Origin of the sequence: Butyrivibrio sp. NC2002 (assembly GCF_000702265.1) — a bacterium.
Lineage (GTDB): Bacteria > Bacillota > Clostridia > Lachnospirales > Lachnospiraceae > Butyrivibrio.
In genome coordinates this window covers 1-57,671 of the sequence record NZ_JNKZ01000007.1, presented here as the reverse complement: position 1 = coordinate 57,671, position 57,671 = coordinate 1, and the positions used below count along the sequence as shown (strand labels likewise).

General features: G+C 39.4%; 46 protein-coding genes, 1 rRNA gene and 1 other RNA gene (1 of these 48 running past the window's edge). 6 read left to right on the top strand and 42 right to left on the bottom strand.

What is annotated here, in order from left to right; all coding sequences use genetic code 11:
- The 5 genes in view from T543_RS03580 to T543_RS03560 are tightly spaced (at most 60 nt apart) and all read right to left on the bottom strand, a layout consistent with a single transcriptional unit that may run on beyond the window.
- Window positions 1-493, bottom strand: partial view of a class B sortase gene (locus T543_RS03580; protein WP_051638510.1) — the 5' portion only. Its footprint begins 299 nt before the window's first position; the window shows 493 of its 792 coding nt (coding positions 1-493); it begins with the start codon at window positions 491-493; its stop codon lies off the left edge, out of view.
- A gap of 60 nt (window positions 494-553) precedes the next feature.
- Window positions 554-1,756 carry a pectin acetylesterase-family hydrolase gene (locus tag T543_RS03575; RefSeq protein ID WP_035765938.1) on the bottom strand — a complete coding sequence of 401 codons (1,203 nt, stop codon included), beginning with the start codon at window positions 1,754-1,756 and terminating at the stop codon, window positions 554-556.
- 29 nt (window positions 1,757-1,785) lie between these two features.
- A complete protein-coding gene (locus tag T543_RS03570) occupies window positions 1,786-2,505 on the bottom strand; it encodes a DUF6320 domain-containing protein (RefSeq protein ID WP_035765937.1) in 720 nt (239 codons plus the stop codon).
- Between the two features lies 1 nt (window position 2,506).
- On the bottom strand, window positions 2,507-3,805 hold the full coding sequence (locus T543_RS03565; RefSeq protein WP_035765936.1) for a hypothetical protein: 1,299 nt from the start codon (window positions 3,803-3,805) through the stop codon (window positions 2,507-2,509).
- Window positions 3,806-3,825: 20 nt separating this feature from the next.
- Window positions 3,826-6,504 (bottom strand): right-handed parallel beta-helix repeat-containing protein, encoded by a 2,679-nt coding sequence (locus tag T543_RS03560; RefSeq protein ID WP_081829925.1) that lies wholly within the window; start codon window positions 6,502-6,504, stop codon window positions 3,826-3,828.
- A gap of 229 nt (window positions 6,505-6,733) precedes the next feature.
- On the opposite strand from T543_RS03560, the gene T543_RS15010 reads away from it, so the two are divergent.
- Window positions 6,734-7,882, top strand: coding sequence for a GGDEF domain-containing protein (locus T543_RS15010; protein WP_051638509.1), 1,149 nt, complete (start codon window positions 6,734-6,736; stop codon window positions 7,880-7,882).
- A 112-nt stretch (window positions 7,883-7,994) separates the two neighbouring features.
- Here the strand turns inward: T543_RS15010 and T543_RS03550 are convergent, their stop codons facing one another.
- The 5 genes from T543_RS03550 to T543_RS03530 all read right to left on the bottom strand — a co-directional run bounded on the left by T543_RS03550 (window position 7,995) and on the right by T543_RS03530 (window position 12,732).
- The gene (locus T543_RS03550; RefSeq protein WP_035765935.1) at window positions 7,995-8,267 is read right to left on the bottom strand and encodes a hypothetical protein; all 273 of its coding nucleotides are present in this window, start codon (window positions 8,265-8,267) and stop codon (window positions 7,995-7,997) included.
- 120 nt (window positions 8,268-8,387) lie between these two features.
- Window positions 8,388-9,071, bottom strand: a complete 684-nt coding sequence (locus T543_RS03545) for a YggS family pyridoxal phosphate-dependent enzyme (protein ID WP_035765934.1) — start codon at window positions 9,069-9,071, stop codon at window positions 8,388-8,390.
- 131 nt (window positions 9,072-9,202) lie between these two features.
- Window positions 9,203-9,811, bottom strand: a complete 609-nt coding sequence (locus T543_RS03540; RefSeq protein ID WP_035765933.1) for an NUDIX hydrolase — start codon at window positions 9,809-9,811, stop codon at window positions 9,203-9,205.
- Between the two features lie 39 nt (window positions 9,812-9,850).
- Window positions 9,851-10,465 carry a manganese efflux pump MntP gene (locus T543_RS03535; protein WP_035765932.1) on the bottom strand — a complete coding sequence of 205 codons (615 nt, stop codon included), beginning with the start codon at window positions 10,463-10,465 and terminating at the stop codon, window positions 9,851-9,853.
- Between the two features lie 98 nt (window positions 10,466-10,563).
- A complete protein-coding gene (locus T543_RS03530) occupies window positions 10,564-12,732 on the bottom strand; it encodes a DEAD/DEAH box helicase (RefSeq protein ID WP_051638508.1) in 2,169 nt (722 codons plus the stop codon).
- A gap of 130 nt (window positions 12,733-12,862) precedes the next feature.
- Between T543_RS03530 and T543_RS03525 the strand changes: the two genes are divergently transcribed.
- A complete protein-coding gene (locus tag T543_RS03525; protein ID WP_035765931.1) occupies window positions 12,863-13,966 on the top strand; it encodes a cation diffusion facilitator family transporter in 1,104 nt (367 codons plus the stop codon).
- Window positions 13,967-14,018: 52 nt separating this feature from the next.
- On the opposite strand, the gene T543_RS03520 is transcribed toward T543_RS03525, so the two are convergent.
- The 8 genes from T543_RS03520 to thrC all read right to left on the bottom strand — a co-directional run bounded on the left by T543_RS03520 (window position 14,019) and on the right by thrC (window position 25,271).
- Window positions 14,019-15,125 carry a cation diffusion facilitator family transporter gene (locus tag T543_RS03520; protein ID WP_035765930.1) on the bottom strand — a complete coding sequence of 369 codons (1,107 nt, stop codon included), beginning with the start codon at window positions 15,123-15,125 and terminating at the stop codon, window positions 14,019-14,021.
- Window positions 15,126-15,418: 293 nt separating this feature from the next.
- A complete protein-coding gene (locus T543_RS03515; RefSeq protein WP_035765929.1) occupies window positions 15,419-17,338 on the bottom strand; it encodes a YgiQ family radical SAM protein in 1,920 nt (639 codons plus the stop codon).
- A gap of 20 nt (window positions 17,339-17,358) precedes the next feature.
- A complete protein-coding gene (locus T543_RS03510) occupies window positions 17,359-18,714 on the bottom strand; it encodes an aspartate aminotransferase type Ic (protein WP_051638506.1) in 1,356 nt (451 codons plus the stop codon).
- 145 nt (window positions 18,715-18,859) lie between these two features.
- On the bottom strand, window positions 18,860-20,089 hold the full coding sequence (locus T543_RS03505; protein WP_035765928.1) for an EAL and HDOD domain-containing protein: 1,230 nt from the start codon (window positions 20,087-20,089) through the stop codon (window positions 18,860-18,862).
- A gap of 100 nt (window positions 20,090-20,189) precedes the next feature.
- Window positions 20,190-20,396, bottom strand: a non-coding RNA gene (gene ssrS / locus T543_RS15565) — 6S RNA.
- Between the two features lie 116 nt (window positions 20,397-20,512).
- Window positions 20,513-22,330 (bottom strand): aminopeptidase P family protein, encoded by a 1,818-nt coding sequence (locus T543_RS03500; RefSeq protein ID WP_242839463.1) that lies wholly within the window; start codon window positions 22,328-22,330, stop codon window positions 20,513-20,515.
- Window positions 22,331-22,334: 4 nt separating this feature from the next.
- Window positions 22,335-23,708, bottom strand: coding sequence for a citrate/2-methylcitrate synthase (locus T543_RS03495; protein WP_081829923.1), 1,374 nt, complete (start codon window positions 23,706-23,708; stop codon window positions 22,335-22,337).
- A gap of 72 nt (window positions 23,709-23,780) precedes the next feature.
- Window positions 23,781-25,271 carry a threonine synthase gene (gene thrC / locus T543_RS03490; RefSeq protein ID WP_242839462.1) on the bottom strand — a complete coding sequence of 497 codons (1,491 nt, stop codon included), beginning with the start codon at window positions 25,269-25,271 and terminating at the stop codon, window positions 23,781-23,783.
- Between the two features lie 189 nt (window positions 25,272-25,460).
- Here thrC and T543_RS03485 point away from each other — a divergent pair, with 189 nt between their 5' ends.
- Together T543_RS03485 and T543_RS03480 are read left to right on the top strand one after the other, a co-directional pair.
- Complete coding sequence (locus T543_RS03485) at window positions 25,461-26,261, top strand: AP2 domain-containing protein (protein ID WP_035765926.1); 801 nt, start codon at window positions 25,461-25,463, stop codon at window positions 26,259-26,261.
- A gap of 4 nt (window positions 26,262-26,265) precedes the next feature.
- Window positions 26,266-27,366 (top strand): FAD:protein FMN transferase, encoded by a 1,101-nt coding sequence (locus T543_RS03480; protein ID WP_035765925.1) that lies wholly within the window; start codon window positions 26,266-26,268, stop codon window positions 27,364-27,366.
- Between the two features lie 2 nt (window positions 27,367-27,368).
- Here the strand turns inward: T543_RS03480 and T543_RS03475 are convergent, their stop codons facing one another.
- The 6 genes from T543_RS03475 to T543_RS03455 form a co-directional block, all read right to left on the bottom strand.
- Window positions 27,369-28,031, bottom strand: a complete 663-nt coding sequence (locus tag T543_RS03475) for a flagellin (protein ID WP_035765924.1) — start codon at window positions 28,029-28,031, stop codon at window positions 27,369-27,371.
- A complete protein-coding gene (locus T543_RS16375; RefSeq protein ID WP_255347209.1) occupies window positions 28,028-28,162 on the bottom strand; it encodes a hypothetical protein in 135 nt (44 codons plus the stop codon). Before T543_RS16375 ends, T543_RS03475 begins: the two co-directional genes overlap by 4 nt.
- An 82-nt stretch (window positions 28,163-28,244) precedes the next feature.
- The gene (locus T543_RS03470) at window positions 28,245-30,077 is read right to left on the bottom strand and encodes an ABC transporter ATP-binding protein (protein ID WP_035765923.1); all 1,833 of its coding nucleotides are present in this window, start codon (window positions 30,075-30,077) and stop codon (window positions 28,245-28,247) included.
- Window positions 30,074-31,840, bottom strand: a complete 1,767-nt coding sequence (locus T543_RS03465) for an ABC transporter ATP-binding protein (RefSeq protein ID WP_242839461.1) — start codon at window positions 31,838-31,840, stop codon at window positions 30,074-30,076. The genes T543_RS03470 and T543_RS03465 overlap by 4 nt, the downstream gene beginning before the upstream one ends.
- Window positions 31,841-31,936: 96 nt before the next feature.
- On the bottom strand, window positions 31,937-33,799 hold the full coding sequence (locus T543_RS03460) for a heparinase II/III domain-containing protein (protein WP_051638505.1): 1,863 nt from the start codon (window positions 33,797-33,799) through the stop codon (window positions 31,937-31,939).
- Window positions 33,793-34,521 carry a hypothetical protein gene (locus tag T543_RS03455; RefSeq protein WP_035765922.1) on the bottom strand — a complete coding sequence of 243 codons (729 nt, stop codon included), beginning with the start codon at window positions 34,519-34,521 and terminating at the stop codon, window positions 33,793-33,795. Before T543_RS03455 ends, T543_RS03460 begins: the two co-directional genes overlap by 7 nt.
- An 82-nt stretch (window positions 34,522-34,603) precedes the next feature.
- Between T543_RS03455 and T543_RS03450 the strand changes: the two genes are divergently transcribed.
- Entirely contained in the window at window positions 34,604-35,272 is a 669-nt protein-coding gene (locus T543_RS03450) for a PilZ domain-containing protein (protein WP_035765921.1), read from the top strand.
- Between the two features lie 66 nt (window positions 35,273-35,338).
- On the opposite strand, the gene T543_RS03445 is transcribed toward T543_RS03450, so the two are convergent.
- The 5 genes from T543_RS03445 to T543_RS03425 form a co-directional block, all read right to left on the bottom strand.
- A complete protein-coding gene (locus T543_RS03445; RefSeq protein ID WP_035765920.1) occupies window positions 35,339-35,635 on the bottom strand; it encodes a hypothetical protein in 297 nt (98 codons plus the stop codon).
- Between the two features lie 97 nt (window positions 35,636-35,732).
- Entirely contained in the window at window positions 35,733-37,031 is a 1,299-nt protein-coding gene (locus T543_RS03440) for a serpin family protein (protein ID WP_197023923.1), read from the bottom strand.
- A 330-nt stretch (window positions 37,032-37,361) separates the two neighbouring features.
- Entirely contained in the window at window positions 37,362-38,990 is a 1,629-nt protein-coding gene (locus T543_RS03435) for a C1 family peptidase (protein ID WP_035765918.1), read from the bottom strand.
- Window positions 38,991-39,027: 37 nt separating this feature from the next.
- Window positions 39,028-41,094 carry a methyl-accepting chemotaxis protein gene (locus T543_RS03430; protein WP_035765917.1) on the bottom strand — a complete coding sequence of 689 codons (2,067 nt, stop codon included), beginning with the start codon at window positions 41,092-41,094 and terminating at the stop codon, window positions 39,028-39,030.
- A gap of 31 nt (window positions 41,095-41,125) precedes the next feature.
- A complete protein-coding gene (locus tag T543_RS03425) occupies window positions 41,126-41,770 on the bottom strand; it encodes a L,D-transpeptidase (protein ID WP_051638504.1) in 645 nt (214 codons plus the stop codon).
- Window positions 41,771-42,000: 230 nt separating this feature from the next.
- Here T543_RS03425 and T543_RS03420 point away from each other — a divergent pair, with 230 nt between their 5' ends.
- Window positions 42,001-43,029: a 3-deoxy-7-phosphoheptulonate synthase gene (locus T543_RS03420; RefSeq protein WP_035765916.1), complete on the top strand. Its 1,029-nt coding sequence runs from the start codon at window positions 42,001-42,003 to the stop codon at window positions 43,027-43,029.
- 152 nt (window positions 43,030-43,181) lie between these two features.
- Here T543_RS03420 and T543_RS03415 read toward each other — a convergent pair whose 3' ends face one another.
- The 13 genes from T543_RS03415 to T543_RS03355 all read right to left on the bottom strand — a co-directional run.
- The gene (locus T543_RS03415) at window positions 43,182-44,057 is read right to left on the bottom strand and encodes a tyrosine-type recombinase/integrase (protein ID WP_035765915.1); all 876 of its coding nucleotides are present in this window, start codon (window positions 44,055-44,057) and stop codon (window positions 43,182-43,184) included.
- A 3-nt stretch (window positions 44,058-44,060) separates the two neighbouring features.
- On the bottom strand, window positions 44,061-45,353 hold the full coding sequence (locus T543_RS03410; protein WP_035766462.1) for a diaminopimelate decarboxylase: 1,293 nt from the start codon (window positions 45,351-45,353) through the stop codon (window positions 44,061-44,063).
- 120 nt (window positions 45,354-45,473) lie between these two features.
- A complete protein-coding gene (locus tag T543_RS03405) occupies window positions 45,474-46,148 on the bottom strand; it encodes a uracil-DNA glycosylase (protein WP_035765914.1) in 675 nt (224 codons plus the stop codon).
- A gap of 184 nt (window positions 46,149-46,332) precedes the next feature.
- Window positions 46,333-47,031 carry a DUF975 family protein gene (locus T543_RS03400; protein ID WP_035765913.1) on the bottom strand — a complete coding sequence of 233 codons (699 nt, stop codon included), beginning with the start codon at window positions 47,029-47,031 and terminating at the stop codon, window positions 46,333-46,335.
- A gap of 126 nt (window positions 47,032-47,157) precedes the next feature.
- Window positions 47,158-47,916: an imidazole glycerol phosphate synthase subunit HisF gene (hisF, locus tag T543_RS03395; protein WP_035765912.1), complete on the bottom strand. Its 759-nt coding sequence runs from the start codon at window positions 47,914-47,916 to the stop codon at window positions 47,158-47,160.
- A 14-nt stretch (window positions 47,917-47,930) separates the two neighbouring features.
- Window positions 47,931-48,539, bottom strand: a complete 609-nt coding sequence (gene hisH / locus T543_RS03390) for an imidazole glycerol phosphate synthase subunit HisH (RefSeq protein ID WP_035765911.1) — start codon at window positions 48,537-48,539, stop codon at window positions 47,931-47,933.
- 32 nt (window positions 48,540-48,571) lie between these two features.
- Window positions 48,572-51,571: a hypothetical protein gene (locus T543_RS03385; protein WP_035765910.1), complete on the bottom strand. Its 3,000-nt coding sequence runs from the start codon at window positions 51,569-51,571 to the stop codon at window positions 48,572-48,574.
- Window positions 51,572-51,681: 110 nt separating this feature from the next.
- Complete coding sequence (locus tag T543_RS03380; RefSeq protein ID WP_035765909.1) at window positions 51,682-52,590, bottom strand: chemotaxis protein; 909 nt, start codon at window positions 52,588-52,590, stop codon at window positions 51,682-51,684.
- A 242-nt stretch (window positions 52,591-52,832) separates the two neighbouring features.
- Window positions 52,833-54,305 (bottom strand): GNAT family N-acetyltransferase, encoded by a 1,473-nt coding sequence (locus T543_RS16440; RefSeq protein WP_081829922.1) that lies wholly within the window; start codon window positions 54,303-54,305, stop codon window positions 52,833-52,835.
- A 25-nt stretch (window positions 54,306-54,330) separates the two neighbouring features.
- A complete protein-coding gene (locus T543_RS03370; protein ID WP_051638503.1) occupies window positions 54,331-55,137 on the bottom strand; it encodes an ABC transporter ATP-binding protein in 807 nt (268 codons plus the stop codon).
- 1 nt (window position 55,138) lies between these two features.
- Window positions 55,139-56,167 carry a FecCD family ABC transporter permease gene (locus T543_RS03365; protein ID WP_035765908.1) on the bottom strand — a complete coding sequence of 343 codons (1,029 nt, stop codon included), beginning with the start codon at window positions 56,165-56,167 and terminating at the stop codon, window positions 55,139-55,141.
- Between the two features lie 14 nt (window positions 56,168-56,181).
- Window positions 56,182-57,168 (bottom strand): ABC transporter substrate-binding protein, encoded by a 987-nt coding sequence (locus T543_RS03360; RefSeq protein ID WP_035765907.1) that lies wholly within the window; start codon window positions 57,166-57,168, stop codon window positions 56,182-56,184.
- Window positions 57,169-57,369: 201 nt separating this feature from the next.
- Window positions 57,370-57,671: ribosomal RNA gene (locus tag T543_RS03355) — 23S ribosomal RNA — on the bottom strand; the annotation flags it as partial.

The following is a 57,671-nucleotide window of genomic DNA, read 5'->3' as shown; positions in this document are numbered from 1 at the left end:
GATCCTTGTAATATTTCAGAGTTCCGAAAATAGCTCCGGATTTCATGTTGTGTCCATGTATTACCAGGTGATTGTCGGACATATCCTTGTCGCATCTCTTATCAAGAACAAGAAGACCGTTCCTGTCTTCATTTCCGAAGAAATCATGCTGAAGATAATAATCATTATCTCCTTCTTTGAACATTATGGGATAATTGATATCCGTTCCCTGGATCCTAAGCCATCCTGAGAGATCTGTATTCTTTTTGGTAAGATATTCAATCTTTAAAGCCACAAGGTTCTGTGCTTCTTCGACCTCTTCTTCTGCAGACACGGCACTTACCGATTTGTTTATCGTAATGTCGGCCATCTCCTGGACCTTCTTCATATTTGCCCCGGATTTTTGCTCCATATATATTTCTGCAGCAAAAATGCCTGTCACCACCATGAAGGTAATGCAGGACAACGAGAGGACAGTGTTTCTTATTGTCTTTATAATGAATCCCCTGCGCATAGATAACTCCCCGCTTTACTTATTTATCATATGGTATTTCGGCACGAATATTATTTTTGTTTAGTCCCTTTTCTCCTCTTCATTAGACAAAAGACTCATTCCTACATCATATACATTTCCGTTTACAGCATCATAGAGCCATCTGGCCATAGTCACATCATCCTGCGTAAATTTGGTAAAGTATGGCTCCCTGACCGCAGTATGAACTGTCCCGCCCTTTGTTATAAGCGGTATCTCCCATTCATTTATGTACATACCAAAATCGGGAGTCAGTTTTTTAAGCTCCAAAACCATTTCCTTTAACTGTTCATAAAAAGCGCTCTGCACGTCGCTGTCAGTCTTGTATACCTTGTTTGTTACATCGTTGTAGTAGGCGCTAAGAAGATAGTCCCTTGTTGAGCTGGCATAAAGATATCTTAGGCTGTTGCCGTACTTTTTATACAGCTTTCTGTACCATGAAAGAGTGATGTTATCTGACGAGATATCATCACAGATTTTCTTTGGAGCATGCCAGACATCCGTTGCCGTCTTTTTCCATTTGCTGTAAAGAAGCTGCGCACTGTCAGATAAAAGCGTAATGTCCGACACATTGTGATACACATTTGTAAGGATTTCATCCGTAAGTGCCGGCACAGCAAAAGCGCCCGCGCTGTTTCCTGCAATCAGAAGGTGCTCGGGATCTTTAAAAAGCTTCTTTGCTATTTTCATGGATTCCTTGAAATTCTTGTATCCATGAAAATGAAGGATGTGATCTTCTCCATCCTCACCCACATAAGGGAAATCATTATCTCCCACATGAAAATCGCCTGTAGCATAGGTTATATCTATTATGCTAAAGTCCCTGAAGGGATTATCGGCATCACGCATATTCATAATGCCGATATCAATGTTCATTATCTGAGTAAGCGGTCTTAAGTTGTTCCAGTAATAATTGGGAAGTTCGGCAAGAGTTTTTCCGCCTGAAACAGGCCTTGCAGCCGTATATTCGTTCCAGGCAACTCCTCCGCCGGAAAAAAAGATACAGAGTTTTGCGGGATCTGCAATCTTAACATATATATGATATTCAGAGCCGTCACCTGCCATCCCATTTTCAATAGGCACTCTGTACCAAGTATGGGATTTGGGATCATCCGGAAGGATTGGCGCAAGAAGATCTTTATCTTTGATCCTTTTACTTATTGATTTATCGACAAAATCACCGATCTGAAGTCCAATCTTCTGCTTCCTTATCTGTCTTTTGTTTTTAAATTCCTCTCTGTCCATTTTCCCCTCATCAAAACATTTACATTTTTTCAGACATTGAACATTTTCTCAGTTGCAAATTTCAGTTCTCTGTATCTGAAGATAATTGCTGCAATGATCGCAATCGTGTACGCAGCGATTACAAAAACAGCTGCATAGGGAAGTGTATTTTCACCATTCCATATAAAGAATATCTGGCCAAACGCAAGTACCGCATCCATAACAATATAGATGATGTACTCAACAAATCTAAGCTTCATGAATTTGGATATGGCAAAAGTTACAGCAGAATGTCCAACCAGGCAGAATGGAATCATCCAGATTACGCTCCATCCCCTAAAGCCCGTTACCTTGTCGATGTAATAGTCAATTATTATCGCAAACAGAACTTCTACAGCCAAAACCTTAAGCACGTTATATCTGTATCTCATGATTGCCATAATATCTGCCCATGCAACCACAGTCCCCAGCATAAAGGCATCCATCCATGAAACCGCATCCTTAAAAAGATATTTGAGTGTAATCCACATTACAAACACGATAGCCAAAAGAAATGTGCAGATTTTCTTAAATGTGCTTCCTGACATTTTTCCTGTATTTAAAATAGGAAATGCTTCATTATAATCTTCCGTAAAATCATCGGAATTATATATAGATTCATCTATGCCTGTTCTCTTAAGCTCTACACCGGTCAATATTTTTCCTTCACAGAGAGGACAACAGGTCTTTTTTCCTCTGATCGTTATCTTACATTTAGGGCAATAATACATTTTAGACAGTCTCCTCTTTCTTTTCTTCAGTCAGATCATCATAGTCGTTGGTTGCAACCTCGACTCTTATTCCTTCTGACGATAATCTTCTGCAGAGATTGAGCATGGTAGGGTGGTCTACAAAAGCTGAGCACTCGCCAAATACAAGCCTGTCTCTGAAGCTGCAGATTGTGATCTGCTCCTTGGCAGCTGTCATAAATGCGCTGAATCTGTCAATAAAAGGTGTTACCTCTGCCGGCATTTTTATGACGCCCATATTGGAGATAGATGTGGTGACACCCTTTTTAGCCGCGGCATCAAACTGCCCGATCGCATAATCCTTTATAAAAAGAGGAACAACCTTTATCGCTATATTATGCTCAAGCGCCGCATAGGAGTTCATTGTTTCATTTATTCTCTTTGGATCAAGCTGTTCCTTAAAGGAGGCATTTACAACACCTATAATGCTTGAAAGCGTGTTGTCAAAATCCATAGGATCATATTTTATGCTGATAACACCAAAGAAATTCCTTGCAGTAAAGGATTTAAAATACTGCCTTAAATTGACAGGAACACTTACTACGATAGGTTTTTTCTTCTGAGCTGATGACATGGTATCTATGATTGCTGCTATATAGATTGCAGTAGATAAGACTCCTACTGTCGAATTGTATTTTTCAGCAAGTGCCTTAAATTCCTTAGAGGAAACCATTATCTCTACAAGGTGGCAATTGTTATTGCTGTCGGTCTCACCATTTAACTGAAAAGCATTGTTTGATGATAAGCTCTTTAGCTGCTTAAGTCCCTTTTGATTCTGATAATAATGGGTGAATGAGTCGTTATTTCTCTCCTGAAGAGATGCAATCTCATTGGCAAAAAAGTCACTGTCTACGCGGAAATCATGCGCTATTTCCAGATACCTTGTGACCATTCTCCTAAAGAACATGAATGCGCCTGTTCCGTCTGCAAGGACATGGAACATCTCCATGTTTATCCTTCTCTTGTAATAAAAGACTCTGTATAGAAGGCTCTTTTTTCCGGGAAGATATAAAGGACTGCAGGCAGGAAGATTCTCCTCTTCAACTGTGCATTTTAGCTGAGAATCCTCCAGATAATACCAAAACAGACCTCTTCTTAATATGCAATTAAAAAATGGGTATTCAATGATAGATTCGTCAAGTGCCTGCTGAAGAATCTTTGGATCAACATCTTCTATAAGTTCGCAGGAAATACGAAAAACTCTCGTATTTGCCCCGCGAACCGTAGAAGGAATAATTTTTGCTGCGTTATCGAGTTTGTACCAGTTAGAACTTTTATCCATTATTACTATTATTCGAATGGTCACAGATTTTCAACTGTTTCAGTGACCGGCTCAATCGGAGATGTCTTTACTCTGTAAATTACATCCTCCAGCGAGATGAATTTTTTCTCCTGTATAAATTTAAGATATTTAGGTGTAAGCCTCATCGTTATTCTGGGCTCAAGCGCTCTGTTTACACGTTCGCTTATGGTCTTGCATGCATCGACAGGATCATGAGTCATGCTCTTACTAAGAACGCACAGAAGCGTTCCCACTGTCTGAACAAGGCCTCCGACGTTATTATCTGAAGACGCATCAATAGTCTGAAGCGAGCTTACACTCCATTTTGTTTTTTCGGAATAAATTCCATATTCGCAATCAACTTCAATAAGCCTCTGCGTTTTCAGATCACGAAGCCATGCGGTATTTCCCTTTACAAAAATATCCTGCACCTGGAAAAGCGTGCCATTGTACGGAAATGATACATCTTCGCATCCTGTCATAGTCACATTGGCCTGAACCTTGTAAACCGTCTCACTCTCCGGAATACTCCAGGAGTCGTCGTTATCGGGACCCTTTGCATCTTCCGGATCAAAGAAAGGTGCCTCTTTTTCGACTTCGGTATGAGTGTCGGATATCCTTCTTCTCTCTTTTCCCTCAAGCCTTGAACTTTGACGATAATAAAGGCTTCTCTCACTCATAGTAGGCATTGAAACGGTAAATCTGTCTGCCGCACCTTCTTCAAAAGGACCGGCAAGAGGATGTATTCCGCGTTTTCTACCAAAGTAGTCCATATCAAAGATTATATCTGTTCCGTCCGGATTTTCAAAACGCTGCTCACTCTCAAAAGCACTGCCCAAAACCTTGGTAGATACAGGACGTGCGATATTCCTCGGCAGATATTCGTACAGATTGGTATGCAGCCTGTAATGTCCATCCTCTTCAGATACAAATATTTTAACAGAATGATTCTGTTCTATGTACGGATTAATCTCGGTATCACATGGCATTGCTCCGTTAAAGTATGCGTTGCCACCTGTATAAACAGGCAGATGATCGTAAAATCTGTCATTAAAGTTTTCATCATATTCCTTTGGCGGATTGGCAAGTCTTGCAAAATACGCACCCTCAGTGGGATATCCGTCATAGGGCTTTGTTCCGCAGATAAGATTATATTCATTTAACGAATCCATGTGCATCGCTGTGACATAATCTCTTATATTCTGCTTAACTTCTTTTTGAACAAAGATATTATTGTAAAATCTTGCATCGCCATGAAGTATAGTCATAAAGCCCGCAATCTTTGTCGAGTGCTTAACATGATATGGCGTATACCTGCAGCTCTGGAATCTTACGCTTCCGTTATCGCATCCGCTTCCGACAAATGAAAACGATCCGTTTATAAGATTATGTACAAGTGCTATACCCTGCGTACTGAGCCTGCATGCGATATCAGAGAGGAAAATATTATGATCTATCAACGTAGGTCCATGAGATACTTCAACAAACAGATCCTCTCCGAGGCTTAAGCCTCCGCTTATATGACAACCCTCAGGCGGAGTGTTGTCATGGAAAAAGTTGTTTGTAACTCTTGTTCCCTGTGCCTCCCAATCAAGCCACAGACCTCTTGTGCAGTGATGGATATGGTTTCTTCTGATCACTGTGTCTATTGCCGCATGGAGCTTTATACCGCCTATCTCGGCACCTTCAATATCCTGTTTGTTATTTATCCTGAATATATGATTATCTTCAATTACGGAGAATGCTCCGCCAAGATGCCCTACTATTCCCGCCTGTCCGCAGTCATGTATCTCGCACCTTCTGATTATATGGGAACCTATAGTTTCCTTATCCCATCCATCATTTACAGCTTCGCATACAGCATCCCTCTGTGTCTGCGTTCCGTCTTTTATCAGAGTTCTGCTCCACTTGTTTTCATTTTGTCCCTGAAGATATTTTCCGAGAGATATTCCCGCGCACTTGGACTCAGATATCTCGCAATCTTCGATTATCCAGCCCTTTGACCAGTGAGGACCAATTAGTCCGTCCTGATAAGCTGTGGGCGGAGCCCAGTTTGTAGCTGCCTGTTTCAATGCAAATCCTGAAACAGTAATGTAATCGATGTGGTCTTCAAGCGGCATAAAACAGTTTCTTCTGACACTTATTTCCACATTTTCTTCATTTGGATCCTTGCCTCCGAAATTGGCAAACAGCACGGTGTCATCATTCTCCTGCGCAGCAAACCAGACATAGGCTGATGCTTCTTTTTCCCAGGAGTTTTCCCTTTTTACAGGATTCTCTACACTCTCAAGAGAAAAAGTTTCATACATAGATTTGCCGTTTAAATAAACGTCTGCTGTATGAACGGGATTTGTACCAAAATACCAGTCTCCCGAAACAAGTGTTGTGAAGGGATTGTAATTACCGAAAATACTGTTAGGTATATTTACCTTATATACATTGCCCTTGAAAGTTTCCCAGCCCTTTATCTCCTCAGCACCTGTAATGATCGCACCTTGCGGTATCGTAGTGCAATAAGTTATCGGAGCATCCTTGGTTCCGCTGTTTACAGGGTGAACAGACTCCCTGTATATTCCCGGTGCAACAATAACTACATCTCCGGGCATGGCAATGTTGGCGGCTTCCTGAATTGACCTGAATGGGTGATTTCTACTTCCGTCGCCACTTCGAACTACGCTTTGTGAAACATAAATCTGCATGGCTTCCCCTTTCTGCATAAAAAAAAATATAGTTAAATTAACAAAACTTTTAACTAATTAATTATACATCATTTTAAGTCATTTTTATAATTTAACTCTATTTTTACATTCTTCGAAAAAAATGATTAAAAAAAAATAAATTATTTTAAAATGTCGTCCAATGCTTAGATTTCATGCTACAATATTTTTTAGTCGTCCCGTGCGATCAGTAACATTTTGGGGGTTCAAAGTGAGCGAAGCATTTTATTATGTTCAGGCTAATCTTGCTTGTTTTGTTATAATCGGTCTGTTACTTTTTAAAATAAATCAGGGCATCGATCGTCAGACTTCCACAATAGTTCTGCGAAGTCTAATTATAGTTTTAATGTCTTACTTTTTTACCGACTCAATGTGGGTACTTTTGGAATTCGGAATAATTCCCAGATCAGAAGAGATCATGTATTTTTCAACCATTGTTCCGTATATTCTTATAGTATGCTCCAGTTATTTCTGGTACGTATATTGCGAGATGATCCAGAAGAACAGTCTTGTCATGACTTCAAAAGGAAGACTCCTTGTAGCAATTCCTGTACTTATTGCGATCATCATGATCATCTCCGCTGTTTTTTCAGGCGTTGTATTTTATTTTGATGATCAGAATCGTATCCAGTATGGTCCGCTTTACGGGATTTTAGTATGTATTCCTGTTGTTTATATGCTAATTGCCGCAGGAAAAGCTTTCTACAGAGCGTTTAATGAGGACAAATATTATGATCATGAGCTCTACCTTGTGATCGGAATTTTTCCGTTGCTTCCTTTGGTAACAGGTGTACTACAGACAGTATTTATCTATGTTCCGATCCTTTGCTACGGCGCAACGATATCTGTTTTACTTGTCTACCTTACAGCTATGGAAAATCTGATCTCCATGGATTCACTGACTCAGGTAAACAACAGAAATCAGATGCAGCGCTATCTCTTAAAGAAGATGCATACACAGACACCGGGACTGTCTCTCTATCTCATGATTGTTGACGTTGATCACTTCAAGGAGATAAATGACAGATATGGTCATATAGAAGGCGACAAGGCTCTTATTAGAGTTGCCACTGCCATGAAGGAAGCCTGCCAGGCCCACAGAAACCGTTTCTTTGTATCCCGCTTTGGTGGTGATGAGTTCATAGTTATCGCAGAAGCTGAATACAAGGGCGAGATAAACTGGCTCTCCGAAAAAATAAGAGCAAATGTAAAAATGCTAAACGAAAAAGCCGGCGCTCCCTACAACTTATCGGTATGCGTAGGAATTGCCGAATTTGACTACTCTGCTCCCGTTCCTATCCCATCACTAATAGCCAGAGCAGACACAGATCTATATCATATGAAACACAACAGAACGTAAAAAATGGAGCTGTAAAAACGAGAAATCATTTTTACAGCTCCTATTTTTGCTCATTATTTACTTAACAGTAACGCCTTTTGAAGTATCGTTGCCATTTTCATCCTTTATATGTTTATACCCCGTTTGCAACTGCTTTTAGTGCATCGAATTCTGATGCATAGACGCCGCCCATCTTTTCAAGCTCGTCCCAAGCGTACCAGGAACCGGAAAGCTGGATGGCAAACATCGACACATCGGTCACAACCACCATAAAAGGTTTGTGGTTAATAACAATATATGCCGTACTATTTAGACCAAGGGGCGCAACAAAGATATGCCCCGTATCTATCAAGTGATTGATCTGATCCAATGTGAAGTTTTTATTGAGCATCATGGTTCTCTGCATCAGATAAATCCCTTCAAGAAAAATTACGGCTAACTCAGCCCCTACTTCTATTCTAAATATTATCTCTAAAATTAGCAAGAAAACGATTATGAAAAGAAAATAAACTGATGAGAAGAAGAGTTATCTTGCGCCGAAAATGCCTGTTCCGACTCTGACAAAGGTTGCACCTTCTTCAATTGCTACCTCGTAGTCTCCGGTCATTCCCATAGAAAGTGTATCTATCTTAGTTCCCGGAATGTTTTCAAGAGCAAGCTTATCCTTCATCTCCCTAAGAGCTCTGAAATATTGCCTGTTGCTCTCCGGATCTTCTGTGAAGGGTGCTATGGTCATAAGACCTCTTACTCTTAAGTGGGAAAGCTTTGCTATCTCTCTTACAAAGGAAAATACTTCATCAGGTGCAAGGCCAAATTTAGTATCCTCTCCTGCCATGTTTACTTCGCACAGAACATCTATTACAGAATCTGTTTTAGCAAACTGTTTTTCAATCTCCTCCGCAAGACTTATCTTGTCTACAGAATGTATCATGACAACTTTTCCCGGAAGATATTTAACTTTGTTTGTCTGGAGATGTCCTATCATATGAAAGCTTACAGGTTCTTTTATCGCCTCGGATTTATCGCGGATCTCCTGAACCTTGTTTTCGCCAAATATAGTAATGCCGCAGCGCATTGCCTCCTCAAGATCAGATACCGGCTTGGTTTTGCTCACAGCAATAAGTGTAACTTCGCTTCTATCTCTGCCTGCTCTTTCGCAGGCTTTGGTAATTTTCTCTTCAACGTTTATAAGGTTTTCCCTGATGGACATTTAAGCATTCTCTCCTCGTATATTATGTATTGGCACGATTGCTCCGCAATCCTGCCCTATCGGTCGGAACCATTCCAAATCATGACTTCGTCATGATGGTTCCTCCCTTATGTCAGAAATTTATAAAAAGATCAGATATTCAAAAAGTCAAAAGGCTCATCATCTGAAAGAAAATGCATGAGCTGATAAGCTGCTGTAACAGCAACTTTTTCTTCTTTTAATATCCTTCTGATCTCATCCTTGTCTGCGATCACTACTTCGATTTCTTCACTTGATTCCTGATATTTGTCGCTGATATTTCCCTCTGCATAGCCATAAACCTTGGCAACGGATTCATCCGTCATTCCAACTGTGGTATATCTTGGTTTTTCAAACATGGGGTCAACATCAAGAGGTGTAAATACAAGGCCTGTTTCCTCGTGAAGTTCTCTTATTGCAGCTTCCTTAAAGTCCTCTCCCTTTTCGCAAAGTCCTGCCGGGAACTCATAGATAAAATCGTCAATAGGATATCTGTACTGTCTGATAAGCACAACTTTATCTTTCTTCTCTCCGTATAAAGCATAGATTGAAACACCGTCCGGAGTATCCTTCCTTGTTACGGCCTTTAGCTCATCCTCGCTCTTTGCCCTTGATGCAACAAAATAGTTGGATTTATGTCCCTTTTTATTTTCACCTGAAAAATGAAAAAGGTTGACAAATTTATTCTGCGTAAGCTGTTCTATCTTTTTTACATTGATCATTTGGGACCTCTCATATTGTTAGAAAAATCAAAAGTGTTATCAGATTCCGAAGATACCGCGTACAAATATTTCGATACCTATTCCGATTAGTATTATACCACCAATTATTGTCGCCCTTCCTGCAAGTTTTAGTCCGAATTTTGCCCCTATCTTAAGACCCAGTCTGCATATAAAGTAGGTCACAACAGCGATTATAAGGCAGGCAAAAAAAGCCATCTTAAATGTGTGATCGGATATTGTAAATCCAACGGAAAGTGCATCTATAGATGTGGCAATTCCCTGAACCATAAGCATTTTTGTTGAGATTTTTCCGGATTCAATTTCATTTTCCAGTTCATCTGCTGCAACCTTATTCTGCTCAAAAATGCCCTCCTTAAGCATTTTTCCACCGATAAATAATAAAAGGATAAGAGCAATCCACGGAATGAATTTCTGGAACTCAGCAAATGCAGATGCAGCGCCTACAACGCACATCCAGCCAATAAGCGGCATCAAAAACTGAAAGAAGGCAAAAGTCCCTGCAACAAGTCTCTTTCGTGAAAGCTTCATTGCCGGCTCAGAAAGTGCATTTGCAACAGAAACCGAAAATGCATCCATCGCAAGGCCTACGCCAAGTAGAGTTGAGTTAATGAAAAAGATTATCAAATTATTCATAATTTAAAATAATACACCATAATGTCTTTTTGCACTATAAATATTTTTATTGCTTATACATAATCAGAAATAGAAGGTCTAAAATACACTGCACATTTTCAATCAGCATTTATCACCATGGGCAAATATTTTTGTCTTTCTTTTTCTATTGCCCTGGTAATCCACTCCTTATCCATGATGTTGTCAAAAGCACCTGCAACTACTGATTCATCTGCATAGTTATCAAATTCAAGCTGCTTCTCATCCAGGATCAGCATCATCTCATCATCTATCGTATCCGGACACAGTAGTCTATACACAAGAACATTCCGAACCTGTCCCATTCTGTAAACTCTTGAAAGCGCCTGACTTTCAAGCGAAGGTTTAATCTGCGGTTCACAGAATATAACGATACTGGCTGCCTGTATATTTAGACCAACACCACCGGCTATTATCTGACTAACAAGCACACTACCATCTGGAGCATCAGAAAGCTTATCCACCAAAAGCTGTCTGGTGCTCATATTAGTGTCACCGCTGATCACACCTATACATCTGCTTCCCAGAATGGCGCTGACCTTCGATAATGTATCTCTAAAGAATGAATATATGATCACTTTTCTCCCATCATCTGAGGCCTGATCAAGAAGTTCCAATAACCTGGTGCACTTAGATGATGTGCTCATATCCTCCTGAAGAAACGAAACCCTTCTCATAGCGGGAAAGCTTCCACTCAGAATTGCTTCCTTATAGCTTTCTCTATCTTCTTCAGTAAGGCTGCACCACTCCTGCTCCTGTGCGATTTCAGGTAGTTCTTTAAGGACCTGCTGTCTTGTTCTTCTGATATAAACAGAAGCGAGTTTTTCCTTAAATTGAGGCAGATGGCTGATATTAGCAAGAGATTTTACCTCTTTTGTCATATCCGGGCGAATAAAATCAATAAGGTTACACATTTCATCAACTCTGTTCTCCAAAGGTGTTCCGGTCATCAAAAGAATTCTCTCTGACTCATTATCAAGCCTTCTGATGTACATAGTTCTTTTTGCATCAGGATTTTTCATATAATGGGCTTCATCTATTATCAGCATTGAAAGCGACATATGATCATCTATATTATCTACAATTTTTCCCAGAGATTCATAATTGGTTATGGCGGCGCCACCAATTTCACGCCATTTTTGAAAAGCCTCTTCAAGTGCCTGCCCATGTAGAACAAAAGCTTCGATCGTACTAAATTTCTTTAGCTCCCTCGCCCAGTTGATAAGCACGCTGGCCGGGCAGACAATGAGAAAATGACAATTCTTTTGTTCTGTTGTCTGTATATGTGACATGGCAGCAATTGCCTGGATTGTTTTTCCAAGTCCCATCTCATCGCCAAGAAGTACTTTCTTTTGATGCAAAACATATTTGGCTCCAAAAGCCTGATAAGCTCTGAGCGTCCCTCTAAAATCATCAAGATTTAATTCTGTTTCATTTATCTTTTCTGCAAGCTGAGCGGGAATACTGTCATAAATGAACGGTTTGTTTCCCGTTACATTTCCCAAGTTTTCCAAAAGCGCATAGAAATCTGCACTGTTCCTTTTAAATGACTCTATTGCAACACTCTGCGGAGTATGAGATGCTTCCTGATACAGATCTATGGTATGAAGCATTTTCTCAAAGAAATCGCTGTTACAAAACTCATATATATTTTCAGCCATGGAAGCAGTATTCTGTTTGGATGCTTGAGAAGAAAAAAGCCAGTGCACACTGTTTCTGATTATTTTGCTTTCCTTTATATTTTGAGCAAAGGTATTGAGATTTGATGCTCCTATCGAAACATCTTTTCTTATCTTTTCGCAATTTATGTAGTTTGCAAGCTCAGTAATAAGCGCAGCATTTTCCGCTGCGTTATAAGAGCCATCCTCTATATCAAGGTGGATCGTCACTCCGGATGCCAGGCTATTTGCAAACTCAGTTACAATATTTCGTATTGCCTCCGTCTGCTTTTCTCCTATACCATCAACTGCCTGAATTTCATAGTCAGTTGCCTTTGCTATCTGCCCAAGGTTAGCGTATCCTGCATCCACAAGTGCCTGAACTCTTATTCCTGCCTTTGCATTTTTAAGCTCATCCACGGAAACATCAAAAAGTGCCTTTTTGGCCTCCATTCCTGCAATCTTATTGCAGAGATCTTTGATATTGTTTTCCTGCAATATGCGGTCATTAAATATACTTTTGAATACTTCATTAGTATCATCTATTGCTTTTATTAGCTTTTTTAAATCTTTAAAATTTGGTTTGTTCATATAATGTAGTTTTTCCTGTATTATTGGTCGATTTTGGACTTTGCCTTTTTCATTATAGTGCTTATTCACAAATTCAGTATTGTAAATTTGCTTTCTTAACTTTTTACATATAAGTTGCTATAATATTGGCATGAATAATACAAATAATCGTGATAAAAAAATCGTACATACGTCGATAATAAGTATTGTCGCAAATCTGATTCTTGTGATGTGCAAGGCTGTTGTAGGCATTTTATCCGGATCTATTGCTATCGTTCTCGACGCCTTAAATAATTTGACTGATGCTGTGAGCTCTATTATAACAATAATAGGTCTTCTTCTTGCATCCAAAAAACCTGATGAAGATCATCCAATGGGGCACGGCAGAATTGAGTATTTAAGTGCGATCATTGTGTCGATCATAGTTATCTACGCAGGAATGACCGCATGTTTTGAAGCAATAAAAAAGATATTTGAGCCTACTCAAACAAACTACTCAGTATATACAATTCTTATTCTTGTCTTTACCATAGTGACTAAATGCGTTCTTGGTACATATGTCAAAAACAGGGGTAAATTGTACAATTCACCTGCACTTGTCGGCTCCGGAGTTGATGCGCTTAATGACTGCCTTATATCTGTTGCAGTACTTGTTTCAACTGTGATATACATTACGATGCACATTCAGCTTGATGCTATCGTTGGTCTACTAATTGCAATCCTTATCATGCGTTCCGGGTTTGAACTATTATTTGATGATCTAAACGATATCTTGGGAAGGCGGCTGGATAGAAGTTTCACAGACAAGATAATTGAAGAAATAAGTAAAAATGAAAACGTACTTAGTGTTCATGATCTCATCCTTCACAACTATGGTCCGAGCAGATATATAGGTTCCGTAGAGGTCGATATAGACAGCAAAATGACAGCATCTGATATCTCCATAATGACGCAGGATTTAAAACGCGACATTAACCAAAAATTTGGCGTCACTCTATCAAGCATAGGAACCTGCTCCTACGATGAAGAAACAAAGGCCATGCGTCTGGAGATAGAAAAAAGACTTGAACATATCGAATCAATCATCCAGGTTCATGGAATATACATAGACTCCAAGAAAAAACAGGTTTATCTGGATGTTGTTACAAGCTTTGATGATAAATATCCCGAGGAAACAGGAGCACATGCTCAGATGCACCTTGAAGAGGCTTTCCCGGAATACACATTCATAATTCATAGAGATCTTGATATCTGACATATTCTCATGATTATAAAAGATAGGCAGCTTTTTCAGCTGTCTTTCTTTATTAGTCACTATAATCTCTGTCCATTGCTACTTCAAATTCATACATAGGATAAGTATCTTTTATCTCCTTCATTATCGTGTCAAACAATCCCTTTCTGTCATCGGCATCGAAGTTAATGACTATATCGAAGGAAACATATTTTTTTACTTCATCTAAATAAAAACCATGAATCTGTTTAACATGCTCGTACTTGGTAGCTATCTTTACAATTTCGCTCTTAAGCTTTCCTGCTGCAGAATCATCTGAATTATTGGAGTAAATACCAATTCCCTCAAGTGCTACGCCATGCTTTTTAAATACTTCCATGGCTATCTCTCTTTCAAGCTGATCAAGTCTCTTAATTGAAATACCTTCAGGCACTTCTATATGTATAGAACCCACAAGCTTATCCGGGCCATAGTTATGAAGGATAAGGTCATAAGCACCGAGTACATCGGGAAAAGATGCTACTGTCTTCTTAATCTCATTTGTTATTGAAGCATCTACTCTCTCACCAAGAATCTGCGAAAGTGTGTCTCTAAGCATCTCAAGACCTGATTTTATAATTATTATTGAAATAATTCCTGCCAGATAAGCTTCCAGTTTTAATCCTGTAAGAATAAATATAATAGCAGCAACAAGGGTTGCTGAAGAAATGATCGAGTCATTTTTTGCATCCTCTCCCGAAGCGATAAGGGAATCTGAATTAACACTCTCCCCTGTCTTTTTAACGTAAGTTCCCAGAACAATCTTCACTACAACTGCAACTCCTACAATAATAAGGCTCGGAATCGAATATTCAGGAACCTTGGGATTTATAATATTTTTAATTGATTCGATAAGTGATGTAATACCGGCATAGAGTACGATCACAGAGATAACAGCCGCACTTAGATACTCAATTCTTCCGTAACCAAGAGGGTGCTTTTTGTCGGGAGCTTTGCCTGCAAGCTTGGTTCCGATAATTGTTATAACAGAAGAAAGCGCATCACTTAAATTGTTTACTGCATCCATCGTTATGGCGATAGACCCTGAAATAAGACCGATTGCAGCCTTAAAACCTGCCAGAAGGCAATTGGCTATTATTCCCAAAATGCTGGTTCTTACTATAATCTTGTCTCTGTTCATGCTGACACCTCTTTTTAAGTTTTATAAATCATATTTCAAAACCATATTGCAAATATGTATTTGTTTATGATTGTGTAATATTTTATTAATCCATTGATTACAATTCTTATTATTCTTTTAGGGTGTGTACATACTTTTGTCAAAAATCAATTGTATTATATACATATCAGAAGCAAAGAGCTTCTGACTCCCCCAACAAAACTTTTTTCATACCAGGGCTGTCAGATTCCCCATCTGACAGCTCCTCCTCCCAAAAACAGAAAGCTTTTAATAAGCTTCTTTTTTTGTCTTTTTTACTTTGCTTTTCTCTTGCGAGTCTTTTTATTGTCGCTTGTATGCCTTTTATTATCCTGAGCCTTATTTTTCTTTATGCCGCCGGCAGGATTCTTTTTATTTTGTTTATCAAAAGAAATTTTCCTTGGCGGAATAAGGCAGCCCGGAGCATAGCCTATAAGGTCTTCCCGATGTTCTCTCAGCAGAGCTTCCTTTACAAGTTCATAGTTTTCAGGCTTTTTAAACTGTATGAGTGCTCTCTGCATTGCCTTTTCATGCGGATCTCTGGCAACATACACCTTCTGCATCGTCAAAGGATCGATTCCTGTATAGTACATGCAGGTTGAGACTGTTCCCGGCGTTGGATAGAAATCCTGCACCTGCTCGGGATTTAGCCTGTGTTTACAAAGGTATTCCGCAAGAGCTATCGCGTCTTTTAGTGTGCTGCCGGGATGCGACGACATAAGGTACGGAACGGCATACTGTTTAAGTCCAAGCTTCTCATTGGTCTTGTCAAACTTCTCGATGAACTTATCATATACCTTTACTTTGGGCTTACCCATAAGTGATAGAACATTATCAGAAATATGCTCAGGAGCTACTCGCAGCTGTCCGCTTATATGGTATTTGCAAAAATCGCCCATATATTCAAGTGCCTTTTTGTCTGCCAAAAGATAGTCGAATCTCATACCTGACCTTACGAATACCTTCTTTATTCCGGGTATTTTCCTTAGCTTCTTAAGCAGGGCAAAATAATCGCTATGGTCAACTTCCATGTTTGGACAAAGCTCTGGATACATGCACTTGCGGTTCTTACACGCACCGTGCGTAAGCTGTTTTTTGCAGGCAGGCTTTCTGAACTGCGCAGTCGGACCACCTACATCATGGATATATCCCTTGAATTCCTTCTCTTCTTTAAAAAGCAGAGCCTCTCTTATTATAGATTCATGACTTCTACTCTGGACGATCCTTCCCTGATTGAATGTGATCGCGCAGAAATTACACTCTCCAAAGCAGCCTCTGTTAGATGTGATTGAGTATTTGATCTCATCAAAAGCCGGTATTCCGCCGTCTTTGTCATACATTGGATGCCAGCGCCTTGTATATTCTCTGTCATATACATCATCAAGCTCCTGGGTGGTAAGAGGCCTGGACGGCGGATTCTGAACTACAAAAAGCTTGTTATCGTAGGTCTCATATATTCTCTTAGCATTAAACGGGTCAGTGTTTTGGTACTGGATTCTGAAGCTTTCCGCATATTTTTCTTTATCTTCTTTTATTTCCTCAAAAGAAGGTAGTTTTATAGCGTCATATATGCTTTCTTCATCTCTTGTCTTAAAGACTGTTCCGTTTATATAGGTGATGTCCGATACGGCGATTCCTCCATCAAGTGCATCTGCTATCTCGACTATACTTATCTCACCCATGCCGTATGAAATAATATCTGCACCTGAGTCAAGGAGTATCGAACGCCTTACCTTATTCGACCAGTAATCGTAGTGTCCGAGTCTTCTAAGGCTTGCTTCTATTCCACCTATGATTATAGGCTCTTTTTTATACACCTTCCTTATCAGATTGCAATATACTATTACAGCATAGTCCGGTCTTTTCCCCATTACCCCGCCGGGACTGTATGCATCATTTTTTCTTCTTTTTCTGGCAACAGTATAGTGATTTACCATCGAATCCATATTTCCAGCTGAAACAAGGAATCCAAGCCTAGGCGTCCCAAGAGCGGTTATGCTTTTTTCATCTCTGAAATCAGGCTGACAAATAAGGCCCACGCTATAACCGTGAGCCTCTAGTGTCCTTACAATGATGGCGGCACCAAAGCTTGAGTGATCTACATACGCATCTCCAAGTACATAGACAAAATCAACCTGGTCTATCCCCATCTCTTCCATATCTTTTTTGCTAACAGGTGGAAAACCCTTTGCCATAAATATTATCTACTCCAGTATTACTTTTTTGCCTTGCTGGCTTTTTTCATATTTTCCTCATATCTGTTTTCGGTAAGGGAAATGTTTTCTCCCATCTTGTCAAGAAGCTTGATGGCATATACAAGTCTTGTACAAACAGTGAAGATATCCATAGCATTCCTAAGTTCTCCAAGAGAAGGGAATGTAGGAGCAATACGGATATTTGAATCCTTGGGGTCCTTTCCGTAAGGATAGGTTGCACCTGCGTTTGTCATAGTAACGCCGGCTTTCTTGGCTCTGTCTACGATTGCTTTAGCACAGCCTTCAGGTGCATCAAAACTTATAAAGTAGCCACCCTTTGGCTTAGTCCACTCACCGATTCCAAGAGGCGCAAGGTCTCTTTCAAGTATCTCAAGAGTTGCTTCAAACTTAGGACGAATGATGTCTGCATGCTTTCTCATGTGAGCCTTCATGCCTTCAATATCGCCAAAGAATCTTACATGACGGAGCTGGTTAACCTTGTCATGACCGATTGTCTGATTCTGAAGCTGAGCTGTGATATCTTCCATATTGTTAGGAGATGTTGCAAGTGCAGCAATACCACTTCCGGGGAAAGTGATCTTGGATGTTGAAGCAAATTTGTAAACAAGGTCGGGATTTCCGGCTTTTTTACATTCAGCAAGGATCTCAATAAGGTAATCCTGATCTTTATCATAGAGATGGTGGATTCCGTAAGCGTTATCCCAAAAAATTCTAAAGTCTTTTGCAGCAGGCTTAAGTCTTGCAAATCTTCTTACAGTTTCATCAGAGTATGAATAACCCTGAGGATTGGAGTACTTAGGAACGCACCAGATTCCCTTTATCGCTTCATCGGAAGAAACAAACTTTTCAACCATGTCCATATCAGGTCCTTGTGGTGTCATGGGAACATTTATCATTTCTATTCCAAAATATTCTGTTATGGCAAAATGTCTGTCATATCCGGGAACAGGGCAAAGGAATTTCACTTTATCGAGCTTGCACCAAGGAGTATTACCCATTATTCCGTGTGTATATGCTCTAGATACTGTATCGTACATAACATTAAGTGAAGAATTGCCGTAGATAATAATATTTTCAGGCTTGTTCTCCATCATTGCTCCGATAAGTACTTTGGCTTCGTGAATACCGGTAAGGACACCGTAGTTACGGCAATCTGTTCCATCCTCGCAGGAAAGATCTGCATCTGAATTAAGTGCATCCATCATTCCCATTGAAAGATCAAGCTGTTCATGACACGGCTTTCCTCTTGCCATATTAAGTGTAAGGTCCATGTCCTGGTACTTTTTGTACTGGGCCTTCAACTTAACGACTTCCTGCTCAAGTTCCTCTTTGCTCATCTCAAGATATTTTTTCATAGCACATCTCCTCTAAATTCAAAGTTGAAAGTATTATACCAAAATTAAATCAATTTGCACAGAAAAAGCACTATTCCATGTGAATAAATATACATGAAATAATGCTTTTGTTTTTTTACTATCCTGCGCTATAGAAAACGCTGTGTCATTTAATGGGATCGATAAGGTCTCTGTACCACTTAAGAGCTGAAGTATACGCAGAATATACTTCATTCATATCGATCTCATTTAGTATCATAAGTCTTGATACTTCCTGCCATGAAGCATTTTCATATTCAAAAACGAAGTTCATTATAGGCCACAGCTCACCGGTTCTTCGAAGAAGTGCATCCTCGATCTTCTTGCTGACATGTACCAGTTTAAGTGACTGTTCCATTGTCTGATCAAGCATGACATCAAGAAGTGAAAACAATCCGGTAAGGAAAAGCTCTGCTGATAGTCCCTTCATACCAAATACTTCTGAAAGATTTTCTGCAAATTTGGCTCTTACCATGGAAATTCTGGTGATCTCACTTGGTTTGTCAGCGCACAGTTCCTTTGTAACTGCTGTATTTATCCACTTCTTAAGTTCCTTCTGGCCAAGCATTGCTGCAGCATGTCTTACAGATGTTATCTCAGAATTGATGGTCATGTGGTTTACCATTTCAAGAAGCGAAATAACAAGAGCCGCATCTTTACCGATTACATCCGCAGCATCCTGGAGATCAAAATCAGGACTGTTGACTACATTTAAGAGTTCAATATATGTAACCTTTAAGGGTGTAACAGTTCTCTCAGACTCTTCTACCGGTACTCTGAAAAAGTTACCTTCGTACAGATCGTACGATCCGTCAGATGATAATCTTTCATAGTCTTCCTTGGAATCAACTCCAACTGCACATAGCTTGATTTCAGGAAAAGCCTTCTTAAAGAAGATCTTGGCGCTCCTTATATTTATCTTCCTGTGATCAAGAAGTATATAGTCACACATATTGAGGATGGATCTGTAGGATTCAAACTGATTGCCAGCCAGCTTTCTTATAGCTATCTTATATCCCTGTCCTCTAAGGTCCCAGAGCCTTGCAAGATACGGTTCTTCAGGTAATATCGAATTATCCAGAAGGAGAACGATTCTTTCCTTAGGAGCACTACACTGTTCTTCAATACCAGCAAATAACGAAATATTGTTTATCTCAACAAACACTTCTTTATCGCCTGATAATACATTTGTGCCAATACTGTCCACGATATCAAGACCAACAATATTAACGACATTGTCAAGGAAACCGGTGCCCATGAGCTGAGGGTTCATGAGATGGTTCTCCCTCTGGGCAAAGACAGAATATGCACATACTTTCATTTCATCATCAAACAGTGGAATCAACGAAGCTAGCATTGCATTCTCCTTTCGACTATTTGCAAAATATCGAACTTAATTTTCTGATAATTCATTATACCATAATTGCAAAGAAAAAACAGCCATAAGGCTGTTTAAAAGTTTCCCCGGGATGCCGGTTCCGGTTATTTGACTCCTAGCTAACGCCAGGTGGGTTACCGCGGAGGTTACATCTGCCTTCCTCTCCCATAGCTGGTCTGCACATGTGCAGGGCCGAAGGCGTGGCATCCGATCCTCAATTAGGTGTCCCGTTTAAAGTAAATGTAGGTTCAAATTACACCGGAGTTGTCGAACATTCCAGGTCAGGTATAATGCCTGATATATAAACTGCATCTGCAGTTCTTATGCTTTTATTATAGAGCTAAACCGCGCTAAATCAATGCTTTTTATCAAAATTGTTTATGAATTTTTCATTAATGTAGCTTAGATAGCTCTTGTTGCTTCTTTGAGCCATTCTTTTATCTCAGGTTCTTCTATAAGAGGTTCAATTCTCTTATAAACCTCTGCATGATAATCGTTGATGGCTTTTATATCCTTAGCCTGAAGATACTGTTTATCTATCGCATCAAGGTCAAGCGGAACGTAAGTCAGCTGATCAAATCCAAGAAACTGTCCGTCTGAGTTCTTCACTTTCTCAACAACTTCGAGGATGTTCTCAATTCTGATTCCGTATTTGCCTTCAATATATACGCCGGGCTCGTCAGATACGATCATTCCCTTCTTTAAGGGTGCATCATCTTCTACGGAGCGTGACTTCCATCTTATGCTGTGAGGGCCTTCATGGACGTTGAGCATATATCCGATTCCGTGTCCTGTGCCGCACTTGTAATCAATTCCGATATTCCAAAGGGGTGCTCTGGCAAGAATATCAACATTTCTTCCGCTGCAGCCTTCAAGAAACCAGCCGTTTGCAAGTGAGAGCATGCCTACAGCTGTAAGTGTGTAATGCTTTTTCTCCTCATCAGATATAGGTCCAAGTACGATTGTTCTGGTGACATCTGTTGTACCACCCATATATGTTCCGCCTGAATCAACGAGAAGGAATCCTTCAGGTGTCAAAGCAGCGTTTGATTCTTCGGTAGCTTCATAGTGCATCATTGCTGCATTGTCTTTGTATGCGCTGATTGTAGGGAATGACAACTCTATGAATCCGGGAAGCGCTCTTCTCATATCATCAAGGTGCATTGCAGCTGTATACTCATTGAGGCTTTCCGTCTTAACTGCTTTCTTAACCCAATAGATAAATTTAGTAAGAGCTGCAGAATCTCTTCTGTATACTTCTCTGATATTTGAAAGCTCGGTATCGTTTTTGCAGGCTTTCATCATCTCTGTAGGATCTAAGATATTTTTAACATTAGCTCCTCTGCTCTTTGCATTATCACTTATAGTTCTGTATACGCTGTAGCTTACATTTCTCTCATCATAGAGTGTAAGTCCTTCATATTCATACTCATCGAGCCAGGAGATTATCTTGCTGTATTCAAAGAGCTCAATACCCTTTTCTTCAAAATATTTTCTGCTCTCATCTGTAAGTTCATCGAACTGAACGAACATCTTCACGCTTTTTTTGGTAATGAATAAATAGCTAAGAACAACAGGATTACATTCTACGTCATTGCCTCTTATGTTTGTAAGCCAGCAAATGTCATCAAGCTTGCAAAGAAGGTATGAACCTGCCTCATTTTCATCCATGAACTTTCTAACGTCTGCAAGTTTTTCTTCAAAGGACTTGCCGCAAAGCTCATCTGACAAAACATATATAGGATTGCAGGGAAGCTTGGGTCTGTCTGTCCATACTTCCATAGCGAGGTCTTTGTCGTATTTTATCTTTACCTGTTTTTTCTTAAGTTTTTTCTCATAGGACATTCCTTCAGCGGCGGGTACTACTTTTCCGTCAAAACCAAGAACCTGTCCGCTTTCCATATTGGATAAAAGATATTCACTGATTGTAGGAACGCCCTCTTCACCCATCTTGTAAAGCGTTACACCGGTTCCCTTCATCTCTCTTTCAGCCTGGATGAAATATCTTCCGTCGGTCCACATTCCTGCCCAATCCTTGGCTACAACCAGTGTTCCGTTTGATCCTGTAAATCCGCAGAAGTACTCTCTTGCCTTGAAGAAATCAGCTGAGTACTCTGAATTATGATAGTCTGATGTCGGCATAAGATAATAGTCTATGCCGTTTGCTGTCATTTTTTCTCTTAAGGCAGAAAGTCTGTCTTTAATTACTTTGTTTTCCACTTTCTTATCTGTCCTCCATCTTTATGTATTCCCTGGTATCGCTGACTGCCTTGTATGCAGGACGAATGATCTTACTGTTGTTTGCAAGCTCTTCCATTCTGTGTGCGCTCCAGCCCACAATACGTGCGATAGCAAACATAGGTGTAAAGAGTTCTTCCGGAAGTTCAAGCATCTTATAAACAAATCCGGAATAGAAGTCGACGTTTATGCTTACGCCCTTGTACATCTTGCGCTCAGCGCTGATGACCTGTGGTGCAAGTCTCTCAACCATCTCATAGAGAGCAAGCTCTTTATCCATGCCCTTTTCTTTTGCAAGCTTGATCGTATACTCCTTCAAAAGAACAGCTCTTGGATCTGATTTGGAATATATAGCATGTCCCACACCATAGATAAGGCCTGCCTTGTCAAAGGCTTCCTTGTGAAGAAGCTTCTTAAGGTAATCTGAAACCTCTTCCTCATCTGTCCAGTCTGAGAGTTCTTTTTCCATCTGGTCAAACATGTGGATGACCTTTATGTTGGCCCCGCCGTGTCTTGGTCCTTTGAGGGATCCGATAGCGGCTGCTATAACAGAATATGTATCTGTCATAGAGGAGCTGACAACATGCGTTGTAAATGATGAGTTGTTACCACCACCATGCTCCATGTGAAGTATAAGGCATATATCAAGAAGCTTTGCCTCAAGTTCTGTATATTTGCTGTCAGGTCTTAAAAGGTAAAGAATGTGTTCTGCCGTTGACAGTTCTGCCTTCGGCGGATGAATAAACAAACTTTTCCCTTCATGATAATGGTTATAAGCCTGATAGCCGTAAATTGCAAGCAGAGGAAACAAACTGATCATCTGCATGCACTGTCTAAGCACGTTTGGCATTGAAACATCATCAGCGTAATCATCATAAGAATACAGTGTCAGCACGCTTCTTGCGAGTGTATTCATCATATCTCTGCTTGGAGCCTTCATGATGATGTCCCTGACAAATCCCGTAGGAAGGGATCTGTAGAATCCAAGCTGTTCACTAAATTTATCGAGCTCTTGTCTATTCGGAAGGCTGCCGAACAAAAGCAGGTATGCTGCCTCCTCAAATCCAAACTTACCGGTGGTAGCTGTTCCGTGAACTATATCTCTTACATTGATTCCGCGGTAAAACAGTTCGCCATCATCGGGAACTGTCTCCCCATCTACTATCTTAGTCGCATTTATCGTAGAGATATTCGTAAGGCCTGTAAGTACACCCTTACCATTTAAATCTCTAAGTCCTCTTTTTACGTCGAATTTGGTAAAAAGCTCAGGATCAATTGCATCTGCCTTTTCAACTATCTGGGCAAGATCCATAAACGATGCATTATCTGAGTAAATGTTTTTTTCGTAAATATTCGTCATTGATGCTCCCTTCTTAGTTTAATTTTTTGATGCTAAAATAGGTTCCTTACAGCAATATTTGATAACCTGATATCATTTGAAAAGAAACTCTCTTACAGCATCTGCAAGTGCATCTTTTTCAACTACTTTGTCATGTCTTATCTTAGCATCTCTGATAGATGTTACCGCCTCAGGTATCTCAACACCTGAAACCTTACACAATCTGTCGGCGAGTACGAAATCATCTACGCTGTCATCACCCTGTGAAAGTGCTTCCATTACGCTCCTTGTGAATTTGTAAGGGCTTGCAGTAGATGCAATAACTGTTACTGTCTTGTCATTTGTATCCTTAACGTATTTGGAATATACACTTGATGCAACAGCAGTGTGAGTATCAATAAGATATCCTGTGTTGTCAAAGAGGATTCTGATAGCCTCCTTTGTTTCATCTTCTGTTGCATATCCTCCGTAGAAGCATGAAAGCTTCTCTCTCATTGCGGGAGTTATCTCATATTTTCCTTCCTCTGAGAGCTTTTTCATATATGCTGCATCTACTGAGGCGTCATCACCTGCAATGTGATAGATAAGTCTCTCAAGATTTGATGAAATAAGAATATCCATTGAGGGTGAGCTTGTAACTACGAAATCTCTGTTTTTGTCATAGGTTCCTGTTCCAAAGAAATCATATAAAACCTTGTTTGAGTTTGAAGCACAAATAAATGTTTTAATCGGAATACCCATTTTACCTGCATAGTAAGCAGCAAGGATATTGCCGAAATTACCTGTCGGAACAACAACATTTATCTCATCACCTTCAGCGATCCTGCCCTCTTTTAAAAGTCTTGTATATGAATAAACATAGTAAACGATCTGAGGAACAAGTCTTCCGATATTTATTGAGTTTGCAGATGAAAACTGGAATCCTTTTTCATCAAGTTCCTTGGCAAATGCAGGATCTGTAAAGATTTTCTTTACTCCTGTCTGTGCGTCATCAAAGTTACCTTCAATTCCGACAACGCATGTGTTGTCGCCTTCCTGAGTGACCATCTGTCTCTCCTGGATTGGTGAAACGCCGTGCTTTGGATAGAACACAACGATCCTTGTGCCGGGAACATCTGCAAAGCCTGCAAGTGCAGCTTTTCCGGTGTCTCCACTTGTAGCTGTAAGAATTACGATCTCATTTTTGATATTGTTTTTCTTAGCAGCGGTTGTCATTAGGTAAGGAAGAATTGATAGTGCCATATCTTTAAAGGCGATCGTTTTGCCGTGATAAAGCTCAAGATAGTATGCACCGCCTGCCTCGGTCATGGGAGCCATCTCCTCTGTATCAAATTTGGAGTCATAAGCATGGTCGATACAATAGCGGAGCTCTTCCTCTGTATAGTCTGAAAGAAGAAGCTTCATAACTTCGTAAGCAGTATCTTTGTAATCCATTTTGGAAATCTCTGAAAGACTCTTCTCAAGATGCGGAATATGGTCCGGTACAAACAGACCTCCATCAGCAGCAAGTCCCCTAAGAATTGCCTGTGAAGCAGTTACCTTTGTTTTGTCCCCTCTGGTACTAGAATATAAAATCTCAGCCACGCTTTTTTCCTCCATTAAATTTGTTATTATGCAGTTCATTATGATAAAATAATCAAAAGACGACTTTACACATGTGAGTCGATAAAGATTGATTTTTCAGAGCATTCTTTTTGATAAAAAATTATACCATAAAATGAATAATAATTACACGGGCTTTTTTTCAGAATATCAATGAGGGGGTAAACTGAAATGCAAAAAAAGACAACCGGTGTTTATGAAACTCACTTAAAAGATGGCAGCAAGTCTTTTCGCGCTTCCATCACCTACAAGGGTAAGCACATTGCCCTGGGTTCCTTTTCAACCGAAAGGAGCGCGAGCAGTGCTTATATTCAAGCCGGCAAAATACTTGAAAACAAGGACTGGACTTTGAAAAATTACAGGCAAAGTCAAAAGCTGAGCTTCGAAAAGTGTGTTGTTTTGGTCAATTACAGGGACAAAGGGCTTTATATTCCCAATCCGATCTACCTTGAAAAGAAGTTCTTTTTATACTATCTGTCTCCTACTCATTCGCTTATTTTCGATATTGATGACCTTTTTTACTATTCATCTCACAAAATAATGCAGAGGGGATCTCATCTTTTTGTTGCAGACTACGGCTCACAGATTAGTATTCTGAGCAGATACGGTATAAAAAGCTATGCTGTAGAAGGCAGAGACTTCAGGTTCAAAAACGGAAACCCAAATGATCTTCGCTATGAAAATATCGAAATCTTAAACCGCTATCACGGAGTCAGGCAATATGCAGACAGAGGATTCCTTAAATATAAGGCAGTCATCCATGTTCGTGGGGATTTTATTGTAGGAAAATACAATACAGAAAACGAAGCTGCGATAGCTTATAACAAAGCTGCAGATACATTAAAGAAAAACGGCATAGACAAAAACTATATGCTCAATTATATAGAAAATCTGACCGCCTCTCAGTATGCTGATATATATATGACGATCAAGATTTCACCCAAAATATTAAAACTAAAACAGGACGCATGATCTGATGAGTATGACATCAATTAAAAAGACAATATTTTCAATACTGATCCTTGCTATTATCATGGCTGCAGCTCTTTGCGGCCATGAATTTATTTTGCCTGAAAATACTGCGCTGTCAAAGACAGGCTTTTATTTTGATACGATCATCACTATTACTGCCTATACTTCCGATTTTGCAAAAAAAGGCGATCCATTCCTTACGCGAAACGAAATGGTAAAAGAAAGAGCTGATGCTTTTCTTGACTCCTGCCTTGTGGAAGCATCGAAATACGAAAATATGCTCTCTAAAACAAAAGAAGGAAGTGATATATACAATATAAATCATGCAGATGGAAAAGCTGTTTTGGTTTCTTCTGACACTGCATATTTATTAAGTAAATCTGTATATTATGCAGAGCTTTCAGGCGGAGTTTTCGACCCTACTATAGGTAGTGTTTCTGAGTTATGGGATTTTTCTGCAGATACTGATAAAAAGATTCCGAATGACGCTGAAATAAAGGACGCTCTTCTCCATGTTAATTACAAAAATATAGAGTTTTCAGAATCAGATGATGATAGCTATTATGTTACGCTAACTGATCCCCTTTCAAAAATCGACCTTGGCGGAATCGCAAAGGGTTATATAGCTGATAAATTAAAAGAAAAATTCAAAGAAGAAAAAATCGGCTCAGGCATCATCAACCTGGGCGGAAACATTTTGCTCATCGGTTCAAAAAAAGGATCCGGAAACAAAGAAATGTCTGATGAAGATTTCGTTATAGGAATCCAGAAGCCCTTTGGAGAATCGGATGAAACATCTGCCCTTATCCATGTTTCAGATAAATCCATTGTTACAAGCGGCGTGTATGATAGGTATTTTAAAGCAGATGACAAAATATATCACCATATCCTTGATACCAAAACAGGATATCCTGTAGAAACAGATTCTTTGAGTGCTACCGTTGTTTCGGATTCATCAGTTGACGGAGATGCCCTCTCAACCATCATGTTATCTCTAGGCACTAAAAAGGGAATGGAACTTGCAAGCTCCATCCCCGAAATTCAGGTCTTATTTATAAAAGACAATTATGAAGTTGTAAATACAGATAACTTCCCTTTGAATTAATATCAAAGCATCAGATTCATATTATTTTTCTGATTCTCATCTTCCATCTGCTTTTTCTGCATCTGTGTACGATAAGCATCAAGTGTCTGGTTCTTACGAAGTTCTGTGATCTCCTGAGCGATATCCGTATCAGCTATGCTGCTCTCTGCACTAAGAAGATTCTCACGCGCGATTGAGTTGTAGCTTACGTTGTGCTCAAGTCCGTTTGTGACTGCACCTACCTGACCTCTTGCATCATTAACACTCTTAATTGCAGCATCAATTGAATTGACGTCACTAAGATCTACTTTATCAAGACCAAGTGCAGACATCTGTTGACTGCTAAGCTGTTGTCCAATACCCTTCATGAGCTGGGAGCTTGCATTCGCAATGTCACCCTTCTCACCTGCAGAAAGAGTTCCGTTCTGAGCATAAACCGCATTCTCTCTGATGTCCTGAAGATAATCATTGACTCCATCAAGAACGCCATCACGTATATTCATACGTGAGATGTTTTCGGAACCGTTTCTGATGTAGGCTTTGGCAGTTCTTTGCTGAGTCTCCATCTTTTCCTTGATAGCAAGCTCAGCAGCGCCATCAGCAGCAGTAGGTATCTTGTTTCCGCCGGCTATCTTGCCATAGGATGAGTAGTTGCTGTAACTACTGTTACTAATACCACCTATCATAAGCGCTCCTTTCTTCCTCCATGAAACAAGGATAAATCCATTCTTGCGCCGCAGCCATCAATAAGTCCCCACTCATCCGGCTGCTCAGTATCAAAAAAATGATACTTAGGATCCTTCCTGTCCTCTGCCACAATGGGCAGAATAACCTATAGTTAATTAATACAATAACATTTTTACGCGATTTTGTAAACAGTATTATATTTGTGATTTTTATCAAAAATTAGAAGCTTCATTTAGTGACATTTCCTCAAACTGTCTTGAGAAGAGCTGATGGTAATATCCCTTCTTATTCTTCATAAGTTCCTTATGCGTTCCTCTCTCTATTATCTTGCCATCCTTTACAACAAGGATCATGTCTGCATCAACAACAGTTGAAAGTCTGTGTGCGATCATAAATGAAGTTCTTCCCTTGATCACAACTGATATTGCATCCTGAATCGCTTTTTCAGTAACAGTATCGATAGAAGAGGTCGCTTCATCAAGAACAAGGATCCTGGGATCTGCGAGTATAGCTCTTGCAAATGACAATAGCTGCTTTTCACCGGTTGAAAGCGCATCTCCGCCCTCTCCTACATCACTGTCAAGTCCGTCTGGCATTTTCTCTATGATCCCATCAGCTGATACAAGCTTTAAAGCATCCATTATCTGCTCATCTGTTGCATCAGGATTGCCGTATTTGAGGTTATCTCTTACGCTTCCGGAAAACAGATGCGGAGTCTGGAGAACGTAGCCTATATTACTGTGAAGCCACAGCTGTGACCTTTCTCTTGCATCTTTTCCATCTATCAGGACCTGACCGCTTGTAGGCTCATAGAATCTGCAAACGAGATTTACAAGTGTTGATTTTCCCGCACCTGTTTCACCAACGATCGCAACATTTGTGCCCTGCGGAACCTTTAAGTTAAAATGCTCAAGAACATATTCTGTTCCGTCAGGATAATGGAAAGATACATCTTTAAATTCAACATCACCGATAAGCTTCTCCCAGTTTTCTTTCTTTGGATCAAAAGTGCCGCCGTATTTTTCTATAACTTCAACTGAGTCCGCAACATCTGAGGTTGTTTCCATAAGTCTGATAAATCTCTCAATATTTACCTGTATCGCAATAAGGTCTGAAATAGTCACAACTATGTTTTGTATTGGCTCAAGTATTCCAAGCGCATAAGATAGGAAAACAGAGAGCGTTCCTATTTCTATAACGCCATCCATAGTGATCTTGCCGCCTCTCCACAATATAAGAGCCAGTGCGCATGAAGAAAGCATCGTAACAGATGAAGTAAACAGCGCGGAAAAATGCGTAGCATTAACTGCATTTTTTCTGTAGTTCTCCGTGTCCTCTTCAAAATCCGAAGTGATCTTGCCTTCTACAACCAGTGTCTTTATTGCCTTGGCGCCTGTAATTCCCTCGTTGAAGTTACCTGTTATCTTGGAATTTAGTTCTCTTATATGTCTGTTAAGTACAATAAGGTGCTTTTGAAAATACATTACCAAAAAGGCCGCAATAGGAACCAGCATCAGCATATATAGAGCAAGTCTTATGTTTATTGCCATCATGACAGCAAAAACAAATATGATATAACTTCCGTTCCAGATAATGTCCATCATGCGCCATGAGAACATCATGCCAATCTTACCGGTATCACTCATTACTCTTGCGTGAATATATCCTACGTTGTTCTGATTAAAGTATGAAAAAGAAAGCTCCTGCAAATGGTTAAAGGATGCATTTCTAAGGTCCTTGTCTACCGACATCTCGGTTTTTCCAACCAGATATGCACTCGTAAAGTCCATGATCAGCTTAGCGAGCAGCGTAAGGGCATATACAAGCGCGAAAATATGCATTCCCTTGGTCGTACCTTTTGCGATGAAATTATTTATCGCATATCTGTTAAACAAAGGCACGAATGAATCTATCATACTTACCATTGCGCCAAGAATCATCATTGTGATGATCTGTTTTCTGTATGGTCTTACAAAAGGTAAGAGTTTCGGAATTCCAAGAAAGGGAAGCTTTGTCTGTTTATTGTTTGAATCATTTATGCTCATTCTTCTTCTCCTCCCTGAACCTGTATATCGTATATTTTTCTGTATAAACCGTTCTTTTCAAGCAGCTCTGCATGTGTACCGCTTTCAACCACTTTTCCATGACTTAATACAATTATGTTGTCAGCACGCATAAGTGTTGTGATTCTATGAGAAATAATGATGGTTGTTGAGTCCCCTGCATGCTTATTTAATTCTGCTCTTATCTTTGCATCGGTTTCCGTATCAACAGCAGACAGTGAATCGTCAAAGATCATGATCGGCGGATCGCTTACAAGCATCTGAGCAATTGCGGTTCTCTGCTTCTGACCGCCTGACAATGTAACGCCTCTCTCTCCAACAAAGGTCTCATATCCTGCATCAAAACTGCTGATGGTATCATCAAGTGAAGCCATCTTTGCAGCTCTTCTTATATCCTTCATCTCCGGATCCTTACCGGCTATACCGATGTTTTCGGAAAGGGTCCTGGAAAACAGGAATGGCTCCTGCAGAACAAGGCCTATATTTCTTCTTAAGTAAAATCTGTCAATTTCCTTTATATCAACATCGCCGATCTTGATACTGCCGGCTTCATCAGGTAGTTCATATAATCTATCAAGAAGATACATAAGTGTTGATTTTCCAGAACCTGTACCTCCAAGTATTCCCAATGTGCTTCCTGCTTTTATCTTAAAGCTTACATCTTTTAAGATAAGTGACGCATCTTCCTCATAGGAAAAGCTGACATTGCTGAAGGTAATATCTGATTTAAGGTCAGGGCATTTAGGATTTTCTATATCCTTTTCAGGCTCTGAATTCATGATTTCCCTTAATCTGTCTACAGAGACGCCTGCTTTACTCATCTCTGAGATAACTCGTCCAAGCATACGTACAGGCCACGAAATCATGGCATTGTACGAAACAAAAGCTATAAGCTCACCAACTGTCAGCTCTCCTCTTACACAAAATACTGATCCAAATATTACAACAAGCATTCCCTGCATGGACGAAATAAAGTCATTCGATGTCCAGAATGCTGATAAAAGCATCATCAGATGAATCCACATTCTGGTATAGTCTTTGTTTTTGCTTTCAAATCTGCTTCTTTCATAGGATTCACGTCCAAAGGCTCTTACTACTCGTACCCCCGTGAGGTTTTCCTGCGCTATAGCTGATAATTTGCCCTCCTCCTCATCTGCATGTCTGAAGGACTCCCCTATTTTGTTGTGAAAAAACAGGGAATACAGGACAAGAACAGGTATAAAGGCAGCGGAAATAAGTGTAAGCCCGGTATGTATCTGAAACATAAAATACATGCCAAGAACTATCATTATCGCTATCCTGAAAAGTGAAGTCAGCTGTTCCGACAAAAACACCTTTATGGTCTCAACATCAGAAGTGCATCTCTGGATTATGTCACCCGTGTGATGCTCACCATGCCAGGAAAAAGGTAGTTTTAAGATATGCTCAAAGAGTGTATCTCTCATCCTTTTAATAAGTTTCTCTGATGCCATCGAGTTAAAAAGCTTGTTCAGGTATCTAAAGAGGGCGCAAATAAGTGCAATAGCTATAACCACAGCAGCTATTACAAACAAATGACCTCTAAGATATTCCTTTCCTCCTGTATGTGACACTATAAATTCCATATAGAATGGCATTTTCGAAGCAGTATCACCTATAAGGTAGTCCACTGTATACTGAATTATCTTGGGATTTATCATGTCAAGAAATGCAACCGCAAGCGAACATATTATTCCCATGACAAAGAGGAATATACTCCCCTTCATAAAAAACAGTACCATCGAGGAACGATTAGAAAATCTTATGTTATTATTTTTAGTATTCAAAGCTATCATTCCTTTCTATCTTTCTATCTTTTTATCTTATTTTATTTCAGTTGTTATTTGCCCCTGAGCAAATGGGATCCTTATTCTGTAGCAGTCCTTATCCCAGCTCTTTTTAAGTCTCTCATCTGTTATTTTTAGAGTTTCTATCTGTGTTTTATATTCTGTTTCATCCAAATTCTGCGAACTATCAGTCTTTACGGTGATCGTTCCAAGATTTCCTACAGATAGTATGACTTCTCCTTTTTTCGCATCTTCAGTTGTTATTTGTGGTTTCTCATAAGTTATATAATTTAAATAACCCACGATATTTCCCTCATAATGATCATCTATCACTACTCTATCTTGACATAACTTAGCCTTTCTTCTGTAGCTTTTTATATTGTGATCATCAAATGCAGATGCTATTTCCATATCAAGGGATTGTTCTTTTTCATTATAAATAACATTTGATGCTCTATATTTTTCTCCGGGAAGTTCCTCTATCTCGCCTTCATTACCTGCAAATGATGGAACATTATGATATAGAGACCTCATAGTCCATATCTCATAGCGCCTCTCAGAAAAAGTCTTTGCTGTATACGTCTCAACACCCAAGTCGATCAAAAATGGTTTATTGTTTTTATACAAAGTGACAGATCCTACATCATTGTGATTATGGCTATCGTTGTTATCGCCTGCTTTTGCAGCAAGTACATAGTTTTCATTTCTGCTGACCATCAGTCCAACACTTTCATAATAAACATCAGACAGTCCGTTCTTATCATCAGTCTCATATTCCATCATTTTCTTGTGGTTTTGGGCCTGTAACATTCGATACCATAAGTTATGTTCATCTTTTATAAGCTTTTCATCAAAGGTCTGTCTCCTGTAATCCTCTGCTACAAAGCTGCACAAAGAAACATCGCCGCATCTAAGTCCAAATAGAAATTCTCTTGCAGATCTGTTCCCCGCCTTTGCAGCACAGTCGGCAAAATTAATGTAGTATCCGTCTCCAACATAGATTTTTCTTATGTATGAAGCAATGTTCCTTATCTTTTCATCTGAAAATGCTGGTGTATAACGGCCGTAATTTAAATCATCAAGAAGCTCCATTACTCCAAAAAGGCACAACCCTGCATGTGTATAATACTGAGCACCTTCATCACAGCATCCGTCTTCGCCGTAGGATTTAATGAAGTAATCCGTAGATATTACCGCCTGTTTTATCACACTCTCTTTTTCATCAGAAGATAAGAATTCTTCATTTCTTGTAAAGAAGGACAATAAAATATTCTGCGTTATCCATACAGTCCAGTTAATTGCCTCTGTTTCGTCGTCTCCCATCCACCAAAAATGTTCATTAAGATAAGGAATCAGAAGTCTTTCCCTTATTGATCTGTCGATCTGTTTTTCAATATCAGTATTTATTTTTTGGAGTACAGGCCTAAGAATAAACTCGCACAAACTAACTACAGCGCCTGTCTCAGCTGCAAACAGATCAATAACAGGTTTTATAATATCCGGTATGTTTTTCTGCTTGGCATCCCTTATATGTGAATTATGTGCCGGATGACACCAACTGCTCTCTTCCATGATCAGATAAATACCATCCAGGATATCGCTTACAAATTCGCCCTTGTTCTGAACGCATTCAGCCATTGTAAGAGCCGATAATTTTATCCTTCTCATGAAGCATTTGTCTTCATAATTCACCCTGTTACCGTTTATGTATACCTCTCTGTAGTCAGATACAAGGATCTGTGACCAGGGCAATTCTTTCTGCCTTTTTCCCTCTTTTATCAGTTCTTCCTTAAGATCCGTAGGAAAGCTGTCCCAGAATTCTCTGTTATCTATTGAAGGTATATCAAGAATGTTTTTGTAATTATCTTTAATATTTTCACCTATATGATCGATCAACATTTTTCTCTCCCCATTTTTTGCCTTTTAATTCCTATAATTGAAATTGGTGCACCGCTTTTTGATAGCTTCTCCACTGCTTCAAACAGGTCATTGCACGCCTCTTTTGCATGGTACTTCCCGTCACTTTTTTTGAAGTACATATTGTGCGCAACAAAACCATCATCGCTCTTAGAGATGTTTACTGTATGAAGCTTGTTAAAAATATTCTTCTTATCCCAGTAAAATGTGACAATAAACGTGTCAAACTTATCCCCAAAGCTCCTTATCAAGTCTTTATTTCTGCTCGTTATATATTTTGCTTTGTACCCCCTCTTTTTAAAGAATCTGTAAGCATAAAAAGGAGATATCCCGAAGTCGCCTTTAAGTGCAAGACCCTTTTTCTCAAAGTCATCTATAATATTTAATATATTTCTGTCACTGTCTTTTAAATTAAGAAGTGCATTGTAAACAGCTATTATAGTGCATCCTGAGTACTCCATATTGGAATGTTTGCCCGATCCGAGTTTTACTTTGACCCACTCAGCCTGGTTTTCTATGTACTTATCTATGCAAAATATTCTACTGTCGATATTCTTGTCACCATTTTCCCGATAGTGTTCTTTCCTTAGTTTTTTGTTGACATGCCCTGTAAAAAAAGAAATCAGAGTAAACCCCCAAAAAATTATTTTGTTAGGAATAAATAGTGGTGCGCGTTTTATGAAAACTTTAGCATTTTTAATCATATTTCACCTATTTTTTGTAGTATTGATATTTACTTTTTATTATATAAATGATATAATTTTAACAAATATGGGAGATTGTGTTATGAATATTACTGAGTTAACCCCCGGAACAGACATAACCATTTCTACTTTAATAGATAATATGCCTGTATCCTTAAAATCTAAAATTATATCAGTTATGGATGGTGCTGCACTTGTAAGTCCGCTAAAGTATCATGGAATTCCTATTCCTGCCTCAACTCATGGAACTGCAAGTGTCGTTATGTATGGCAACATCAAGAAAGACTTTAATCTGGAATCTGTTGTTCCATTCGAGAACTGGAATGATACCTATTACCTGATCAAAGGTTCTGAGGTTATAAATCAGGCAGACAACAACAGAAAAGCAGAACGTTATGTAGTCAATATTCTTGGTAAGGCTGTTATCAACCACAATCACACCACCAGCGCTATCGTTTATGATATGTCCATTAAAGGAATATCCGTTCTCCTTGGAAAGGGCGCTGTTGCCAATAAGGGCGATCATATCCAGCTGACATTTAAGCCAGAAGGATATCTTAAAAGCATAGATTTAACCCTTTGCGTGGCAAGATTGTTCAAAATTGGAACATTTGATGCTGTTGGCTGCAAAATCCAGTCTATAGACAGTACCATGATGGGTTATATCATAGACCTTAAAGAGCAAAAAGAAGAACAGAGAAAAATAAGATCATCTTCAAACGTTATTGTCCATGATGAATCAGCATCATAATCAGAATATATATAAATGTAAACAAAAGGAGTTGTCATAAGACAACTCCTTTTATCATATTCATCATTAGCCTGCTGCGGCAACCACATCTTCTATGTCTTTTACTTCTGCGTTCTCAGAAACCGGAAGCTCATCTGTCTTCCTGGGAGCTCTCACTCCAAAGCTTCCTTCGTAGCGCTGCTCTTTCAGGATTTTGCGAATAGTCGCCAAATCTTTACTCATGTCCTCACGCCTCTTACATACAACGGTAGGAACACTACTGCTCCCCATCTCAACGATGTATCCGGCGTCATTAAGGATCTTCTGAATCTTCAGCTTATCTGTGGTGCGAATCTCTGCTGGTGTTCTCTCTTCTCTCCCCACTACAAACCTCCTATTAAATACAATTAGCAGTATTTGTGTTTAAGAAACTCTCTACCACAAAATATAGCACAATCCGGTTCTATTTGCAATAATGTGATTATTCTATATTATCAGCATGCCCCATAAATATGGGAGTTTTTGTCTCATTATCAATTATCATGTAAATAAATGGTCTGTCTAATATTACCTGTTTTACATCCGCTTTGCCGGGTCCTGCGCTATTTAAAACCATCCCCGTTACTGCGGCAGCTTTCGTCCCCTCTCTGTTTAATTCAATATGTGTCTTATGTAATATGCTATCAAGAGAAAACTTACCATTCTCTGTTAACATATTAGAGAAATCCGCATCACCTGTAAATACCCTATTTGCGCCCATTTTCCTAAAAGTATCGGATAATTCCATGCTGCAATCAAATGTAAATTCCGGAATTGAGAAAACGACTCTTGTATATTCACAGTTTTTCATAGAATCAACTATTTCCTCTCCCGAAACGTTAGAGATAAAGTCCTGCATTTTGGTGCCTTCTTCGGGAAGAATAGCCGCAAATGAATACCTGTCTCCCTTATATGGATAGATAAACCCGCACCCTCCTGATACTTCAAAGTACTCTCCTGCTTTGCCATTTAGCATAGTCACAGTCTTAGAGCTTCCATCCTCCAAAGTAAACGTACCATTTTCATCTATATCTTCGTCTTCAAATGCCTTATCCCATTTTCCCTCAAAAGACAGGGCATCAACCAATATCATGTTAGATAGTGAAGGAACTGAGTCTATTATCTTATCTATCATTCCATCCGTATTATCATAGACAAATTGGTTTACGTCACTTAATGTCTCATCAGAAAACGGTTCATCGCATAGCTTTGCCCCATATAGATCTTCCATTTTGGTCTTGTAGGTATCTAAGAGAATATCGTCTCCGTTTACCCAGATTCCGTTTGCAAACTTAAGCTTATTTTCAGGATCATCGTTTATTTCCATAAAAGACTTCATTGAAGCATTAAAAGAGTCTATGTCCTCTAAGCCAAAAACGTTCATAAGTTCATCTTTTGTTTCGGACGCTGAACCGTTTAAAACCATTCCGCCGGCCATCATCACAGACAGAGGTGATACAAGGGCATTTTCACTATAATCATTTTTAAGAATAGAAATCGCCAGATTTCCTGCCTGTATAGAAACATCCTGCACCATAGCATTCTCCTTAGAATCTGTGTTTTCTGTTATATCTTCATAGCTGTCCTCGTTATCTTCCAAAGTTTCTGCTTCTTCGGAAGTATCCGTATTTACTTCGTCAATTTCAGACGCCGGAGCACTTCCTCCGCATCCCAAAATATTAACAGTAAGACCTGCCATAAGAGCCAAATTTAATAACTTATATATCGATCTGTTTTTCACGAAATCACTCCCTACAAGGCTTTCCTTTGCCTTCATAAAATCTTTAATACGTTTATACGATAATTTTTATTTTTGGTTAACAAAAGTCAAATTTATACTTTATAAACATAACAGTTTTTCTTTATAAAACCGCCATATTTTGTCAACAAATATATCATAACATATATATATCAGAGATGAAGAACATCTTCTGAACCCCAAAAAACTTTTTTCATACAACATGGCTGTATGACTCCCCATCATACAGCCACCTCCCAAAAAAATCAGCTGCCATGATGGCAGCTTTTCTTTATTTCTATCCCATTCCTATGAAACTATCGCTTAAGCATATTATTTATTGATGGTATAAGCTTTTACAAAAAAGTCCTTATCCTTTTGTTTAACAAGATACTTTCCTGACTCATCGATTAAAAAGCAGTGTCCTGAGGCTTCATAATGCGTATGGATAGCACCCAGATCATGTTTCCATTCATCATAGTTAACTTCACCTGTCACATCCATAGCCTTTTCATAAATAAGCTTCTGAGGAGCTCCTGGCTTTATCATTACAATAAATCTGTCCCCCTTATTAAGGTCGATCGCTTCATCAAGCTTAAACGTATGGTATCCGCCTGTTAAAGCACCTATGGACATAGTAAGCTTAGGTTCTCCCAGCACCTGAAGGAGCAAATAATCATTGTCCGTATTTATATTCTTTGGAACAACATATATATCTAACAGAAAATCAGAATTTGTTTTACTGATAAACATCCCTACTGCAGAAAGCTTCTCATCTCCTTGTGCCTTGTAAAGAGCACCGTAAGATGCGCAGTTATCCTCATAGGCATATACTACATTTTTATTATCAACAATTGCATCTGTTGTGTGAGTCATAAAACCGGCGTACTGATAGTTATTATCATAGTAGTCATCATCGCCCTCCATCGCACAGTCGTACGCTACCACATTATTATTGTTTAATATACTGTCATAGTAAGAGATATAAAAATAACCCTTTATTCCTCTCCCGGTTCCCCAACTGTTTTTGCATATATATGCACCATCGCCTTCAGGTCTTGTGACAAAATTTTCTGCCTTATAGCTGTCATCCCAACCAACTATCAAAACTTCGTGATCTGCGACATTTGTTCCTCCATATTTCTTGTAGTCAAAAAGAGATGAAAAGTGGTTGGTAAAATAGTTGTTGTCAGCGCAGATACTGCATGTAGCTCCGCCATGTTCCATTATCATCCGCTTTATTATGTCCTGATTCTTGATTGTTCCCGGAACTTCATATACCCCTTGTACATGGCACAACGGATCCTCGTATGCTTTCCCCGGCTTTTCACTATTGTCAGTGTAGATAGCGGTTTGTCCTTTTATTATATTAAATGAGTTCTCTTCTGTGTCCTTAACAGGGCCTTTCCATGCGGTAAATAAAGAAATAGCATAGTCAGTCACTCCACCCACGCTTAAATAGCTTGTGCCGTAGTTTCCGATCCACTCATCGCTTTCCCCGTCATAAACAAATTCTCTGTAGTCATTATCAATCCCGCGTGTGTATGACTTTTCCGCCTTGTTCATATTATAAAAACCTGCATGCTTTTCAGACAGATTTAAATCATCTGCCTGCAGATCATCATTATGCTTTAAAAGATCGCACTCAATCGCGCCCAAAGAGGAATATAACCAGCAAAGAGATGTGTATCCCTGATTTTTTACAGAGGTCACATATTCCCTATCATCATAATTTAGCGAAAAATATGATTCAGGAAGTTCCTCTTTAGCATCTTTAGGATAATCGTCTTTTTGCCTGTTTGAAGCATCAAGCAGATTTTCCTCCTCATCATCAATAAGAAGTGCCTCTTCAATTTTTATCTCATTTAATTTTCTCTCAAACGCAGCATCAGGGATTATTCCACTAAAAGCTGCTGCATTAAGTGATAGAATAATCCCTGCGCTATATAAACAAGCCATCATTTAAATCGTTCCTTAAAACAAGTTATAGTAGATATCCTTATTTTAATTTAAAGTTCTTAACAATTCCATCAAGAATTCCTGCTATGTCTTCCTGTTTGCTAGACATGTCACTTACATTCTCAACGACATCTGCCGCTGTGTTGATGGAATCTGTAATATCAGAACTGTGTGATGCAGTTTCCTGAGTAGATTCTGCAATATTCTGGATTGCATTGTTTACTTCGTTCATGGCATTTCTGATATTCTCAACCATCTGAGCAATCTGATCTGACTGTGAACCAAACTGTTTAGCATCATCGCCATACTGCTGTGCCACATGTACAAAGTTCTCATAATCCGGAGCTGCAGTATCGTTTACAAAGTTCAGGAGTTCCTGTGAACTGTCTGTTATTGTCTTAAATGCATCCTGAACGCCATCAATCGTTGTCTGTATCTGCTGAACTGCTTCTGCTGTATCATTTGCCAGATTGTTGATCTCAGAAGCAACAACAGCAAATCCCTTACCATGTTCACCTGCTCTTGCAGCCTCGATAGAAGCATTAAGTGACAGGAGGTTGATCTGATCTGCAATTTCTGCGATCGACTGAGCCATTCCGCTAATCTCTTCAACAATCTTAGCTTTTTCGGAAGCTTCGCTGAGCTCCAGGCTTCTTTCTTTTGCAATGTTGATTGCATTGTCATAAGCCTTCTGGCTGCTCTCTTCGATTTCCTGAGCTCTCTTCATGATATTCTTGGTTGCTGCAAGACTTTCTTCACTGACATCTGCAAGACTCTGAACCGATGTATTTACTTCTTCAACAGATGCACTAACTTCCTCAGTTGCAGCGCCCGATGACATCATTGCATCATTAACGCCGGACATATTGCTCTGGATCTTTTCAAACTGACTGGTAAGTTCGTTAGCCATTGATGAAAGTGAGCTGCTGGCAGAACTTATATGTTCAGACTCATCCGAAATCTGACTGATAACATTTCTGTTGCTCTCATACATGTTGTTAAGTGAATCACTCATCTGTCCGAGTTCATCACCGGATTTTGCAAAGAGCTTAGATACTGTAAAGTCACCGCTTGCAAGTGATCCCGCAAATTTCTTAACGTTTGCAAGGTTTTTAGCAATAGAGCTTACAAGGATAAGAACAACGATTGAGCTTACTACAATAGCGATAACCAGGATGGTGATCATAAGAATTGTAAGCCTATTCATCTCCTCATCAAGCTCTGACTGATTCATTCTGATAATTAGTTTCCAGTTAACTTCAGGAACTGTTCCATAAGAAGCAATTATTCCTTCTCCGTCTTCAAGATATCTGATAGATCCGTTATCCTGTGAAAGGATCACAGAAGAAACTGATGCAAGGGAAGTATTATCATCATTTGCTATATTAACGCCGTCTGCTACTTTAGCTTCATCTTTTGTATAGAGATATGTTCCTGATGATGTAACCATCATAGCTGATCCGGTTTTTCCAACAGTTATCGCAGAGGTAATTTCAGAAATCGTATCAAGAACTATATCAACTGTTACACAGCCAATATACTCATCTTGAGCATTGTAAATAGGTGCAGAGCACGTAGACATTATTGTTCCCGATGTCGGATCGTAATATGGATCTGTGATGGCACTTGTTCCTTTGGCCATTGCCTTTGCATTAGTATAGTATTCCTGAGAAAAATAGTCGTACTCGGCATTACTGTAATCCCATGTTTCAACTATGTTTCCCCCATCTTTGTACCAGTAAGGTCCCGTGTACTGTTCATTTTCATCAAAAGCATAGGGTTCAAACCATATACCGCAGCCGGAGATCATGTCGTTATCAAGCTGAGCATTACTAAATATTTCCTTATATTCTTCCATGTTGGAAGTCTTATAAGTGCCGCCAACAGATCTTGATAAAACAACTGCAGTATTTCGAATTACATCCAGATAACTGTCAATTGTGTTGATATTAGAAGCTGTGATAGCAGCATTTCTCTCAGTTGTCTGTTCCTGAATAATACTCCTGCTGTTTGTCATGCTCACATAGGTCATAAGTATCATAGCAATAGTAATAACAGGAATTATGCCTATTAACATTTTTGTCATGATGCTCATTTTCTTAAACATATCAATTCCCCTTCCTTATAGAAAACTTTTATCAGTGCACCACTACTGTAGTTCCGACCTTTGCCATATCATATAAACTGACCGCTGCATCATGTGGCAGATTGACACATCCATGAGATCCGTTTGTCTGGTATATTGTTCCTCCAAAGCTATCACGCCACAAGGCATCATGAATTCCGATATTACCGTTAAACGGCATCCATCTGTCCACCCATACATTCCATGTAGGCCCTGTAAGAAACTTTCCCGGGACCTGTGTTGTAATACTATATATTCCACAGGGCGTTCCCCTGCCAAGGCTTGTATTTCCTGTTACGCACGGAGACTGAAGTTTTAATTCTCCATTTTCAAAATAGGTAACAGTCTGTGATTCTATATTTATATCAACGTAAGTCTGGTATGTGGGCTCATCTGAAGAAGGCGTCTTTACTACCTGCACGGAAGGATTGTTGTATGCTTCATATTCTTCCACCGCATTTTGAAATCTTCCTTCTTTTATCCCAAAAGTAAGATAATGATTGTACAATGTCTGCGGATCTGTACCAAGCTCGTTTACAACATCCGGATACTTTGCTGCATAATAAGCTGCATCAAACCCATCTGCTCTTGCGCTCATCCCAAATATAATGAGACATGCAGACATGCACATAATAGAATAAAACAGTTTTTTAACCATATATAATGTCCCCCTCATAAGACAAAATATAATCATTCATAAACTGCGAATAATACTGAATTATTACATAAATAGAATATCATATATCGTGTATGAATGTTCATATTTACGAAAATTTAATATCATCTTTAAGTTTCTTTAACTACTGCGGTTTTCACCATTTACTTTCAAACTTTAACGTGATATAGTGTCTATTGATGGCTTTTCATGCCAAGATTGGAGGAGAAAACATGTCTTTTCAATATATACAACAACTTCCCTCTCCTGAGGAAATTCGTGAAGAGTTCCCTTTATCCGGGAATCTCTTAGCATTAAAAAAGGAACATGACAAAGAGATTTCGGATATTCTTACCGGAAAAAGCAACAAATTCATGGTTATTGTAGGTCCCTGCTCTGCAGATAATGAAGATGCCGTATGTGACTATGTTTCAAGACTTGCTAAGGTTAATGAGAAGGTAAAGGATAAGCTCATTCTTGTTCCCAGAATATATACAAACAAGCCAAGAACTACCGGTGAAGGCTACAAAGGTATCACTTCCCAGCCCGATCCCGAGGGAAAAACAGATTTCCGTGCAGGTCTTATTGCTATGAGACACATGCAGATAAAGGCAATTGAAGAATCCGGACTTACTGCTGCTGATGAGATGCTCTATCCCGAAAACTGGGGATATGTTGCTGACATACTTTCATACGTAGCGATCGGTGCACGTTCAGTTGAAGATCAGGAGCACAGAATGGTTGCCAGTGGTTTCGATGTTCCTGCCGGAATGAAGAATCCAACAAGCGGCACATTAAGCGTAATGCTCAATTCAGTATATGCTTCACAGCTTCCTCATTCTTTTGTTTACAGAGGTTACGAAGTTAAGACTAATGGTAATCCGCTTGCTCACTGCGTATTAAGAGGTTCAAGTAATAAGCACGGTCAGTCTCAGCCCAACTATCACTATGAGGATTTGAATCTGCTTTCTGAACTCTATGCTGAAAGAGATATCAAGAATCCTGCTGCGATCATCGATGCCAACCATAATAACTCCGGTAAAAAATTCCGCGAGCAGATAAGAATCGTAAAAGAAGTGCTTCACTCAAGAAGTCAGAACACCAATATCAAAGACCTTGTAAAAGGTGTGATGATAGAGAGTTATATTGAGGAAGGCAGCCAGAAAATTGGCGAAGGTATATATGGAAAATCAATTACTGATCCTTGTCTTGGATGGAATGATACAGAAAGACTCCTTCTAGATATCGCTGATCTTGTCTAAAATTCTTCAATAAAAAAATTTTTTTATCATATAAAATAAAAAGCTGTGACAAATGATACAAAACGAAAATCACTTATCACAGCTTTTTTGATTCTTAATTTATCTGTTTTTAATATTTTTTAAATCAATCATTACTCTTTTTAAGTTTTTTGTCAGATGTGCGTACTATTATAGACATCTCTTATATAGTCCTTTGTTTCCTTGGCATATTTTTTCATAGAGGAAGGGCTTACATGTCCCATCATAAACTGAACAGCATCAAGGTCAGCTCCCCTCTCAACCATATGCGCAGCAAAACTGTGTCTTAACATCTCCGGAGTAATTGTCATATCAAGTCCTGCTTCTTTTGCATAAGTCCTAAGCATCTTCCAGAGTCCCTGCCTGCTGATACTTTCCCCTTTGTAGTTCACAAACAAAAGACTTTCAGATGTAGAAGTTATCAGATGTCTTCTGCCCTCATTCAGATAGCTCATAAGGACATCCCTCGTAGCCTTATCAAAAGGAATCATCCTCTCCCTCTTTGCACCTCTAACCTCTATGCTTCCTATCTGCATATCAAGGTCTTCGAGTTTTAATTTTGCAAGCTCTGACACCTTTATTCCGGTGGCATATAACAAATTGAGGATTGCCAGATCCCTCTGGCCTTTTGGGCTATTTGATTCCGGCATTTCAAAGAGCTTTTTTATCTGAGTTCTGGTAAGTATTTCCGGAGCCTTTCCTTCCACCTTCGGTGACTTTAAATTCTCTGAAATATCATATTTTAGTTTTTTCACACCGCAAAGATACTTGCAGAAACTTTTTATAGATACAATATTTCTTGCTATGGTAGATGCAGATTTACCTTCATCCTTAAGCTTCTCTATATACTCCGCCAAAAAATCCGAAGTAAGTTCCTCTCCCGAAAAAATCCCCTTCTCATGCGCAAAGGAAGCAACCTTATTTAGATCTACTGCGTAAGAACGGATGGTGTTTTCACTCATCCGTCCTTCAAGTTTTAATTCAGTTATATATTTCTGAACTTCTTCCATACTTTATTCGTTTTCCTTAAGGATTTCATCAAGTTTAGCAAACATTTCAAGGTTATCAAGTGTAGCAAAATAATCCCTTGGAGTCTGCGCTCTTCTTATACACTCTACTCTTCCGTCCTCTTTAAGAAGAAGTTCGCTGCTCCAGAGCTTACCGTTATAGTTATATCCCATTGCAAATCCGTGAGCACCAGTGTCATGTATAAACAGATAATCTCCCATCTCAATTTCCGGAAGTTCTCTGTCTATTGCAAACTTATCGTTGTTTTCGCAAAGAGAACCGACAACATCATAAATGTGATCACACCTTGCATCTTCTTTTCCAAGAACTGTTATGTGGTGGTAAGAACCGTACATAGCTGGTCTCATCAGATTTACAGCACATGCATCTACGCCTATATACTCCTTGTAAATATGCTTTTCATGGATTGCCTTTGTCACAAGACCACCATATGGGCCAAGCATAAATCTTCCCATCTCGGTATAGATAGCGACATCACCCATTCCTGCAGGAACAAGTAGCTTCTCAAACTGCTCTCTTACGCCTTCTCCGATTTTTAATATATCATTGGGTTCCTGATCAGGCTTGTATGGAATTCCTACTCCGCCGGAGAGATTTATAAATTTAATCTTACAGTCAGTTTCTTCCTGTACCTCGCGGGCAAGCTCAAACAACTGACCTGCGAGCATAGGATAATATTCATTGGTAACTGTATTACTTGCCAAAAAAGCATGAATTCCGAAGCTCTTTACTCCGTATGACTTAAGAAGCTTATAGCTATCTATCAGCTGTTTCTTAGTCATGCCATACTTAGAATCTCCGGGATTATCCATGATGCCGTTGCTCATCTGAAATACTCCGCCCGGATTATATCTACAGCTTATGGTTTCCGGAAGTCTTCCTCCAAGCGCTTGCCTTGCAAATTCAATATGAGTAATATCATCGAAATTAATGATACCGCCTATCTTATCTGCATATACAAACTCAGATGCAGGAGTATCATTGGATGAAAACATGATAAGTTCTCCCTTGGCACCTACTGCCTTACTGAGCATAAGCTCTGTAATTGATGAACAGTCAAAGCCGCATCCCTCTTTCATCAGGATATCCATTATAACTGGATTGGGAGTTGCTTTTACCGCAAAGTATTCCCTAAATCCGGGATTCCATGAAAAAGCTTTATTGACAGCCCTTGCATTCTCAATAATTCCCTTCTCATCATAAATATGAAAAGGTGTCGGATACTTTTTTGTTATCTCTTCGATCTGTTCTTTGGTTACAAATGCTTTCTTCATAATCTCCTCGCAATCCGGCAGAAATAAAACTGTCCTTTTTTTCATAGTATTAAATAAAAATACATTTTATGCATTTCACTTTAATACGTTACCATGAAAAAAAGATTGTGTACAGTTAAAATTTTATATATTTTCAATTTGCCAGTCTATGGGGGCTATATTATTCTTTTCAAGAAACTCATTACACTTCGAAAAGTGTTTGCATCCAAAAAATCCTCTGTATGCAGATAACGGGCTTGGATGAGGCGCTTTTAATACAAGCTGCTTAGGATTATTTAGCATTACTTCCTTGGACTGAGCGGGCTTTCCCCAAAGCAGATAGACTATAGGACGGTCCTCATTATTAAGCGCACGTATAATGGCATCGGTAAACTGCTCCCAACCTCTTCCCTTGTGAGAATTGGCATTATGAGCTCTTACTGTAAGTACAGTATTTAAAAGAAGCACTCCCTGATCCGCCCACTTTTTCAGATATCCATTGTTGGGAATATAGCAGCCAAGGTCGTTTTGAAGCTCATTATATATGTTTACAAGTGACGGAGGCGTATCCTGTCCGGGGAGGACTGAAAACGATAAGCCGTGAGCCTGCCCCGGCTCATGGTACGGATCCTGCCCCAGTATAAGAACCTTTACATCTTTAAGGGGAGTAAGGTGAAGTGCATTAAAAATATCATCTGCAGGCGGATAGATAGTTCGGGTGTTGTATTCACTTATCACGAATTTGTAGAGATTTTTGTAGTAGTCCTTCTTAAATTCCGGTTCAAGTGCCGGCAACCAGTCGTTAGAAATCATTGGCATAATTGTTTCTTCCTCGTATATTATGTATTGGCACGATTGCTCCGCAATCCTGCCCTATCGGTCGGAACCATTCCAAATCATGACTTCGTCATGATGGTTCCTCCCTTTTGTTCTGTAAAAAGCCCCCGGCAATCATCTCCAATCACCGAGGGCTAACTTAATTATTTAATTTTTCTGATAATTATCAGATTGTTGCTTCAGGATGATAGTTTTCCTTAATAGCGGTATAAAGTTCAGCATTTGTAGCATCCTGGTAAGGAGCAACATAGAAAACTCTGAGAATGAAGCATGTGAATGCAGCAAGGATGTTCCATCCAAGGAATGAAAGATCAAGAACAAAAGCATTCCACTTATGACCATTCATCATGTTTCTTGAAAGTGTGATAGCATCTGTAGCACTGATTTCAGGGTTCTCAGCAAGGATGTACGGAACCAGTCTGTATGAATATGACTTGATGATTCCGGGAATGATGAAGAGGCATGTCCACAGGCAAAGGAACAGATCTCTTAAGAATATTGTCTTAACAATATTCATATATCTATTCTTGAAACCAAAAGTAAGTTCCTTAAGATCGGCCTTCTCGGTCTGACGGTTGACAATGTAGAATCTCTGTCCACCAACTTCAAGCGGATTCATTACAAAAATATCGATTACGCATGAAACTACTACTACTCCTAAGATAGCAACAAAAATTGCAATAAGAACTGCAGGATCAATAGCTGCTAAATCAGAAGACTGTGTTTCATTCGAAGCAGCACGAGACGTACTACCTGATGCAGCACCTGTTGCAATCCCCAAAACGATTGAAGCTACAACAGAAGGCCAGTAATTCTTTTTGAAATTCAATTTGCCATTTGTTTTAAGTTGAGCTCTAGTCCACATAATATTCTCCCCTTTTCTCTTTTTAAATGTTTGTATTACTACTAATATAATATACAAATCTGAAAACTTATTCAATAATTCAAACAATTATTTTTGATCATGCTCTTACATTTTCTGATATAGGCATCAGATTCTAACCGGAACGTTTTTATCCCTTAAGTATTCTTTTAAGTCTTTTATCTCAAGTTCCTTATAATGAAAAAGTGAAGCTGCAAGCGCGGCATCAGCCTTTCCTTCGGTAAGAGCCTCATAAAAATGCTCTTTTGTGCCGGCACCTCCTGATGCGATCACAGGGATCGAAACAGCCTCAGATACCTGCCTTGTCAGTTTAATGTCATATCCTTCCTTTGTTCCATCACCGTCCATACTGGTTAGAAGTATCTCTCCTGCACCGAGGCTTTCAGCTTTTTTAGCCCACTCTATCGCATCAAGTCCGGTATCGATCCTGCCTCCGTTTTTGTAGACATTAAATCCGCCATCGTCCCTTCTTTTGGCATCGATAGCAACAACAACGCATTGAGATCCGAATTTCTCAGAAGCCTCTTTGATGAGCTCGGGCCTGTTGATTGCAGCTGAATTGACAGAAACCTTATCAGCGCCTTCTCTTAGGATTGCCTTCATATCATCGACAGTCCTTATTCCTCCACCTACAGTGAATGGAATAAAGACCTCATCCGCAACACGTTTTACTAGCTCCTGAACAGTATTTCTGGCATCAGAGGTCGCTGTTATATCAAGAAAAACAAGTTCATCAGCGCCTTCCTTTGAATACGCTTTTCCTACCTCAACAGGATCCCCCGCATCCCTTAGTTCCACAAAATTTATTCCCTTTACTACCCTTCCGTCCTTGACGTCAAGGCACGGTATTATTCTCTTTGTAAGCATTTGTCATTCTCCGTTTATATCTTAGTGAAGTTTTCAAGAATCATCATTCCGGTATCAGAGCTTTTTTCCGGATGAAACTGACATGCAAAAACATTTCCCTTCTCAACCGAAGCATGGATAGTTGTTCCGTATTCACATGTAGCTTTCACTATGCTTTCATCCTTTGCTGTAAGATAATAAGAATGAACAAAATAGACATAAGAATCTTCCGCTATACCACTAAAAAGTCTTCCATTATTTTGAAGCTTTAAATTATTCCATCCGATCTGTGGTATTTTAAGTCGTCCATTATCGTCGGGAATTCTCCTGATGGTTCCCTCTAAAATACCAAGACCTGTAGCACCTTTTGATTCCTCACTGGAATCAAAAAGCAGCTGCAGGCCAAGGCATATTCCCAAAAATGGGACATCTTTATCACAAACTGTTTTTATTACATCATTAAGACCGTATTCGTCGATCTTTTTCATTGCGTCGCCAAAAGAACCAACCCCGGGAAGTACTACATGGTCAGCACGATAGATATCGTCTTTTGATCTGGTTACGCATACATCTTTACCCAAAAATCTAAAAGCTTTTTCAACGCTCTTTATGTTTCCGGCATCATAATCAATAATTGCAAGCATCAAATCACATCCCCATTTTAAGATATCGATTCTCAGCTTTCTTTTGGCAAAATATCATTAATAGTACCGGTAATCTCCATGATACGTTTGGTGTAAGCTGCAGGATCATCGAGTTTGTTTACTTCCTCTATTCCCGTACTGTCAAGGCCATAGGTTTCAGCGAGTATCGATTCGATATTAGAATACACGTTTTCAACTTCGCCTGCAACCTGATATTCCTCAGCCTCTGCCAAAATCTGGTCTTTGGATCTCATTGCTATAAGCAGACTATCGAGCGCTTCGTCCTTCATATTCATTGCTTTATAGTTGTTGTACGAATCAAGGTAATACTTTGCACTTGTCAAAAGTCTTGCCTGATGATACAAAAGCGTCTGCTCTTCGCTAAGCTTCTTTCCGTACAAAAGCTTATAAGCGGTAGTATAATCTCCTACATTATAAGCACTCTCTGCTCGTTTCGTAATTATCCTGTTAGGAAGAACAATTGTCGGCAGACAGCACAGAACTCCTATACTGAATGCAAACAGCATGGAAATAGCCACTTTCTTAGGCGCAAGAGCCTTCTCCGGTTTTCCGTCATCTACCTTAGGCTTCTTTTCTTTCTTTGGCTTCTTTTCCTTTGGCGGCTTAGGCTTCTTTTCTTTCTTTGGCTTCGGAGGTTTTTTCTCCTTTGGCTTCTTTTCTTTTTTCTTCTTGCCCTTCTTATCCTCTGCGGAAAGCTCATCGAGAACCTGCTGATTTTCATCTGTCAGGCTTGCAAGCTCATCGCCCTCGGGCTTTGGATTAAGCTCTTCATCTGTCTGTGTGAGAGTTTTGAAAAGAGCGGCAAATAATGCAAGTATAGGATTGGGACCTTTATTTTTCTTTTTCTTCTTACCCTTCTTTGGAGCTCCTTCACCTTCGCCAAGGCTAAGTTCATCATAATCTCCGCCTTTATCATCAACTTCATCAGGATCCGGAATATCATCCGATAAGCCGATATCGTCAAGGCCTTCCTCTGTCAATGCGCCAAGGAGGTCGTCAGGATTCATTTCTTCGCTTCCTTCAGCCGGTCCCTCTTCGCCTGCTCCATCGCTTTCTACTATATCATTTAGATTTATTTCTTCCTGTTCGCCGCCTTCTTTTGCATCAAGGTGAGCTGTATTCTCAAGATCCTCAACATCATCGCTCGCAAGAGAGTTCATTATAGCATCAAGGTCCGGCATATCTACATCTGATGGTTCAACCTCTCCTTCTCCATCAGCTCCGCCAAGCTCTGCAAGCATGCCATCAAGATCCATTTCAGAACCAATATCATCACCTTCTGCGCTGGCGGATTCATCGGTTTCACCTACATCCCCTAGCATATCATCAAGCTCAGCATTTACATCATCAAGGCTTATGTCAGAATCATCCTGACTCTCCTCTGCCCCTTCTGCCTGAGCCATTGCCTCATCAAAACCGGCCAAAGCCTCTTCCAATGCTGCATCATCTGCTGGCGCACTTTCAGAAGGGCTCTCCGTTGAAGGCTCATCCCCGGCAAGCATGGCATCAAGGTCTATTTCTTCAAGCACTTCCTCAGGTGCTGCCTCTTGAGCAGCCTCATCCATTGCTGGCTCTTCCATAGTAATTTCCTCCGATGCTGCCTCTTCAGATACTGCCTCTTCAATTACAGGTTCTTCCATTGCAGCTTCTTCTATCGCAGCTTCGCCGGCCGCAGACTCTTCTGCTGCCATGTCTGCTACAGGCTCTTCTACTGTCGGTTCTTCCATAGCGGTTTCGTCTATCGCTATCTCTTCAACTGCAGGCTCTTCTACTGCCGGTTCTTCCATCGCGGTTTCGTCTATCGCTATCTCTTCAACTGCAGGCTCTTCCGCTGCAGCCTCGTCTATCACAGGCTCTTCCATCGCAGCTTCATCTAACGCTATTTCGCTGGCCGCAGGCTCTTCTGCTGCAGCCTCGTCTATCACAGGCCCTTCCATCGTAGCTTCGCCGGCACCACTTTCGTCCGCCAGCATTGCATCTGAAGAAGCTTCATCCATTGAGGCCGCTTCATCAGAAGCCGCCGCTTCAACTCCGTCAGATAAAGCAGCATCCATCTCATCAACATTCATCTGCGATTCATCCAAGGACATATCTCCCCCTTGATTATCCGCAGGTATATCTTCCATAGATATATCAGAAACCGTTTCTTCCGGAGGTATACTATCCGTCGACAGTTCATCAATATTTAAATCTATTTCCGGCATAGCTTCTTCGTTATTCGTAGCAATACTGTCGGAACTCAGATCTCCGAATTTTCCAGCATGATCAGCGGTCACAGCACTTTCATCGCTCTTTGCTCCGTCTAAAAATCCATCGAGATCTACCAGTCCATCAGTTTCAACATCCTCAAGGCTTCCAATATTATCAATATTTTTTAATATCTGCTCAGCAGCCTCTCCCTCGCTCTCAGTTTCCATATTATCAAGCATTTCACTGATATTGTCTTGAGCTTTAGCATCCTCCATAGCTCCAAGGGTATTCATTATGCTCTCAGGAGATTCATATAATGAATCATCAAGCTCTGAGTTCATAAGTTCTTCTTCCGCAGAAGTCTCCGGTGCCATCTCAAATAAAGTCTCATCCGCACCTTCCGGTATTTCGGGCGCAACTTCATCCATTATATCAGTTTCTTCCATTGGAGATTTTTCTTCTGAAACAGACATAGCTTCAGCTTTTGCTATAGCCTCATCAAGCGCAAGCTCATCCGCATCCTTAACATAAGAGTCCGGAATATCCTCCCCAACAGTATATTGCTGCAAATTTTCATCTTTTGGTGCACTAATAGTTTCCAGGACATTTTCCATTCCTGAATCCAGAATCTCCCCACTTTCAAGCTTGTTAAACATATCCCCAATTTCTTCAAGCTCACTGTTCGAAGATGTGCTCATAGCCTCATTCAAATTTTCGTCTGAAACACTTACAGATACTGTAGTTTTGGCAATACCGGAATTAGCATCCTTTTTAAGTGAATTCAAAAGACTATCCAAGTACTCTTCATTTTTAGACTTCATGATTGTCTACCCCTACCCCTAAAAAATTTAAACTCCCTTCATTGTAGCAGTTATTGAAAGATTTTTCACAACTGAAGCAATAAAGGGAGTTATCTTCAAATCATATATCTTTATTGGGCATCGCCATCAGCATGAACCAGTTCATCAATAACAGATACCAGGTTACCGATTTCCGGCTTTGACAGCTGCCTGTCAGCTCCTAAGGACTCACCCTTTCTACGCATTTCTTCGTTAACAAGCGACGAGAAAATAATAAGAGGAATCTGCTTTGTTTCATCATCACTCTTAACAAGCTTTGTAAGTCTGTGACCATCCATGATAGGCATTTCTATATCTGTAATGATACATTTAACCTTATCAAGCTGTCCTCTGTCCTTACATCCCTTGATATAATCATATGCCAGTTTACCATTCTCGAAGTGTCTGACATTGTCATATCCGGCCTTCTTAAGAGAGTCAACAATAAGTTTGTTAAGCAGCTGTGAATCCTCTGCAAGAACAATCGGAATCTCGTTTCTTGTTCTCGGTCCGATCTCCGTGAGCTGAGCCACATTAAGACCTGTATTAGGATTGATATCAGATACAATCTTCTCGAAGTCAAGAATTATTATGAGTCTTTCTTCAAGTTTGATAATACCTGTTGAAATACTTTCCTCGGCTTTTGAAATTGTCGCATTGGGCTTAATAATATCTGCCCATGAAACACGATGAATTCCAATTACAGCATCAACATGAAAAGCGATATCCAGCTTATTGAAGTTAGTAATTATGAAAAGTCCACCGGGTTTGGACGCACCACGTTGCAGACAGTTTCTAAGATCAATTGCCGTAATCATAGTATCACGCGGCATAAAAATTCCTTCTATGCTGGGATGCGCGTTAGGAACTGGCGTGACCTCCTGATAAACTATAATTTCTTTAATCTTTGCAACGTTAATGCCGTAGCAATGATCGTCAATCTTGAATTCGAGAACTTCAAGCTCATTCGTACCGTTTTCAAGCAAGATCTTAGATTCCATATTTTCACCTCACGCTTTTACAACAATGTAATTGCTTCAAAACAAACTAAAAACCGATTGAATATATATTTAATATCCTAATTAAGTATAGCATATACGTTTTGAAAATAAATAGAAAAAATGAAAAAGACAGCCGAATTGACTGTCTTTTTAGAAACTGTTAATAAGTATTTTAGAAACTTAAGAAATTGTGTAGTGTCTGCATTTACAGATAATAATTTTTCCGTTTTGATTATGAGTTTTTACATGTTCTTCAAAAAATCATCAGCAAGTTCAGGCCACAATTTGATTTCCGGATAAGTTACGTCTGGCACATACTTTACTTCGCCATAATCTCTTATAAGTTCCTCTTCCTTCTCTTTTGAAACCTCTACTTCTTTATTCTTTATAGCTTCCATCGTTTTGAAAACCTGCTCGTAAGTATATGGATCCCCGAATTCATGCCTTGCCCAATTTGCATTGCCAAGGCTCAGTCCATGGTGTCCCTTTGAAAAAACATGCAGAGCATAAAGAACACCATTTTTCCTAAGTGCGGACTCATACAAATAGCTGTTTTCAACAGGAACAGTCTCATCAGTAGCTGTATGCCACAAAAATGTTGGCGGAGTATCTTTTGTCACCTGCTTCTCAAGTGAATAATAATCCAATTCTTCTTTGCTGGCATCACTTCCTACAAGCGCATCAAATGATTCTCTGTGCGCAAACTCACCGGATGTTATAACCGGATAAGAAAGAATTGCCGCATCAGGTCTGTTTGAAATATTTTCAAGCTGATCATCAGGATCCTTAATATCATCAAAATGTACGCAGACAGATCCAACAAGGTGTGCTCCGGCTGAAAAGCCGCAAACATAGACTTTATTTTCATCTATTCCATAGGAATCAGCATTTGCTCTTACCAATCTTATTGCCCTGGATAAATCTTCCATCGGCAGATCTTTTAAAGGCTCTTTCCATAAAAGATTTGTTGTATATGTCACAACAAACGTGTTATAGCCCATCTTATAGAATCTATCCGCTACTATTTTGGCTTCAGTTGGAGAAACTATGTAATAGCCACCTCCGGGAACAACGATCATGCAAGGATGCTTTGCATCATCATCGTGAAGATAGCTCACCATATTTGGCTCAAACCCAAATGCATAAGGATAATTATATTCTCCATCTTTCCAAATATTTATCCTTTCACTTTTCATATTATGGTCAGCAATAATTTTTTCCATCCATATCATGTTATACCAGTTTCCGAATTTACGACCACATTTATAAAAAGATCCTATTTTAGTAAAACCAAGATGCTCATGGAATCGTTCACTGTTTTTAGTAAGATATTTATCTTCAAAAATAGGATCACCGATGCAAGCATACATATTGGTGTATCCAAGCTCTTTAAGTTCTTTTTCAAGTTCTGAATATAATATTCTTCCGTAGCCCTTTTTCCTTGCATCTTTATCAAGATAAATAGTAAGTTCACATGACTTACCATACGCCGATCTTCCTACAAAAGAGCTGGCATACGCATATCCATAGATTTCGCCATCATCTTCGAGTACTATGTAAGGATGCTCATTTGAAATAGTTTTTATTCTGTTCTCAAATTCTTCAAGTGAAGGAATTTCCTCCTCAAAAGTTATCGCTGTATCGGTAATATAATATGCATATATTTCCAATAATCTTCCGGCATCATTTAGCTTTGCTTTTCTAACTGTTATCATTTTCCATCCCCACTTTTTTCATTAATTACATCGCCCAAACATCACGTAAAAAGGACACTATATCAAAGTCAAAAACATCGCATAGTGTTTCTGAAGTAATCACTTCCTTCTTTTCTCCTGAAAGAAGTATTTTCCCATCCTTTAGGCATACTACATCATCTGCCATCCTTGCCGCAATATTAATATCATGAAAAACTCCTATAATTGTCGGCATATATTTCTTACCGTCGGCCCATGCCACACCATTTCTTTTCCACTCATTAAGATAATGCATGAATTCTGCCTGCACCTTTAGATCCAGATGATTCATTGGTTCATCAAGTAAGATCACAGGGCTTCTTTGAGCTATACATCTTGCAAGCATAACTTTCTGAAGCTGTCCTCCGGATAAAGAAGTGATTTTCTTATCCACAATTTGTGAAAGGCCAAACGTTTCTATTGTTTCATCGACTATTTCTTTATTATCCCTGCTGTAATCTCCCCAAAAAGAATTATGGACATATCTCCCCTGCATGATCGTATCATATACATTATAGGAAAAATACACATGTGATACTTGAGAAAGCAAAGCAATCCTGGCTGCAATCTGTTTTCGGGTCATGGTATCTATATTTTTTTGATCAAACAGTACTTTCCCTCTATGACGAAGAAGACCTGCTATCACTCTGAGCAAAGTTGTTTTTCCGGAACCATTGCTACCAATTATTGAAACAGAACTGCCTTCTCTTATATCAAGCGATATATCTTTTAAGACATAGTCATTCTCTTTTTTTCCACTGCTATATCCTGCAAAAACATGCGATATAGAAATAATATTTTTCTTTTCCGGCATATTATTTTCTGCCTCCAAAATAAACAAGCAAAAAGAACGGACCTCCAAGAAGAGCTGTTATCGCGCCGACCGGAATATCCTGTGGTGCAAGTACAACCCTTGCTATAAGATCACATAAGCTCATAAACGCTCCACCAACAAGCATACTCATAGGAATCGTAATTCTGTGATTGTATCCGTAAATTTTTCTAACTATATGAGGAACCATAAGATCCACAAAGCCTATTACACCCGCAAAGCATACTGACACTCCGGTAAATACAGCAGCTAAAACAATGAGTATGATTTTTGTTTTTCTTGTATTAACCCCAATGCTCATAGCTCCCTCATCACCAAATGAGATAATATCAAGTTCCTTATGAAAGAAGCTGGTTATAATGAGAACAATCATAGTCACAATACTTATAACCGCTACGTGGCTCCATCTTTTTCCGGAAAAAGTTCCCATCTGCCATAAGATCAGTCTTTGCATATGTGACTGGTTTAGCGCTGAAATCATTGTAAGAATCGCATTTATAAATAGTGAGAATACCATTCCGAACAAAATAATCGTATGATTATGGAGTCCTTCATCAATTCTCGAGGCAATAAGTATAACAATTAGCACCGTAAGAAAGCCGCACATAAAACCAACAAATGGAAGAAGAAAAAATCCCCATATTGTTCCTCCGACTCCCATTACTATGAGAATAGCAGCTCCAAGAGATGCACCGGAAGAAACTCCAAGAGTATACGATGAGGCAAGTGGATTCTGTAAAATGCTCTGCATGATAAGACCGCTTACCGCCAGCGCTCCTCCAACAAAAAAAGCTGTAAGTGCCCTTGGAATTCTTACTTCCCAAAGAATCGAAACCATATTTTTATCGATACTATCTACAAGGCGCATGTTAAAAAGCTTATTCCCCAGAATACCTAATGTATCGTCTATATTTATATATACGCTTCCAATACATATACTAAGTAAAATGGCTGCCAGGCCAAAAAGACCGGCAGCCAGAATTTTAAGCAGCGTCATAGACTTATTCTGCATTCTAAATTTTCCTCTTATTCTGCAAATGAATATTTATCGGGATAAATATCTTCAGCCATCTCTTTCAAAGCAGAAATCACATGCTGATTAGGCTGATTTACTTCATCACTGCTAAGCTGGTATACCTCACTGTTAGCAATAGCATTAACATCATTCCAACCGTCCATACCAAGAATAACATTTATAACGTCCTCTGTATACATATCCGCTGTCAAAATAACATCAGGATTCATACCGATCGCAGCTTCCTCTGAAAGAGCAGGCCATGCTTCTGTTTCATCTGCAGCAACATTTTTTGCACCTATAATTTCAAGCATTTCATTGATATATGTGCCATTACCTGCTGTATAAATAACCGGATTATCTGCAGAGGGTGTATATAATTCAAATAATACACTCTTCTTTTCTTCTTCAGGAATAGATTCACCGATTGCCTGTATCTCTTGTATAGTATTATCCATCTCTTCTACAATTGCATCAGCTTTCTCTTCTTCGCCTACAACAGTACCTATAAAATTAATATCTTCTTCAATGTCAAGCAAAGTAGCACTGCTGGGAATATCTGTTATGCATACACCTGACTCTCTTACAGATTCATATACATCAGTACCACCACTCATACTCATTCCTGTTGTGAAAATAACATCTGCGCCAAGTGCAATAATCTGCTCCTGATCAGGAGTCATCATATCAAACTGAGGAATATCGCTATTTAATTCTGATGAATAACTGCCATAAGAATATGTATCACATGCAACTATTTTGTCAGATAAACCAAGGTCAATTAAAACTCTGGTAATAGAAGGAGCCATAGAAATTATTGAATTAACTTCTTCAGGTACAACTATATTATTGCCACTTCTGTCTGTAATAGTTCCATCAGCAATTTCTGCAGTTTCATCTGATTCTGTCTCACCATTATCTGATGCCTTTGAGCATCCTTCAATAGAAGCCAATACTAATGTAGCACTGATAATTGTAGCTAAAACTCTTTTCTTCATAATTTTTCTCCTCGTTTTCATAAAAGTTAAGTACTTTTATATAATAATGTATATCATTTATTTATAAAACAAAAAAAGATAGCTAAAAACTATCTTTTTTTAATCATTTTACAAAAAGGATTTACATATATTACTAAAGGCATGTGCCTTCAAAACCGAACACTGAATACATCTCAAATCCTTCTTCGTTCTATGTCCTTCTTGGACAAGCCCTCGACCTATTAGTACACATCAGCTGAACACGTTACCGTGCGTACACCTTGTGCCTATCTACCTCATAGTCTCTAAGGGGTCTTACTGCCGAAGCAGGGATATCTCATCTTGAGGGGGGCTTCACGCTTAGATGCCTTCAGCGTTTATCCCTTCCGGACTTGGCTACCCAGCCTTATGCATCTGGCGATGCAGCTGATACACCAGCGGTCCGTCCATCCCGGTCCTCTCGTACTAAGGACAGCTCCTCTCAGATATCCTACGCCCGCGCCGGATAGGGACCGAACTGTCTC

What these genes read in the sequence shown, in the direction of transcription:
- T543_RS03380 (WP_035765909.1), bottom strand. Translation starts at nt 52,590, where the DNA reads ATGGAATCTAAGATCTTGCTTGAAAACGGTACGAATGAGCTTGAAGTT.
- T543_RS03565 (WP_035765936.1), bottom strand. Translation starts at nt 3,805, where the DNA reads ATGGATAAAAGTTCTAACTGGTACAAACTCGATAACGCAGCAAAAATT.
- T543_RS03435 (WP_035765918.1), bottom strand. Translation starts at nt 38,990, where the DNA reads ATGATGGCTTGTTTATATAGCGCAGGGATTATTCTATCACTTAATGCA.
- T543_RS03470 (WP_035765923.1), bottom strand. Translation starts at nt 30,077, where the DNA reads ATGAGCATAAATGATTCAAACAATAAACAGACAAAGCTTCCCTTTCTT.
- T543_RS16440 (WP_081829922.1), bottom strand. Translation starts at nt 54,305, where the DNA reads ATGATAACAGTTAGAAAAGCAAAGCTAAATGATGCCGGAAGATTATTG.
- T543_RS03535 (WP_035765932.1), bottom strand. Translation starts at nt 10,465, where the DNA reads ATGAATAATTTGATAATCTTTTTCATTAACTCAACTCTACTTGGCGTA.
- T543_RS03515 (WP_035765929.1), bottom strand. Translation starts at nt 17,338, where the DNA reads ATGGCAAAGGGTTTTCCACCTGTTAGCAAAAAAGATATGGAAGAGATG.
- T543_RS03360 (WP_035765907.1), bottom strand. Translation starts at nt 57,168, where the DNA reads ATGAAGAAAAGAGTTTTAGCTACAATTATCAGTGCTACATTAGTATTG.
- T543_RS03450 (WP_035765921.1), top strand. Translation starts at nt 34,604, where the DNA reads ATGAATATTACTGAGTTAACCCCCGGAACAGACATAACCATTTCTACT.
- T543_RS03465 (WP_242839461.1), bottom strand. Translation starts at nt 31,840, where the DNA reads ATGAAGGGGAGTATATTCCTCTTTGTCATGGGAATAATATGTTCGCTT.
- T543_RS03475 (WP_035765924.1), bottom strand. Translation starts at nt 28,031, where the DNA reads ATGATAGGTGGTATTAGTAACAGTAGTTACAGCAACTACTCATCCTAT.
- T543_RS03525 (WP_035765931.1), top strand. Translation starts at nt 12,863, where the DNA reads ATGAATAATACAAATAATCGTGATAAAAAAATCGTACATACGTCGATA.
- T543_RS03460 (WP_051638505.1), bottom strand. Translation starts at nt 33,799, where the DNA reads ATGTTGATCGATCATATAGGTGAAAATATTAAAGATAATTACAAAAAC.
- T543_RS03510 (WP_051638506.1), bottom strand. Translation starts at nt 18,714, where the DNA reads ATGAAAAAATATCTTGAGATGAGCAAAGAGGAACTTGAGCAGGAAGTC.
- T543_RS03365 (WP_035765908.1), bottom strand. Translation starts at nt 56,167, where the DNA reads ATGCAGAATAAGTCTATGACGCTGCTTAAAATTCTGGCTGCCGGTCTT.
- T543_RS03370 (WP_051638503.1), bottom strand. Translation starts at nt 55,137, where the DNA reads ATGCCGGAAAAGAAAAATATTATTTCTATATCGCATGTTTTTGCAGGA.
- T543_RS03495 (WP_081829923.1), bottom strand. Translation starts at nt 23,708, where the DNA reads ATGACGAATATTTACGAAAAAAACATTTACTCAGATAATGCATCGTTT.
- T543_RS03505 (WP_035765928.1), bottom strand. Translation starts at nt 20,089, where the DNA reads ATGCTAGCTTCGTTGATTCCACTGTTTGATGATGAAATGAAAGTATGT.
- T543_RS03385 (WP_035765910.1), bottom strand. Translation starts at nt 51,571, where the DNA reads ATGAAGTCTAAAAATGAAGAGTACTTGGATAGTCTTTTGAATTCACTT.
- T543_RS03575 (WP_035765938.1), bottom strand. Translation starts at nt 1,756, where the DNA reads ATGGACAGAGAGGAATTTAAAAACAAAAGACAGATAAGGAAGCAGAAG.
- T543_RS03485 (WP_035765926.1), top strand. Translation starts at nt 25,461, where the DNA reads ATGCAAAAAAAGACAACCGGTGTTTATGAAACTCACTTAAAAGATGGC.
- T543_RS03430 (WP_035765917.1), bottom strand. Translation starts at nt 41,094, where the DNA reads ATGTTTAAGAAAATGAGCATCATGACAAAAATGTTAATAGGCATAATT.
- hisH (WP_035765911.1), bottom strand. Translation starts at nt 48,539, where the DNA reads ATGCTTGCAATTATTGATTATGATGCCGGAAACATAAAGAGCGTTGAA.
- T543_RS03420 (WP_035765916.1), top strand. Translation starts at nt 42,001, where the DNA reads ATGTCTTTTCAATATATACAACAACTTCCCTCTCCTGAGGAAATTCGT.
- T543_RS03550 (WP_035765935.1), bottom strand. Translation starts at nt 8,267, where the DNA reads ATGCAGAGAACCATGATGCTCAATAAAAACTTCACATTGGATCAGATC.
- T543_RS03455 (WP_035765922.1), bottom strand. Translation starts at nt 34,521, where the DNA reads ATGATTAAAAATGCTAAAGTTTTCATAAAACGCGCACCACTATTTATT.
- T543_RS03425 (WP_051638504.1), bottom strand. Translation starts at nt 41,770, where the DNA reads ATGGTTAAAAAACTGTTTTATTCTATTATGTGCATGTCTGCATGTCTC.
- T543_RS03520 (WP_035765930.1), bottom strand. Translation starts at nt 15,125, where the DNA reads ATGAACAGAGACAAGATTATAGTAAGAACCAGCATTTTGGGAATAATA.
- hisF (WP_035765912.1), bottom strand. Translation starts at nt 47,916, where the DNA reads ATGCTTACAAAGAGAATAATACCGTGCCTTGACGTCAAGGACGGAAGG.
- T543_RS03405 (WP_035765914.1), bottom strand. Translation starts at nt 46,148, where the DNA reads ATGCCAATGATTTCTAACGACTGGTTGCCGGCACTTGAACCGGAATTT.
- T543_RS03560 (WP_081829925.1), bottom strand. Translation starts at nt 6,504, where the DNA reads ATGCAGATTTATGTTTCACAAAGCGTAGTTCGAAGTGGCGACGGAAGT.
- T543_RS03415 (WP_035765915.1), bottom strand. Translation starts at nt 44,057, where the DNA reads ATGGAAGAAGTTCAGAAATATATAACTGAATTAAAACTTGAAGGACGG.
- T543_RS03530 (WP_051638508.1), bottom strand. Translation starts at nt 12,732, where the DNA reads ATGAACAAACCAAATTTTAAAGATTTAAAAAAGCTAATAAAAGCAATA.
- T543_RS03570 (WP_035765937.1), bottom strand. Translation starts at nt 2,505, where the DNA reads ATGTATTATTGCCCTAAATGTAAGATAACGATCAGAGGAAAAAAGACC.
- T543_RS03545 (WP_035765934.1), bottom strand. Translation starts at nt 9,071, where the DNA reads ATGTCCATCAGGGAAAACCTTATAAACGTTGAAGAGAAAATTACCAAA.
- T543_RS03540 (WP_035765933.1), bottom strand. Translation starts at nt 9,811, where the DNA reads ATGATCAATGTAAAAAAGATAGAACAGCTTACGCAGAATAAATTTGTC.
- T543_RS03480 (WP_035765925.1), top strand. Translation starts at nt 26,266, where the DNA reads ATGAGTATGACATCAATTAAAAAGACAATATTTTCAATACTGATCCTT.
- T543_RS03400 (WP_035765913.1), bottom strand. Translation starts at nt 47,031, where the DNA reads ATGTGGACTAGAGCTCAACTTAAAACAAATGGCAAATTGAATTTCAAA.